Raw genomic sequence first — 56,075 nt, 5'->3', positions numbered from 1 at the left:
CAGGGCGCGGCGGCGCGGTCGAGGGCGAGCGGGATCAGGCCCAGGTTGGTGAACAGCGTGACGGTGACCGTGCCGCGGTCGGGGGTGTGCCGCGGGTCGGGCGGGAGCGACACGGGGCGGGCCGGCGGGTCGTCGGGGGTCTGGGTGTACTGGCACGGGCCGTTGGTCACGACCGGGGCGCCGTCGCCGGCCGCGGCGGCGGGCGGGGCGGCCACGGTCACTGCGGCTATGCCCGCGGCGACGGCGATGGTGACGGCGGCGAGACGGGATCGGACCACGCTGTCCTCCATAGACAATTGACGATGTACTCTCCTGCCGTCTGAGTACCGGATGTCGATGCGTCCGTCAAGGGCGCCAACGTGGACCGTTGAGCCGATCGCCGGGTGGTGAACGGCCCGTATTCTGGCCAAATGGACGCGCGAGGGTACCGGCTCGGGGTGGACTTCGGTACCTCGAACACCGTGGCGATGCTGGCCTGGCCGGACGGGCACGTCCGGCCGCTGCTGTTCGACGGCTCGCCGACGCTGCCGTCCTCGGTGTTCGCCGACGCTGCCTCCGGGCTGCTCGTGGGGCGCGACGCGATGCATGCGGCGCGGATCAACCCCGAGCGGTACGAGCCGAATCCCAAGCGGCGTATCGACGAGGCCGCGGTCCTGCTCGGCGAGCAGGAGGTGGCCACCGTGGACCTCATCGCGGCGGTGCTCGCGCGGGTCGCCGGCGAGGCCCGGCGGGTCTCCGGGGTGGCGCTCGGGCCGGTCACCGTCACGTGCCCGGCGGCCTGGGCGCAGACCCGGCGCGGGGTGCTGCTGGCCGCCGCCGAGCGGGCCGGCCTCGGGGCCGTGACCCTGCTGCCCGAGCCCGTCGCGGCCGCGCAGGTCTTCCGCACGCTCACCGGGGCCGACGCGCCGCGGGCGCTGCCGGGGTCGGCGTTCGTGGTGTACGACCTGGGGGCGGGCACGTTCGACGCGTCCGTGGTCCGGACCGGTAGCGGGGCGTTCGAGGTGCTCGCGTCGGAGGGGCTGAGCACCAGCGGCGGGCTGGACATCGACGCGGCGATCGTCGGGTTCCTCGGGGCGACCCACGGCGCGCGCGATCCCGAGGCGTGGCGGCGGCTCACGCACCCGGGCACCAGCGGCGAGCGGCGGGCCAACCGGATGCTCTGGGACGACGTGCGGTCGGCCAAGGAGATGCTGTCGCGGACCGCCTCGACGATGATCCACATTCCGGCGCTCGAGACCGACGTGCCGCTCGGGCGGGATCAGTTCGAGCAGCTGGCGCGGCCGATCCTGAGCGCCACGGTGACGACCACGCGGGCGGCGATCGCGGCCGCGGGGCTCGGGCTGGGCGATGTCGAAGGCGTGTTCCTGGTCGGTGGCGGAAGCCGGATCCCGCTGGTGGCGACGCTGCTGCATCAGGCGCTCGGGAAGGCGCCGACCGTGGTGGAGCAGCCGGAGCTCGTGGTGGCGCAGGGGGCCGTGGGGGCGTCCGTGCAGTTCACGCTGCCCGGGGCGGCGGCATCCGTCTCGGCGCCACCCGGGCTGCCGACCTCTTCGGTGCCTGCGTCCGGGGTTCCCTCCGCTCCGGTTTCCCCCGCCTTCATGGCGGCACCGGTCACCGGCTATCCGGTTTCGCCGGCTGCCGCTGCGGGGTATGGCGGGGCGCCGGCGGCCCGGAGTTCGGCGGGGCCGGCGTCGCCGCCGAGCTCCGGGCCACCGGCCGTCGTTGCGCCTGGGCCCGGGAGCGGAGTTCCGGGCGCCGGGGTTTCCGGCCGCGCCGTCGCGGGCGGTGGGGTGCCGGGTGGTGGGGTGCCGGGCGGCCGTGGTCCGGGTGGTGGAGGTGCGGGCGGGGCGCCGGGTGGCAAGGGGCGGCGCGGTGGGGTGCCGGTCGCCGCGGCCGTGGCGGTGCTGCTGGTGCTCGGGCTCGGCACGTACGGCGCGATCCGGTTGTTCGGCGGCAAGTCCGGCGACGGCGGGTCGGGGGACGGCAACACGGCGAACGTGGCCGCCGATCTCGAGCACAGCGACGTGGACTGGTCGAGCACGGCGGAGGCGTACGACGGGCAGCCCGACAAGACCGTCGGCTACAACTGCCCGTCGGGCGGGTTCATCGGGACCGTTTGGGGGTCCGGGCCGTACACGACGGACTCGTCCGTGTGCACGGCCGCGGTCCACGCCGGCAAGATCACGCTGGAGTCCGGCGGCCGGGTGGTCATCAAGATCCGGACCGGCGCCGACTCGTACGAGGGCACGACGCAGCACGAGATCTCGACGACCTCGTACGACGCCTTCCCGTGGGCGTTCGACGTCGTCAGCTGAGCCTTCTCGCCCTCCCGGGGGGCGCGGCGGTCACAGGGTCTGCGTCGCGGCCACCGCCAGGAGTTCGCTCGAGTGGCTGCCGAACACCCCGACGGCCGGCGGGCGCGGGGTGAAGCCCGGCAGGTCACTCAGGCCGTCGCTGCCGTCGACGATCCGGAGCTTGAACGGGCCGGCGCCGGTGAGCACCAGCGTGACGTCGAGACCCTCGGCCGGCGGGCCGTGGAAGACGATGCCGAACCGGTCGAGCTCGTCGACGTAGGTGGTGGCGCTGCGACCCTCGACGGTGGCCGACACGACGCGGTGGTCGCCGACCTCGCCGTAGAAGGACAGGAAGCGGACCGGGCGCCGTGACGCGATGCGCAGGTGCAGGGTGCGCCGGTCGCCGGAGGTCTCGTCCGACACGATCGTCGCCGCGGGGGCGGGCAGGTTGGCCGCCTGGGCCGGGCCGACGGAGAGCGTCCGGTCGGGCAGGACCGGGAACTGGCGGCTGAGCGACTGGTGGTTGCGCACGTACCGTGAGGTCCACTCCCCCGGCGACTGCTCCAGGCTGACCCACTCGGCGGTGCCGGTGTCGCCGTCCAGCGCGTACATGAGGTGGGTCGGCTCCGGGTGGCCGGCGTCCCAGTCGTCGACGACCATGCCGACGGTGGTGCAGACCAGCGCGGCCACCAGCACCGTGGCGGCGGGCGCGGCGCCGAGCCGGCGGTGGCGCTCGGCCAGCGGCGGGCGGTACAGCGGCTCGAGCACCGGCAGCACCGCCAGGCCCAGCAGCGTCGTGAACATCGCCGCGGCGGCGCCGGTGGCGAGGCCGAGCGCGGGGAAGAACAGCGCGATCGTCGGGGCCAGGATGAGCGTGGCCACCGCCGCGCCGACGGTGAGCACGGCGACCCGGCCGAGCGCGGGGCGCACGAGGAGGGCGCCGATGCCGGCGAGCGCGCCGGCCAGCGCCGGGATGGCGACCAGGTACGAGCCGCCGGGGATGACGGCGGCGAACAGCAGGCCGAGCACGGCCAGCAGGGCCAGTCCGCCGGTGGCCAGCGGGACCGGGCCGAGGCGGCGGCGGCTCAGCGCGTACCAGCACAGGAGGATCGCCGCGGTGAGGGCGACGGCGCCGAAGCGGAACCACGTCGGGCGGGCCGGGTCGAGCAGCACGCCGTAGCCGGGGCGGATCGCGACGAGCAGCGCCCACAGCGCCTGCGCGGCGACGGCGGCCACGATGAGCGGGACCAGCGCGAGGCCGAGGCCGGCCAGGGTGCGCGGGAGCGTGGTCAGGCCGCGGCGGCGGGCCAGGAACACCAGCGCGGCGACGGCGAGCAGGGCAAGGACGGCGATCGGCCACGTCAGCGCGGCCGGGTAGCGCACGAGCAGGCCGGCGAACGGGAAGTACACGGCGTCGCCGGAGGCCGGCGTGAGCAGCGGCGGCAGGTCGGCCTTGCCGAACTCGCGGGCCAGGGCGAGGGCGTTGTCGCCGTGGTGCTGCAGGCTCGCGCGGTTCATCGTCGAGGGCCGGTCGAACGGGCTGTGGTACACCGACGAGCCGTCGATGTAGGCGGTGTTGAGGCCGGTGAAGCGGGTCTGGGCGAGGAACGGCGTGAAGTCGGTGTCGTTGGACAGCAGCCGGTAGACCTCGACGGCGAGGCTGGTGCCGACCGGGTGCGGGGTGCGGGCGTAGACGTCGATGAGGTCGGCGTTGCCGGTGGACGTCTGGAACATCACGGCCGGGCCGCTGCTGCCGCGGGCCTCGAAGTTGAGCACGACCGACGGCTTCTGGCCGAGCGGGTGCCGGCTGACGAACGCCTCGGCGCCGCAGAGGCAGGCCTCCTCGGCGTCGGTGAACAGGAACACGATGTCGTTGCGGGGCCGCGCGGCGCCGCCCGCGGTGAGGGCGCGGGCGACCTCGAGCAGCGTGCTGGTGCCGGCGCCGTCGTCGTTGGCGCCGTAGCTGACCTGCACGGAGTCGTAGTGGGCCATGAGGACGACCTGACCGGTGGAGGCCGTGCCGGGCAGCACCGCGACGACGTTGCGCACGTGGGCCATGCCGCCGTCGCCGAACTTGCCCGCGTTGACGCCGACCGCGTCCTGGACCTCCGGGTGCAGGCCGTAGCCGGTGAGGGTGTCGATCACGTACTGCCGGACGCGGTCGGCGGCCGGGCTGCCGGTGACGTGGACCTCCTGGCCGATGTGCTGGACGTGCTCGAAGGCCCGGCCGGCGGAGAACTCGCCGGCGGGCGCCGTGGCGGGGCGCGGGGAGGGCGGCTGGACGTCGGCGATGCCGAGCGTGGCGAGCAGGGCCAGGACGACGAGGGCCACCGCGGCGACGACCGGGCGGCGCGGCGGGGCGGCGAAACTGCGGTCGGGGCGGTGCCCGGTCGGGGCACCAGTCACCGCTGCTTTCACCTCGGGCTCGGTCACAGCTGCCGTTTCCGGCACGCTCACCGGCTCGGGCGTGGTGGCCGTTGGCTCGCCGGAGCGGCCGTCTGAGGTGTCGTCGGACACGTTTCGTCCTCCTGAACAGCGGGTGCCGGCGGGGTGTTCCGGCGGTGCGGTGAGGCCATTCTGCACGCCGCGTACGACAGTTTCGGGGCGGGTCGGCGGCCGGCTGCGCAGCGTAGTGTCCTCCGAACGGAGTGCTCCGGGTCATGAACGGGTGCCGGTCGGTTGTTGGCGACCAATTCCGGCCGCGGACTGCCTAGCGTCATCGTCCATGAACAACGAACTCACCCCCGCCGCCTCCGTGGAATTCGACGCCGGGTACCTGGCGACCGCCGAACTCGACGCCCGGTTCTACCTCGACCAGGTCATGGCCATGGTCGGCGTCGACGGGCTGGTCGAGGCCCTGGCGCAGCCGTTCCTGCTCGCGCGGGTCGACCAGCACGCCGCGGCGGTACGGGAGAGCCTGACCGCGGCCGGGAAGGGTATCGACTCGATCTCGCTGGCCGCGTACGCCCGGTCGGTCATCGCCGTGCACCAGCGCCACGGGCGGCTGCTGCCGACGCCGGACAGCGTGGACTGGTCGGACGCGGACTGGACCGTGCTGCGGCTGGTCGCGGTGTGCCACCTCGCGGACGCCGTCGACGCGTTCTGAACCCTGTCGGGGACGCGCCGGGCAATGCCGCCGTCAGGGCGCGGGGTGCCGCCGGGGCCGGCACATGAAGTACAACTGCGAAATCAACGCCGCCGGCCCGGCGATTCGTTCCAGCGGAAGTGCACGAACAGGCGGCCGAAGTTGTCCGAGTCCTTCTCCACCCGGTGATACAGCGCCTTGATCTCGCGCTGGTCGAGGAAGCGCAGCACGCGCTTCTTGAGGGCGCCCGACCCCTTGCCGGGGATGATCTCGACGAGGGTGGCACGCTTGGCCACCGCCTCGTCGATGATCCCGCGCAGCGCGCGGTCGATGTCGCCGCTGCGGTTGAAGATGTCGTGGAGGTCGAGCTTGAGCTTCACCCTCCCAGCGTAGTCACTCCCCCGCTCACGGGGTGCCCCGCCGCCTTCCAGGCGTGGAAGCCGCCGTCCAGGTCCGTCGCCCGGTGCAGGCCGAGGTCCTGCAGCGCGGCCGCGGCGAGCGACGAGGTGTACCCCTCGGAGCAGAACACCACCACCGGCAGGTCGTAGCGGTCGGCGATGTCCAGCCGCGCGTCGCTGCGGGGGTCGAACCGCCACTCCAGGACGTTGCGCTCGATGACGAGCGCGCCCGGGATCTCGCCCTCGGCGGCGCGCTGCGCGGCGGGGCGGATGTCGACGAGCACGGCGCCCTCCGCGGCGGCCAGGCGGGCCTGGTCCGCGTCGAGGCGGTGCAGGCGGGCGCGGGCCTCGGCCAGGATGACGTCGATGCCCCGGCCCGGATAGGTCACGGTGGTCACCAGTCCGCCCCCGCCTTCGTGATCGACTCGACGCTGAGGCGGCCGTCGTGCAGGCGGTAGCGGGTCATCGCGGTCAGCGCCGGGCCGTAGACGTGCACGGTCACGGCCGGGCGGGCGCCGGCGTTGACGATGCGGTGCACGTGGTGGGCGCCGAACCGGCGGCCGCCGCCGGCGGCGTAGGCGGTGGCGGCCAGCTCGCCGCCGCGGACGGTCTGCTCGACGACCTCGCCGCTGACGACGGTGAACGCGCCGGCCGAGCCGCCGTGGTCGTGCAGGTCGGTGGCCTGGCCGGGCAGCCAGGTCAGCAGCCAGACCTCGTGGTCGTCGGCGACGGCGAGGCGGCCGTACCAGCGCCGCTGGGGGTCGTAGCGGGGCGCGAACGGCCAGTCGTCGGGCTCCGCGGCGTGTGCGCGGGCGATCGAGAGCAGGTCGGTCACGCGAGTGACGGTGGTGGCGACAGACATGGTGATATCTCCAGTAATCTCACGTACTAGATAGGAATTAAAGCAGAGAAAGGGCCCAGGGTGGCGTAGCCGGGAAGGACTGCCGCGAGCGTCGGCTCTAGCGGGTACAGCGCGCGCTGGCGTGTCGAACGAGGTCGACCACCAGTCGTTGGGTCAGCAGCGCGCCTTCGGGCCCCATGGAATCGATGTTGCCGAGCCGCTCACGCGGGCGTCAACTTTCGTCCACAATGCGGGATGAAAGACGGCATCGGAGTGTCGCGACGGGCTGTCAGCGGATGACAGGACGATGTGCGCGGTTTGACAGCGGGGCCCGGCATGCTGCATAGCGTTGCAAGAGTCATCCACAGGGGGATACACGCCATGAGCTTCGCTTTCCAGGCAACCGGCCTGGTCAAGCGCTTCGGCAAGACCACCGCGCTGGCCGGGGTGGATCTGGCCGCCGAGCCCGGGACGGTGCTCGGCGTCCTCGGCCCGAATGGCGCCGGCAAGACCACCGCCGTGCGCATCCTGGCGACGCTGCTGCGCCCCGACGCGGGGCAGGCCGTCGTCGGCGGCTACGACGTGGTGCGCCAGCCGGCCGCGGTCCGCCGCATCAGCGGGCTGACCGGGCAGTTCGCGTCGGTCGACGAGGACCTCACGGGCACCGAGAACCTGGTGCTCATCGGGCAGCTGCTCGACCTGCGGGCCAAGGAGGCCAAGTCGCGGGCCGCGCAGCTGCTCGCCGAGTTTGACCTGACCGAGGCCGCGAACCGGCCCGCGAAGACGTACTCGGGCGGCATGCGGCGCCGCCTCGACCTGGCCGCGAGCCTGGTCGGGCGGCCGGCCGTGGTCTACCTCGACGAGCCCACCACCGGGCTGGACCCGGCCAAGCGCGAGGACGTGTGGAACATGGTCCGGGCGCAGGTGCGGGAGGGCACGACGGTGCTGCTGACGACGCAGTACCTCGAGGAGGCCGACGCGCTCGCCGACAACATCTCGGTGATCAACCACGGCAAAGTCATCGCGCACGGCACGCCGGCGCAGCTCAAGCACATCGTCGGCGGGCAGACCATCAGCGTGCGGCCGACCGATCCGGCGCACCTGGAGATGGTGTCGACGATCCTCGCCACGGTGTCCGGCAACGAGCCGGAGTCGCACGGGCGCGGGGTGCTGTCGGTGCCGGTGAGCGACGACAGCGCCATGACGGCCGTCGTGCGGCGGCTGGACGAGGCGGGCATCGGCGTCATCGAGCTGTCGCTGCACCTGCCGAGCCTGGACGAGGTGTTCTTCACGCTGACCCGCGAACGGCAGGAGGTGGCGGCATGACGACCACGACCACGCGCGAGGCCTCGGCCGACGGCACGCAGTTCATCGCCGCCGTCCCGGCGCGCCCGTTCGGGCTGGTGCGGCACAGCCTGGTCATGGCCCGGCGCAGCCTCATCAAGACGATGCGCACGCCGGAGCAGCTGCTGGACGTGACGCTGCAGCCGATCATCTTCATCGTCCTGTTCGTGTACCTGCTGGGCGGGGCCATCGCCGGGTCACGGCACGATTACATGCAGTTCCTGCTGCCGGCGCTGATGGTGCAGAACGTGCTGTTCGCGTCGGCGCCGACCGGCGTGAGCCTGAACACCGACATCAAGACGGGCGTCTTCGACCGGTTCCGCAGCCTGCCGATCGGGCGGTCCGCGCCGCTGATCGGCGGGGTGCTCGGCGACATGATCCGATTCGTGGTGTCGATCGTCGTCATGATCGGCTTCGGGTACATCCTGGGCTTCCGCATCGGCACCTCGGTCCCCGAGACGATCGCGGCGTGCCTGCTGGTCATGTTCATGGCGTTCTGCTTCAGCTGGATGTTCGTGCTGCTCGGCATGGTCGTGCGGGAGCCGGGCGCGGTGCAGGGCCTCGGCTTCGTGATCATGTTTCCGCTGACGTTCGGCACCAACGTGCTGGTGCCGACGAACACGCTGCCGGGCTGGCTGCAGGCGTGGGTGAAGGTCAACCCCGTCGCCGATGCGATGCAGGCGGCGCGCGGGCTCATGGTGGGCGGCGGGCCGGTGGCCGAGCCGGTCATCAAGACGCTGGTCTGGTCCGTGGCGATCCTGCTGGTGTTCGCGCCGCTGGCGGTGCGCGCGTACCGTCGCAAGGCCTGACGGCGTTCTTTCCGGCCCGCCGGCACGGACCGCGCCGATCAGGGTTGCAGCAGTTCCAGGGCGTCGGCCCGCGGCAGATTCAGGCCGCGGGCCGTCGCCGTTTCGAATGCCTGCGCGCCGAGCTCGGCGCGCAGCGCGGCCATGCGGTCCGTCCAGTCGGCGTTGGCGGCGTCGCGGGCGCCGGCCACCTGCTCAGCGGCGCCGAGGATCTCCGCGGCGCGCTCCGGCTCGCCGTGGGCCGCCGTCAGGCCGGCGTAGGTGACCGCGACCTTGCCCAGGACCGGCATGTCACGCACCGACAGGGCCAGCTCCGTCGCCTCGGCCAGCCGGGCGTGGGCCAGGTCGTGGTCGCCGCGGGCCACGTCGACCTCGGCCCGGGCCGACAGCACGATCGCCTTGTACTGCGGGGCGACCATCGGTGACTCCTGCTGCAGCCGCCACGCCTCGCAGTAGAGCCGCTCGGCCTCGTCGAGCTCGCCCGCGGCGCGCGCCAGGTGACCGAGCTCCAGCATCGCGTGGGACACGTCCCGCGACGTCTGGGTGGCGTCCTCGACGAACTCGCGCAGCAGCGCCCGGGCCGCCTCCGGCCCATCGGTGTGCCGGCGCAGCGCCGCCAGGCTCACCCGCAGGTATGCCTCGCTGGAGCGGATGCCGAGCCGGCTGTGCAGCTCGGTCGACTCCTCGTAGTAGGCGATGGCGCGGGCGAAGTCGCCGCGGCGGGTGTAGGCGTCGGCGACCGAGGCGAGCGTCATCGCCAGGCCCCAGCGCTCGCCGATGCGGCGGAACTCCTCCGCGGACTCGGTGAGGTAGCGCAGCATGCCGTCGATGTCGCCGTCGTTCTCATGGAGGTGACCGAGGATCGACAGCAGCATGGCCCGCGTCCACGTGTCCTTCGTGCCCTGCAGCCGTTCCCGGATGAGCGCGCCGCCCCGTTCGCTGTCGTCGCGGAACAGCAGCACCACCGGCTCGATGAGGGCCACGAACGGATGCCCGTCGGCCGGCGCGACGTCGGCGAGCTCAATCAGCTCCCCCAGCTTGGCCGGGTCGTACTGGAAGTCACCGGCGAACCCGCTGTTGACGACGTACATCGAGCGGACCACGAGCCGCAGGTCCGGCGGGACGGGCTCGGGGCCGCGGTGCTCGACGGCGAGGATGCGCCTGAGCCACAGCGCCGCCTCGGCGTGGTTGTCCTCGAACGTCCAGAACCAGCCGCTGGCCGCTCCGAGCCGATACGCGCTCAGCCCGTCGCCGACGTCGCAGACGTGGGCGACCGCCGCATACAGGTTGTCCTGCTCGAGTCGCAGCCGCTCCAGCCATTCCAGCTGGGCCCAGGTGCGAAGGTGCGGCTCCGCCTGCTCCATCAGCTCCAGGAAATGCGCGGCGTGGGCGGCGCGGGCCGGGCCCGCTCCCCCGCGGCGGCCGAGCTCCTCGAGCGCGAACTCGCGGATCGTCTCGAGCATCCGATATCGCACGCGGTCGCCGCCGCCGGCCACCTGCAGCAGCGAGCGGTCGACGAGGGCGTCGAGCAGCGTCTCGGCGTCGGCGGCTCCGGTCACCGCGTCGGTGGCCCCGGTCACCGCGGCGGCGGCTTCGGCGTCGAACGTGCCGGGGAACACGGCCAGCGCCTCGGCGAACTCCCGCTCCTGCGGGCCGAGCAGGTCCCAGCTCCAGGCCACGACCGCGTGCAGCGTGCGGTGCCTCGGCAGGGCGGTGCGGCTGCCGCCGGTCAGCAGCCGGAACCGGTCACCGAGGCGCGCGGCGAGTTGCTCCGGCGTGAACGAACGCAGCCGGGCCGCGGCGAGCTCAATGGCCAGCGGCAGGCCGTCGAGGCGGCGGCAGATCTCCACGATCGCCCCGACGTTGTCGTCGGTCACGGTGAATCCGGGCCGCACGGCCGCCGCCCGATCTCGCAGCAGCTGTACCGCGGGGGACGCGCTCGCCCGGTCCAGGACCGTCATCGCCGATGCGGTCCCGTCCCGGGGCGCGGCTCCCGGTCTGCGCGGGATGAACGGCGGCGGCTCCTGCGCCGGCCGCTCGGCGGTGACGGGCTCGGGCAGCGGCAGCGGGCCGACCGGGAACAGCGTCTCGCCGAGGATGCCCAGCGGCTCGCGGCTGGTCGCGAGGATGCGCAGCTTCGGGCAGCGGCCGAGCAGCTCCTCGCTCAGGTTGGCGGCCGCGTCCACGACGTGCTCGCAGTTGTCGAGCACGAGCAGGATCCCGGCCAGCGTCAGGATGTCGGCCAGCTGGTCGAGGATGTCGCCGCGGCGCGGGCGCCTCGTCGTCTCCAGCTGGGCGAGGCCGCCCGTGGTCAGCGTTCGCAGCACCACCGCGGGGACCTCGGCGGCCTCGGCCACCGGGGCCAGCTCGACCAGCCAGGCCCCGTCGGCCAGGTGCCGGCCGGCCGTCGCGGCGACCGTGGTGGCGAGCCGCGTCTTGCCGGCGCCGCCCGGCCCGACGAGCGTGACGAGCCGGCTGTCGGCGACCTGGGTGGCGAGCCGCTCGACGTCGTCGTCGCGCCCGACGAAGGTGGTCAGCGGCGCGCGCAGGTTGCCGGCGCGCGGTGTGCGGGCGCCGGCGCGCAGGACGGCCACGTGCGCGTCGCGCAGCTCCGGGGACGGGTCGGCGCCGAGCTCGTCGGCGAGGCGCCGCCGGCACTCCTCGAACGCGGCGAGGGCCTCCGCCTGCCGCCCGTCGGCGTGCAGGGCCCGGATGAGCAGCGCGACGAGGCGCTCGCGCAGCGGATTGGCGACGATGAGCTCCTGCAGGTCGGCGATCGCCCCGGCGCGGGTCTCGGGTGCGAAGCCGGACGCCTCGATGAGGTCCTCGGTCGCGGACAGGCGCAGCTCGTCCCAGCGGGCGACGATCGCGTCGTGCTCGCCGCCGTCGGCCAGCGCGGGGCCCCGCCACAGGTCGAGCGCCGCGCGCAGCAGCCGCGTGGCCTCCTGCGGATCGTCCGCGCGCAGGGCACGGCGACCGTCGGCCACGAGGCGCTCGAAGCGGCAGGCGTCGACGTCGGCGGGCTCGATGTCCAGCCGGTAGCCGCGCGGGCCCGACTCCAGGGCGGGGTGCCCGCCGAGGGCCTTGCGCAGCCGCGACACCAGCGACTGAACCGCGTTGGCGGGGTCGGCGGGCGCCGGGGCTCCGGGTCTGGCACCGCGCGTCGTGCCGCCGGCCGACGCCTCCGGCCAGAGCGCGTCGACGAGCTGGTCGAGCGGCACGAAGCGGCCCGGTTCGATGGCCAGGCGGACGAGGAGCGTGCGCAGCCTGGCCCCGCCGACCTCGACCGGCCGGCCGTCGATGTCGACCGTGAGCGGTCCGAGCAGCCCGACTTGCATGCCTCAACTCTGCCACCCGGGTACGACAAAAACGGGGACCGGGCGGCGCACCGCCCGATCCCCGGCATTGAGCCGGCGCTGTCAGTAGACGCTCACGCCGTACACGCTGAGGGCTTCGGTCACGGGCTGGAAGTATGTGACGCCGCCGCTGCTGCAGTTGCCGCTGCCGCCGGAGGTCAGGCCGATCGCCTTCGCACCGTCGAACAGGGAGCCGCCGCTGTCGCCGGGCTCGGCGCAGACCGTGGTGCGGATCAGGCCGCTGACCTGGCCCTCGGCGTACGTCACGGTGGCGTTGAGCTGCGTGACCGTGCCGCTGTGGACGCCGGTGGTGCTGCCGCTGCGGCGCACCGTCTCGCCGACGAACGCGTTGGCGGCGCTGGTGATGTCCTGCGTGGAGCTGCCGCCGAGGGACACGTTGCCGGGGTGGGTGACGCCGCTGGCGTAGCGCACGATGCCGTAGTCGTTGCCGGGGAAGCTGGTGCCGGCGCGGGTGCCGAGCACGGAGCCGCTGCTGGTCGTCCACGTCGCGCCGATGTTCGTGCAGTGCCCGGCGGTGAGGAAGTAGTAGGTGCTGCCGCTGACCACGTTGAAGCCGAGCGAGCAGCGCGCGCCGCCGGTGTAGATGGCTTGGCCGCCGGAGATCGTCGGGCGCAGGGCGCCGGCCAGGCGCTCGATGCGGGCGCCGCTGCCGAGGCCCGCCACGAGGGCCTCGAGCGTCTTGACGTGCGCGGCCGGCACGGTGCTGTCGATGGACAGGATGACCTGGTTGGCCACCGGGTCGACGGCCCAGGCCGTGCCGGGGATGGCGGCCTTGGCGCCGAGCGTCGCGGTGATCCGGGCGAGCTCGGCGCCGCTGTGCTCGACCTTGCGGGCGACCGCGCCGGTCGCCTCGACGCTCGCCGCGGTGGCCGCATCGGTGACGGTGACGACCATCTTGCCCAGCGCCGCGTCGTAGTACGCCCCGGCGGTGCGGGTGCCGAGCTGCGCGACGAGGGCGTCTGTCGTGCGCGCGGCAAGCGCCGGCTCGTCCTGGGCCGCGAGCGCGGCCGACGGGGTCAGCGCAGCGCCGGTGGCCAGGCCGGCGGCGATCACCGCGAGCAGCCTGAATGAGGACTTGGTGGGTCTCACGTGAGCCTCCCATGCATCGGTGCCGATAGATATCGGCCGCGCCCGATGCTTTCATTCGGAAGGAACTCACACAAGAATCAGGGGCGAATTCGCCCATAGCACCCGTGTCATATCATTCGGGCGATGTCGGCGATCAGGCCGCAGTGACCCCCTCCAGCAGGAAGTCGCTGATGGGGCCGTACAGATGCGGCTGGACGTTGTCGTCGATCGGGACCGTCACCGACACGCGGCCCTCAGCCTCACCGACAAACAGCGCCGGGTCGTTGCTGTCCGCGAACGACACCACGTCGAGGCCGGCCGCGGCGGCCGCGCCGGCGAAACCGTGGTCCGCGACGACGAGGTCGGGCGGCGCCTCGCCCTGCCGGCCCAGCTCGGCGAGCATCGCCCGCATGCCGCCCGGCGAGTGGGTGTGCCACAGGGCGATGCCGCGCTCCGCGGCCACGGCGACGCCGCCGACGTATCGCACGGCGAGCGGGAACTCGCGCCCGTCGTAGCGACCGGGCGAGTCGAACACGGCACCCGGCGCCGGCTGCAGCAGCTCGCATCCGGCCGCGCGCAGTGCGGCGGCGATCGCCAGGTGCACCTCGATGATGCCGGCCGGATGGCCGGTGGCCACGATTACCCGCTCCCGGCGCCGCGCGGCGACGCGTAGGCGGTCGCGCATGCGCTCCAGTGCGCGGACCGTCTTGTCGGGGTCGATGACGTCGGTACCGGTCGAGCGGTCCGGGTCGGGATCGATGCCGACGCGCTCGGCCATGACCGCCAGCACCTGCGGCAGCGTCCACGTCTTGAGCGGGACCAGGCCGAACACGTAGCCCTCGCGGCCCTCGGCGAAGGAGGCGGCGTTGCCATGGTTGGAGTCCCGCGTGGTCTCGACATCGCCGGCGAGCAGGGCCTCGCGAAGATAACTCACAAGCTCAGGCATATGAACCATGGTAGGTACCAGGCCCGGCGTCGCCGAGGAATGCGGCTTAAGGTCACAGTATGGCCGACATCTACCTCGAGACGGGCAAGAAGAAGGTCTTCGCGGGCAGCCTCGACTGGCCGGGCTGGGGCCGGTTCGGCAAGAGCGAGGAGGAGGCGATCGAGGCGCTCGCCGCCTACGGGGCGCGCTACGCGTCGATCGCCACCGCGGCCGGCTATTCCTTCCCGGCCTCGCCCCGCCTCAACGTCGTCGAACGGGTGCCCGGCACGGCGACGACCGAGTTCGGCGCGCCGGACGGCCGCCCGGACGCGGACTCGGCGCCGGTCACCGCCGCCGTCGCGGCTCGCCACACCAAGCTGCTGCGGGCCGCATGGGCGGCCTTCGACGCGTACTCCGCGACGGCGCCCGAGTCGCTGCGCAAGGGGCCTCGGGGTGGTGGGCGCGACCGCGACAAGATGATCGGTCACGTGCTCGAGTCCGAGGCCGCGTACGCCCGGAAGATCGGCGTCAAGCACCGGCCGCCGGCGCTCGATGACCGCGCGGCCGTGGAAGCCTTGCGCGACGACGTGATCGCCGTGTTCGGGCGGACCGGCGACGGGGGGCCGCTGACGGACAACGGCTGGACCGCGCGGTACGCGGCGCGGCGGTTCGTGTGGCACGTGCTCGACCACTTATGGGAGATGGAGGATCGCTCAGAGTGAGATAGGAGATCGGGGATCCTGGGTTCGGGGCGCCGGCGGTTACGGTCGGGGCGTGGACGCGGCGGGGGTGGTTGGGCCACTCACTGAGGCGCTCGAATCGATGGCCAAGCTCGATGTCGAGGCGCTCGACGATGCCGCCGTTCGTGACTCGCTCCTGGAGCTGCTGCGCTGCCAGCACCGGCTGGACGCGGTCATCAGCGGGTTCGTCGGCGCGTTCGACGACCGGCGGCTGAGCCACCGCGACGGGTTCGGCTCGACGAAGCAGTGGTTGGTCGGGTTCGGGCGGCTGTCCGGGCCGGCGGCCGGCGGGCGGATGCGTGCGACCGAGGTCACCCGGCTGCTTCCCGAGCTCGCGCAGGCGTTCCAGGCCGGCGAGGTGAGCGCGGAGCAGGTGAACCGGATCGCGATCACCGCCGAGGAGGTCGGCGACGAGGTCATCGAGCAGGCCGAGCACACCCTGGTCGAGCTCGCGCAGAACGCCGGGCCGGAGCATCTCCAGGAGGCGTGCGGCCATCTGCGGGACCTTGCGCTGGCGGACAAGAGCACACCACCGGAGGAGCAGTACCGGCGGCGGGGCGTGACGCTCACGCGGCTCGGCGACATGTGGCGGCTGCGGGGCGTGCTCGACACGGAGACCGGGGCGCTGTTCGGCACCGCGCTGGACGCGTTCACCAAGCCGCCGGGGCAGGGCGACGATCGCAGCCCGGCGCAGCGACGGCATGACGCGGCGGCGGACATGCTCAACGCGGTGCTGCGCTCGGGGCAGGCGCCCGAAGTCGCCGGGGGGCGGCTCTGTATCGGACTGCTGATGCCGGTTCGGCGGTATCTGCAGTTGCACGATCACGGCGGTACCGACGCGGAGGAGACGCCGGCTGACGACGGCGGCGACGTTGTCGCGGGCGACGAGGGCGGCGGCGCCGTTGCTGCAGACGATGACGGCGACGGGGCCGCGGTGATGGCCGGGTTCGGGCCGGTGAGCGACGCGCTGGCCGCGCGGCTCAGCTGCGATGCGACCCTGCAGCAGCTGTGGCTGCATCCGGAGAACGGTGTGCCGCTGAAGCTCGGGCGGGCGTACCGCAACACGCCGTGGCCGTTGCGGCGGGCGCTCGCGGCGCGCGATCCGTACTGCCGATGGCCGGGCTGCCGGATTCCGGCGAACTGGTGCGACAGCCATCACCTGCGGGAGTGGATCCGCGATCACGGCGAGACGGATGCCGACAACCTGGTGCTGCTGTGCCGGTACCACCACGTGTGCATGCACGAGCGGGGCTGGCGGATGTTCCGCGAGCCGCTCAGCGGCTGGATCTGGATCATGCGGCCCGACGGGCGGCGCTACGAGCTCGGGCCCAGCCGGCCGCGGGTCGATGCGAAACCGCCGGACGGCCGGGGCGGGGATCCGCCGCCGGGGCGGCAGCCGGATTCGCGGCGGCACACGCCGTCGGTGACGGCGGCGCTCCCGGCTGGGCCGGCGGCTTCCTCGGCGGCCGGGTCCTCTGCTGCCTCGCCAACGCGGGCCGGCGGGGCTTCGCCGGCGGCGGACGATCTTGGTGATGCGGCGGCCGGGCCTGAGGGGTCGGGGACCGCGCGGCCGAGCGGGCCGCCGGCCGCGGCCACTGGGCCGCCGGCGGTGCCGACGGATCGCGCGGGGCCGGGCCGCGGCACCCGGGAGGGCCGGGCGCGGGGCGGGCCGCCGCCGGGGCGGGTCAGGCGTGGAACGACGTGAGGCGATCCGCTTCCGCGGCGACCTGGCGCCGAACCCGTGCCGGTAGCGGGGCGAACGGCTCCCACTCGACGCCGTTCGCCTTCGGTGCCCACGTGCCGGCCACCTGACCGTCGACGAGGAAAGTGCCGATCGACTGCGGCATGCGAACGTGGAACACCTTCGATCGGTGCTCCTCGGGGAGGATGAGCGTCCGGCGGGCGTGGGCGAGCAGGGTTGCGTCGTACGTCGGCAGGAAGCGGACGGGGGCGGGGGTGTCCGGGTCCGGCAGCGGGCCGTCGGGCAGGTCGACCAGCTCCCGGCCGCGCTCGTCGCGGAACGTGCGCAGGTCGTGCCGGGCGAGCACCTTGGCCACGGTGGACACCGGCAGGCCCGCCCAGTCCGCGATCTCCGTGCGGTGGGCCGGCCCGAACGCGCCGAGGTACCGCCGGACCAGCAGGTCCTGCGCCTCGTCCTCGGTCACGTCGGGCCGGACCACCCAGTCCTCGGCGGCGCCGAACAGGTCGGCCCGGCGCCGCGCCCACGTGCCCGATGGCGGGACGCGGACCATGTCGAGGAACATGCCGATGCCGTGGCGGATCTGCGGGCCGAACAGCTGGTCGATTTCCGTGCGGCGCACGGGGCGCTCGGCGAGCAGCGCCCTGAGGCTGCGGACGGCCTCCTCCATCGCGGCCGGGTCCGGCTTGTCGCGGACCGCGCGCAGGTAGGCGTCGCGGCGCGCGTTGCGCACGCCGACCGTGAGCGGCCAGTAGTCGGCCGTCGACACAAGGTGGATCGTGGAGCGGAGCAGGGTCGCCTGGACAACTTCGCGGCGCTCCAGCATGCCGGTCAGCTCGTCACGCTCGAAGCCCTCGATGCGGGTCCACAGCCCGATGTACATCGACGGCGCGTACTGCGCCTGCAGGCCGCCCATCCGCTGCAGGACCTCGGGAACGTCCAGCGTCACGCGTTCCAGCAGCATCTGGCGGGCCAGCATCGCCCGGTTCAGGTCACGCCAGGTGAGGGTCCGCTCCATACCGGAACGCTAGACGATTGCTCGCCGGCTCACGGAGCCCGGCGGGGCGTCCCGATCAAGGAACGCCCGGGGCGCAGGAAGGCCGCCCTCAGGCGGCGTTCTTCAGCGCGGTCAGCACGAGATCGAGGGTGCGGTCGTAGCTCAGGCCCTGCTCGCGCAGGAGCCGTCCGCCGGTACCGCGCTCCTCCTTCAGCACCGCGAGCAGGATGTGCTCCGTGCCGATGTAGTTGTGCTTCAGCGACAGCGCGATCCGCAGCGACAGTTCCAGGCTCTTCTTGGCCCCGTTGTTGAACCGCGTCGGCAGCTTCGAGCGGCGGAACAGGAAGCCGCCCCGCTCGGCCGGTTCGGCGCGCTCCAGCGCACCGGCACCGAACGTCTGCTCCACGCTCGCCCGCACCGCGTCAAGGTCGATGCCGATGGAGCGCAGCGCGGCCGCGTCGTCGCCGGCTGCAACGGCCTCGTGGATGTCGTCGTACTCGACACCGCAGGCGCGGAGCACGCCGCTGCCGATGCCGCCGTCATCGCGCAGCAGCGCCAGCACCATGTGCTCGGTGCCGATCGCGCGATGGCCGAGGTCGTCAGCCTCGCTCTTGGCGACCCGGACGACGGTCCGGGCCCGGTCGGTGAATCGCTCGAACATCAATGCTCCCCTTTCGTCGTACGCGCCAGCGCAGGGCGCATCAGTTGTCGCCGGTCTCGGTCGCGGTCACCTCGCGCTGCCCGGCCTTGCCCTTCGACGGCGCCGCCGCCGACGCATCGGACGACCGCGACGCAGGCGCGGCCGGTGCCGCCGCACCGGCCGGTGCCGCCGGTGCCGCCGCACCGGCCGGTGCGGCCGGCGTACGACCGGCGTGCTTCTTGTGCACCGCCTGCCTTGTCACGTCGAGGGCGTCGGCGATCTCCTGCCACGACCAGCCCTGCAGCCGCGCATTGTCGACCTGGAGCACCTCGAGCGCGTCGGCCAGCCGCCGCAGCGCGACGGCCGCCCGCAGCCCGATGCGCGGGTCCGGGCTGGCCGCCGCGGCCGCGAGGTCATTTGCCTCCGTCATGCGTCAACCATAGTTGACAATCACGCACTACGTCAACCACGGTTGACAGGAATCGCCACCTGCCGTCCCGGCGCGGCGACGCCTACGCTTCGGGGCGTGAGCTCCTATCAGGCCGATCTGCCCGTGGTCGACGTCGCCAACCTGGTCCGCGATGGCGAGGACGCACACGCCGCCCGCCAGATCGAATCAGCGTGCCGCGCCAGCGGGTTCTTCTACGTGTCGGGCCACGGCGTCGACCCGGGGCTCATCACGCGGCTCGACCGCACCGCCCGCGAGTTCTTCGCGCTGCCCGAGCCCGAGAAGCTCGAGATCGCCATGGCCCGCGGCGGCCGCGCCTGGCGGGGCTTCTTCCCCGTCGGCGCCGAGCTCACCTCCGGGGTACCGGACCAGAAGGAAGGCCTCTACTTCGGCACCGAACTCGGCCCGGACTCCCCCGAGGTACGCGCCGGCCTGCCACTGCACGGCGCCAACCTGTTCCCGCGCCAGATCCCGGAACTGCGCGACACAGTGCTGGAGTACCTCGACGCGATGACGGCCACGGCCCAGGCCGTCATGCGCGGCATCGCCCAGAGCCTCGACCTGCCACCCGACTACTTCGCATCCGGCTACACGGCGAACCCGACGGTCTTGTTCCGCATCTTCCACTACCCGCCGTCACCTCCGGACAGCACCGCGTGGGGCGTCGGCGAGCACACCGACTACGGCCTGCTGACGCTCCTGCTGCAGGACGACAACGGCGGCCTGCAGGTCCGCATGCCGGACGACGAGGCCGACACACGGACCGGCACCGCCGCCGCATCGAACGCCCCCGACGACGGCAACCCCGAGGGCAGGCACGGCGACCACCCCGGGAAGTGGCTCGACGCCCCGCCGATCCCCGGCACGTTCGTGTGCAACATCGGCGACATGCTCGACCGGATGACCGGCGGGTGGTACCGCTCGACGCCGCACCGGGTCCGAAACCTCAGCGGCAACGAACGCCTGTCGTTCCCGTTCTTCTTCGACCCCGGCTTCACGGCCGAGGTACCACCGCTGCCCGGACGGGCCGCCTCCGGCGGGACCGGCGCCCCGAGGCGCTGGGACGGCCAGGATCTGCGGGCATTCACCGGCACCTACGGTGAATATCTCGTGCGAAAGGTGGGCAAGGTGTTCCCGGAGTTGAGCGCGGACGTCGGGGCGGGCACCACAACCGACATCGGGCCGGCGACCTGACACCAGAACACCGCACCTGAATCACCCGCACGACCGCCTGACGGCGGGAGCGCCAGGGCCTCCGGACACAGGGGGCGGGACACCCACGGGTGGCGCCGGAGACACCGGCCGCCCGGGCAACCCGTTACCCACCGGCGGTGCGGATCGTAGAACCCCACGAAGGGGTTCGACGAGACGTTCAGGCAGGTCGGGCACGTGGCACGACGACGGGATCAAACCTGTCCGCGGTGTTCGTAGCGTAAGAGTCACCACACCGCAACAGGAGGCGACAATGGCCACCCCGACCACCACCACGACCCGCAAGCTGACCCCGCTCGACAGCGAGCAGGGCATGCTGATCTTCCTGGCGGCGGTCGTCCTGCTCAGCGTGATCGCCGTCATCCTCGTCGGCGGCTGATTCGCGACCAGTCGCGAAGCGCCACCGAACGCGAAACGTCACCGAAGGCCTGCGCCGAGGCGACGACGCCGACCACGAGCCGCAGACGTCCCGCCAGGCCGGACCCGACATACGACAAGGACCGCAGAAACCCCTCCGACAGCAATGAAGGCAGCACACCTCGAACGGGAGCCCACGAGACGTGATCCGACGCCACGAGCCCCTGGACGAGGATGCCGATCGGCCGGCCGACGACCACACGTCGCGCCGGCCGATTCCGTTGCTGACGACGACCGCCCGCACCGACTTGGATGACGCCGCGGCAAGGCCACCACGCCGCCGCCGCGACCCGAGGTGGGCGCACACCCTTGTGACCATCGGCGCGGTCATGATGATGCTCTCCGGCAGCGCGTTCGTCGCAAAGAACCTGCTCGTCGGCTACGTCACGAGCAACGTCCGCCAGGACGACCTCATCGTCCCCGCCGCGGAGCAGCAGGGCCGGCACGTGACGATCAGCGGCGCGAAGACGATCCTGCTCGTCGGCATCGACCCGCGCCCCGACCAGGACCCATCGGAGGCGATCCGGTCGGACTCGATCATCATCGTCCACATTCCCCAGGACCATCAGTCCGCGTACCTGGTCTCGATCCCCCGCGACACCTGGGTCCGGATCCCGCCGTTCAGCAACGGCCGGACCCGCTACCAGGGCGGCCACGACAAGATCAACGCCGCGTTCGCCGAGGGCGGCCTCAAGCTGACCGGCAAGGACCAGCGCCGCTACGGCATGTCGCTGCTCGCCGACACCATCGAGGAGAACTGGGGCATCACCTTCGACGCCGCCGCCATCGTCGACTTCGCCGGCTTCACCAAGGTCGTCGACGTGCTGGGCGGCGTCGACATGTACGTCGACCAGGAGACCCGGTCCGTCCACATCGGCCACGACGCCAAGGGCCAGACCAAGGTGCCGTACATCCAGCGCTTCAACGACTCCGGCGGCACCGACCTGATCCCGGTCCCCGGGGTGACCCCGCAGACGTATCACGTCGGCTACCAGCACCTCGAGCCCTGGCAGGCCCTCGACTACGTGCGCCAGCGCGACACGCTGCCCAACAGCGACTACGACCGTCAGCGCCACCAGCAGCAGTTCATCAAGGCGCTGTTCAAGGAGATCGCCAGCCGCGACGTCATGACCGACCCGGCGAAGCTCAAGAAGGTGCTCGACGTGGTCGGCCAGTCGATGACGATCGACTCCGGCGGCATCGACCTGCAGGACTGGATCTTCGCCCTGAAGGACATCGGCGGCGACAACCTGCTGACGGTCAAGTCCAACAACGGCACGTTCCACGAGTCGCCGGAGCAGCCCGGCGCCGAGGCCCTCGACGACAACACGCTCGCCCTGCTCGCGGCCGTGCGCGCCGACTCCGTCGAGTCGTTCATGTCGTCACACGTCGACCTGGTGAGCAAGAGCTGACCCCCGCAGCGGTACCGCGGGAAGCGCCCACCAACCGCCTGACAGTGGCCCGCCGCTAGTCCACGTGCCGCCGCAGGTGCTCGAGCACCGCCTCGGTGACGTCGCCCAGCACCCGCACCTGCTCCTCGGTCAGGAGGTCGATGAAGTGCGCGCGCACCGCCGCCACGTGCCCGGGCGCGGCGGCCCGCAGCGTCTCCATGCCCTGGTCCGTCAGCACGATGAACGCCCCGCGCCCGTCGGACGGGCACTCCTGGCGCGTGACGAGCCCGCGCTGCTGCATTCGCGTCACGTGGTGCGAGAGCCGGCTCTTCGACCACAGCATGCGGTCGGCCATCTCGCTGAGCCGGATCCGCCGGTCCTCGGCGTCGGACAGGCTGGTGAGCACGTCGTAGTCGGGCTCGGACAGCCCCTGGTCCGCGGCCAGCTCGCGGGCCAGCTGCAGGTCGAGCAGCGCCCGCATACGGCGGTACCCGATCCAGGCGCGGAACTCCTGCTCGTTGAGCCAGCGCGGCGGTTCCTCCGGTCGCGACCCGGAAGCGTCCGGCGCCGGCAGCAGCTGTGTGTCGTCCACGTCTCAAGCATAGATGTTGACGTGTCACCAATCCAGTGTCACGATGATGACATGTCAACAATCGGCTCCGAGCCCACCAGCACCCAACAACTCCAAGCGAGCAGCAGCGCGCGGCCAAGGCTCGAGGTCGTCGTCGCGAGCACCCGCCCCGGCCGCGTGGGCCGCGTCGTCGCCGACTGGTTCATCGAGCAGGCCGAGCAGCACGGCGGCTTCGACGTCCACGTCTCCGACCTCGCCGAGCTCAACCTCCCCCTGCTCGACGAACCCCACCACCCGTCGCTGCGCCAGTACACCAAGCAGCACACCCGCGACTGGAGCGCCACCATCGACGCGGCCGACGCGATCGTGTTCGTCACGCCGGAGTACAACCACAGCTTCACCGCCCCGCTGAAGAACGCGCTGGACTTCCTCTCCCAGGAGTGGCGCGACAAGCCCGCGGCCTTCGTCAGCTACGGCGGCATCTCCTCCGGCACCCGCGCCGTCTACGCGCTTCGCCCCGTCGTCAGCATGCTCGGCATGATGCCGGTCAACGCCGCCGTCGCCGTCCCGACGCGCACCCACGTCACGGCCGACAAGCAGTTCCGGTCCGACAGCGCCCTGGACGCGTCCGCGAAGGCCGTCCTCGACGACCTGGCCCGCCTGGCCCCGGCCTTCGCCGCCCTCCGCGCGGTCAAATAGCCGGCGAGGCGCGATCAAACAGCCGGCAAGGTGCGGTCAAAAGCCAGCAAGCCGAGCCCACGGGCCCGGCGAGACCACGAGAGGCCTGCCGACCGGCGGACCAGAGCCCCGTGACAGGATCGGCCCATGTCGCGGATCGTCGTCACCGGAGCGAACGGCAAGACCGGGCGGGTCGTCGTGGCCGACCTGCTCGCCCACGGCCACGAGGTCGTCGCCACCGACGCCGCCGGCCGGGCCGGCCACCTCAGCCTCGCCGACCTCGGCACGACCCTGCTCATCGCCGACCTCACCCACTACGGTCAGGCGTTCGAGGTCCTGCAGGGCGCCGACGCCGTCGTGCACCTGGCCAACATTCCCGCGCCCGGGATGTACACCCCGGCGGTGACGTTCAACCGCAACACCGCCATGAACGCCAACGTCTTCCTCGCCGCCCAGGCCGCCGGCGCCGGCCGGGTGGTGTGGTCCTCGAGCGAGACGACGCTGGGCCTGCCGTTCGACACGCCGCCGCGGTACGCCCCGGTCGACGAGGACCACTTCCCGTACCCGACGACGACGTACGCGCTGTCGAAGGTCGTCGGTGAGACGCTGGCGCGGGAGATCTCCGGCTGGAGCGGCATCCCGTTCGTGGGCCTGCGCCTGTCCAACGTCCACACCGCCGGCGCCGACGGGCCGGGCGACTACGCCGCCGTGCCCGGCTACTGGTCCGACCCGCACAGCCGCAAGTGGAACCTGTGGGGCTACGTCGACGCCCGCGACGTCGCCGCCGCCTGCCGGCTCTCGCTGGACGCCCCGGTCGAGGGCGCCCAGTCGTTCGTCATCGCCGCCGCCGACACGATCATGAACCGCTCGTCCGCGGGCCTCATGGCCGAGGTCTTCCCGGACGTACCCGTCCGCGGCGAGCTCGGCGAGTTCGAGACCCTGCTGTCGATCGACCGCGCCCGCGACGTCCTCGGCTACTCCCCGCTCCACTCGTGGCGCGACCACGTGACCCCGTAACCGGCCTCACGGCTCCCGGGACAGCAGCTCCAGCAGCACCGCCATGGCCGCCGGCGAGTCGATCGCCGCCCGCGCCAGCAGCGTCAGGTTGTGCTGCTCCCCGTCCGGGCTCACCAGCACCCCCGCGGCCGCCGGATGCACGCGCCGCCACCCGCGGACGGTCAGCGCCGACTCGGCGACCACCACCACCGACGGCGTGCCGTCCAGTTCCTCGGGCTCGGCCGGCGGCTCCGGCTGCGCCGGCCAGTTCGCCGCCACCAGCTCGTCCAGCCGGGTCAGCAGCACCTCGACCACCTCGGCCGGCCCGATCGGCGGCCGCCGCAGCAGCGTGGCCACCTGATCCGTCACGACCCGGGCCTGCCGGGCCAGCCACGACGGCCACTCCTCCTCCGGCACCGCCGCGAACGTGATCCACTGCCCGCTGTCGCGCTTGAGCACGTGCCGCGCCAACTCCCGCTCCACGTCCGGCGGCAGCGGCACCAGCGGTACCGAATCCACGGCTCGTAACGCGACGTGCGTCGCGGACAGCGACGCGATCGCCCCCGCCAGGCTCGGGTGGCGCGCCATCAGGGCGGTCCGCGTGTCGTCGTCCAGCGACGCGATCACCGCGCCCGCCCGCACCGCCTCCCGCCAGCCGGCGTGCAGGTCCTGGACCCCGGCGCTGGTGCGCTGCCACACCTGCTCCTCCACGTCGAAGGCGAGGTCGGCGAACTCGAACGCGGCCAGGTCCGCCTTCACCACCGCCCGCGCCGCGGTCTGCAGCCCCGACGCGCTGCTCGCCGCCTGGTCCGCCTTGCGCTCCAGCGCCATCGCGAACTCCCGCGTCGCCCGCGCGATCGTCTCGGCGCGCGTCGACGGCGTCATCGACAGCGGATCGACCGCCTCCTCGTACAGCGCCCGCAGCCGCACCACCAGATGCGCCCGCCGGTGGTCGACGACGGCGAGCTCGTGGGCCACCAGCGCCCGCACCTCGTCCACCGTGAGGCACTGCAGCAGCGGCAGCCCCACCAGCAGCAGCCGCCGGCGCCGGCTCGCCCAGGAACGGATCGTTCCGTACCCGGTCAGCAGCACGGCGTCCGGCCGCGCCACCCCCACCCGGGTCGCCACCTCGGCGACCAGGTTCAGCAGCTCGGCCTGCGCGGCGGCCGGCACACCGGGGTACGAGGGCTCGCCGGGCGCCCGCCCCCAGTACCGCATCAGCAGCCAGCGCGCCCGCCAAATGCTGATATTGCCGGGCAATCCGCTTCGGGGTTCTTCCACAACGGCAACCGACACAGCGATCGATCCTCACGACGCGGCCGCGACCCGTCAACGAGTGCGCCGCACGCGCCCGGGGTGAAACCCGAAAGTCACCCGGATAGCCGCCGATAAGTCCTCCAGCGACACGGGGGTGAGATGTACCAGACGTTCAGGCCGTTACTGGACGCGCTGAAACAACGCGGGGCAGACGCGCAGGCCGTCGACCGGGCGGCCGAGGAAGCGGAGCGGACCGGCCGGTCGATCCGCGCCGTGCTCATCAACGACCACATCGTCACCGAGGAGCAGCTGACCGAGGCGTCCGCCGACGCGTACGGCATCGCCACGCTCGACCTCGTCGGTTACCCGATCGACCCGGCCGCGGTGACCAAGATCCCGATGGCCCTCGTGCTCAAGCACCGGGTCCTGGGCATCGCCCTCAACGACCACGAGATCACCGTCGGCATCACCGACCCGGGTGACGTCCTCGCCCTGGATGACGTGCGCGCCGCCACGGGTCTCACGGTCCGCCCGGTGGTCGTCGCCCGGTCCGAGCTGCGCAAGATCATCGACCGGCTCAAGCGCGAGGAGAACGACCTCGGCGAGGTCGCCGAGAGCCTCCGCGCCGAGGCGACGCCGGCCGTGTCCAGCCTCACGGCCGTGAGCGAGGACGCGCCCATCGTCCGGTACGTCAACTCGCTGCTCGAGCAGGCCATCGTCAACCGCGCCTCCGACCTGCACCTGGAGCCCGGCGAGCACAGCATGCGCGTGCGCTACCGCATCGACGGCGTGCTGCACGAGGTCGACACGGTGCCCAAGCACGTCCAGTCCGCGCTGATCTCCCGCCTCAAGATCATGTCGAACGTCGACATCACCGAGCGCCGCGTACCGCAGAACGGCCGCATCACGGTGGAGATCAACCAGCGGGTGGTCGACCTGCGCACCGCGACCCTGCCGACGGTGTGGGGCGAGAAGATCGTCCTGCGCGTGCTCGACACCAGCGGCATGGACCTGAAGCTGACCAAGCTCGGCTTCAGCAGGACCAACTACGAGCGCTTCGCCAACTCGTTCAACAAGCCGCACGGCATGCTGCTCGTCACCGGCCCCACCGGCTCGGGCAAGTCCACGACGCTGTACGCGACCCTCGCCGAGATCAGCAAGCCCACGGTCAACATCATCACCGTCGAGGACCCGGTCGAGTACCGGCTGCCGGGCGTCAACCAGGTCCAGGTCGACATGAAGGCGGGCCTGACGTTCGCCGCGGTCCTGCCGGCGATCCTGCGCTCCGACCCCGACGTGGTGCTCATCGGCGAGGTCCGCGACCGCACCACCGCGCAGCTGGCGGTCGAGGCCGCGCTCACCGGCCACCTGGTCCTGTCCACGCTGCACACGAACGACGCCCCCAGCGCCGTCACGCGCCTCGTCGAGATGGGCATCGAGCCCTTCCTCGTCGGCTCGTCGGTCGACTGCGTGCTCGCCCAGCGGCTGGCCCGCCGCCTGTGCGACTGGTGCAAGACGGAGTACCAGCCGACGGAGGCCGAGCTGGCCGGCGCCCGCTGGCCCTTCGACCTGCTCGGCGCCCCGCCGACGCTGTGGCGCCCGGTCGGCTGCCGCTCGTGCGCCAACACCGGCTACCGCGGCCGCATCGCGCTGCACGAGGTCATGCCGGTCTCCCCCGACATCGAGAAGCTCGCGATCGACCGCGCCTCCGCGCACGAGATCCAGGCGGTCGCCCACCGCGAGGGCCTGCTCGACCTGCGCATCGACGGCCTCGCCAAGGCCGCCGAGGGCCAGACGTCGATCCCCGAGGTCGTGCGCGTCGCGGTCTAGCGGCGGCGAAATGCCTCAGATCCGGCGCACGGCCGCCGATGCCGCTCATGAGGTCTTTGTCCGCCGCATCGGTACCGCAAGGAGCCCGCGTGACCACTCAGAGAACCCAGGGCGGCCGGCCGGCCCGGGCCGGTGCCCAGGAGGCGATGGCCGGCACGCTCGCGACCCGGATCACCACCAGCGACGAACGCGCCTCGCTGGACGCGATGCTCGTCTCCCTGGTCCGCGTCGGCGGCTCCGACCTGCACCTGACCGTCGGCGCGCCGCCGACCGTGCGCATCAACGGCGGCCTGCGCTACCTGCCCGGCTACGACGACCTCACGCCCGGCGACACGGAGATGCTGGTGCGCGCCGCGGTGCTCAACGAGGCCCAGTGGCGGCAGTTCATGGAGGTCCAGGAGCTCGACTTCGCCTACGCCATCGAGGGCGTGTCGCGCTTCCGGGTCAACCTCTACAACCAGCGCGGCTCGTACGGCGCCGCCTTCCGCGCCATCCCCCACAACATCAAGCCGCTCGACCAGCTCGGCGTCCCCGAGCAGGTGACCCGCTTCGCCCATCTGCACCGCGGCCTCGTCCTCGTCACCGGCCCGACCGGCTCCGGCAAGACCACGACCCTGGCCGCGATCCTGGACCTGGCCAATCGCACCCGCTCCTCGCACATCGTGACGATCGAGGACCCGATCGAGTTCCTCCACGAGCACAAGCGCTGCCTGGTCAACCAGCGGGAGGTCGGCGCCGACACGCAGTCGTTCGCGCTCGCGCTCAAGCACGCGCTGCGCCAGGACCCCGACATCATCCTCGTCGGCGAGCTGCGCGACCTGGAGACCACGTCGACGGCGCTCACCGCGGCCGAGACCGGCCACCTGGTGCTGGCCACGCTGCACACGCAGAGCGCCGCCCAGACCGTCGACCGGGTCATCGACATCTTCCCGCCGCACCAGCAGCAGCAGATCCGGGCGCAGCTGTCCAACGCGCTGCAGGGCGTGGTCACGCAGGCGCTCGCCCCGCGCGCCGACGGGCAGGGCCGCACGATCATCACCGAGATCATGTTCGCCACGCCGGCGATCCGGAACCTCATCCGCGAGGGCAAGAACCACCAGATCCCGTCGTTCATGCAGTCCAGCGGCAACGACGGGATGCTCTCGTTCGACCAGCACCTCGCCGAGCGCGTCCGCCAGCAGCTCATCACGTACGACGCGGCCCTCGAGCTGTGCCACTCGGCCGAGGAGTTCCGCCGCCTCGCCGGCCGTGTGTAAGCGGGCCGTACGCAAGCCCGCCGCTGGACCAGACCCAGGAGCAGAAGGCGCGAAGGGGTGCCGTGCATGGTTGCCACCAAGACGTACGACTACCGAACGATCGACCACGACGGTAAGCGCACCAAGGGCAAGATCGAGGCGTCGAACGAGCTCGCCGCCGCGCAGCTGCTGCGCCAGCAGGGCCTGACGCCGCTCGCCATCACCAGCGCCGACACGCTGATGCGGCGCGACATCCACGTGCCGGGCCTCGGCCAGCGCACGTCGCTCAAGGACCTGTCGGTGCTGGCCCGGCAGTTCGCCACGATGACGCAGTCGGGCATGTCGCTGCTGCGCTCGCTGGCGGTGCTGGAGGACCAGGCCCCGAAGCCGTCGCTGAAGAAGGCGCTCGGCGAGGTACGGCTGGACATCGAGGGCGGCATGTCGCTCTCCGGCGCCATGGGCAAGCACCCGAAGGTCTTCCCGACCATCATGGTGGCGATGATCCGCGCCGGCGAGACCGGCGGTTTCCTCGACAGCGCGCTGGACCGCATCGCGACGAACTTCGAGAAGGACGCGGCGCTTCGCGGAAAAATCAAGAGCGCGCTCACGTACCCCGTGATCGTCCTCGTCTTCACCCTGGTGATGATCAGCGCCGTCCTGATCTTCATCGTGCCAATCTTCGAGAAGATGTTCAAGCAGCTCGGCGGCGAGCTCCCGCTGCCGACGCGGATCATCGTCACCGCCAGCCACACGCTCTTCTGGCTCGGGCCGGTGCTCATCGTCGCCGGGACCGCCGCCACCGTGGCGTTCCGCCAGATCATGGCGAGCAACCCGCCGGTGCGGCTGTGGTTCGACAAGGTGAAGCTGCGCCTGCCGGTGTTCGGCCCGCTGTTCACGAAGATCGCCCTGAGCCGGTTCTCGCGCAACCTCGGCACGCTGCTCGGCGTCGGCGTGCCGGTGCTGCAGGCCCTCGACGTCGTCGGCGCCACCACCGGCAACACGGTCATCACCAACGCGATGGCCGAACTGCAGCAGGCGGTGCGCGAGGGCCGGCCGATGTCGTCACAACTCGGTCAGCACAAGGTTTTCCCGCCCATGGTGGTGCAGATGGTCGAGGTCGGCGAAGAGAGCGGCCAAATCAGTCAGATGCTCGAAAAGATTGCCGATTTCTACGACCGAGAGGTCGACAGTGCGGCCGAGGCGCTGACCGCGTCCATCGAGCCGATCATGGTGCTCGTCATGGGCGGCGTGGTCGGCGGAATGATCGTCTGCCTGTATCTGCCGATGTTCTCGATCTACCAGAACATTCAAAGCAATTGATGCGAAAAGCAGCCGCAAGCAAGGCAACCGGCCGGCAACGCGGCGGGCAACACGGCCGCTCCGAACGGGCCGGTTACTGAGAACACCACCGCAACACCCACTACCGCAACACCCACCACCGCGAACAACACTGGCGACAGGCAGCGGAGCCTCGCCAATCACACACCCCAGGCAGAGGAGCAGGAGGCTCACCCATGCAAGAGACGCTGCGCAGGATGCAGAAGAAGCGTGCTGCCGGAGACGGCGGTTTCACGCTCGTCGAGCTGCTCGTCGTCGTCGTGATCATCGGCGTGCTCGTCGCGATCGCGGTCCCAATGTACCTGAACTACCGCAAGGGCGCGGCCAACAAGTCGGCGGAGTCCGACGTGCGCGCCGCGGTCAGCGCGATCGAGCAGTTCTACACCGAGAACGACAACACGTACCCGGCGAGCACGACCGCCGACGTCGGCACCAAGCTGGTCTTCGGGACTACGACGAGCGGCACGTCGGGCACGGGCGGTACGCAGCAGACGGCCACCTTGTCGCCGCAGAACACAATGCAGTACAAGAAGTCGGCGACCGGCGACAGCTACAAGGTCTGCGGCTACAACGCCGACGGCAAGGTCTACTACCTCTACGACAGCGCGGCCGGCGGCTCCGTCAAGAAGGCGACGGCGACCGACCTCGCCAACTGCGTCAGCTGATCTGACCGGCATCGCCGCACTGACGGCATCGGGCGGCCCCACCTGATCCGGGGCCGCCCGACACCCCTCCTGGAAAGGACCCCACCATGGCGTTCGTGCTCGTCGTCGTCGGCGTGCTCGGGCTGGCGGTGGGGTCCTTCCTCAACGTGGTCATCCACCGTGTCCCCCGCGGCGAGTCGCTGCTGCGCCCGGCCTCGCACTGTCCACAGTGCACGTCCCCGGTGCGCCCGTGGCACAACGTGCCCGTCGTCGGCTGGCTCGTCCTGCGCGGCCGCTGCGCCGACTGCGCCGCGCCGATCGGCCTCCGGTACCCCCTCGTCGAGCTCGGCACCGCGGCGCTGTTCGCCGCCGTCGCCGCCCGCCTGATCGCCCCCGCGCCCGCCGCGGGCACCGGCGGGTCCGCCTGGCTCTATCTGCCGGCCTGGCTGTACCTCGCCGCGATCGCGGTCGCGCTGGCCCTCATCGACCTCGACGTGCTGCGCCTGCCCGACGCGATCGTCCTGCCCTCCTACGTCGTCGCACCGTTGCTGCTGCTGCCCGGCGTCATCGTCGAGCGGGACTGGCCGGCGGCCCTGCGCGGCGTGCTCGCGATGGCCGCGCTGTGGACCCTCTACTTCCTGTTGTCGCTGTACCGCGGGGGCATGGGCGCGGGCGACGTCAAGCTGGCCGGCGTCCTGGGCCTGTACCTCGGCTGGCTCGGCTGGCCCTCGGTCGCCGTCGGCACGCTCGCCGCCTTCGTCATCGGCGGGGCCGCCGGCCTGGTGCTGATCGCGGCCGGCCGCGCCGGGCGCAGGACGGCGCTGCCGTTCGGCCCGTCGATGCTCGCCGGCGCCCTGATCGCGCTGTTCGCCGCGGCGCCCATCACCGCCTGGTACACCACCCTGCTGGTCCCCGCGTAAAGCCGCGCCCGCCCGCCGCGCGGGCGGCATCTGTTGAAGGAGCACGATGGCCGCTGTCAACCTGATCGGCCTGGACATCGGGACGGTGTCCATCCGCGCGGCGGAGACCAGCAACGGCAAGGACGGCCCGGCCATCAGCAACTTCGGCCACATCCTGCTGCCGCCGGGGGTCGTGCAGAACGGCGCCGTCCAGGACGAGGCCGCCGTCACCGGTGCGCTCAAGCAGCTGTGGTCCACGTTCAAGTTCCGCAGCCGCAAGGTCGCGCTCGGCGTCACCCACCAGCAGGTCGTCGTCCGCGAGACGACCGTGGCCAACCTGCCGGCGAAGGAGATGCGCAAGGCGCTGCCGTTCCAGGTCCGCGACGCGCTGCCGCTGCCGCCGGAGCGCTCGCTCATCGACTTCTACCCGCTGGAGGAGCCCGGCTCGGCCGACACGGTCCGCGGTCTGCTCATCGCCGCCCCGAAGGAGCCGGTGATCGCCGCGATCCGCGCGGTCGAGGCGGCCAAGCTGCACGTGGTCCGCGTCGACCTGGCGTCCTTCGCCCTGCTGCGCGCCGCCTCCCGCCTCGACGAGCACGTCGAGGCCCTCGTCGACATCGGCGCGCACGCCACCAGCGTGGTCGTGCACCACGACGGCGAGCCGCTCATCGTGCGCACCATCCCCCGCGGCGGCAACGAGATCACCAAGACGGTCGCCGACCGCCTGGACATCGCGCTGCAGCAGGCCGAGGACCTCAAGTGCCGCGTCGGCCTGCGCCCCGACGCCGACCCGGCCAGCGCCTCCGCGCTCAAGGACGCGGTGCGCCCGCTGATCAACGAGATCGGCAGCTCGTTCGCGTACCTCACCGCCGGCGGCCGCCAGGCCCGCGTGAGCCGCCTGGCCGTCTCCGGCGGCGGCTCGATGCTGCCCGGCCTGCTCGAGGCGCTGCACAGCCAGCTCGGCGTCGAGGTCATCGCCGTCGACCCGGTGATGCGCGTGCGCGGCCTGCGCCGCGTCCGCGAGGGCAGCCTCGACCAGGTCCGCGCCTCCGCCGCGATCTCGGTGGGCCTGACCCTCGGAGCCGGCGCATGAGCACCCCACAGGACCGCGACGACCAGACCCCGGTGTGGCAGCAGGAGTCCGGCTGGAACGAGCCCGGCTGGAACGAACCCGGCTGGAAGGAACCGGAGCGCCGCCTGACCGGCATCGTCCTGCCGTCCTTCGACGCCCCCGGGACCGACGACCTGGACGAGTTCGAACGCGACCGCCGATCCCGCACGCCCGCCGCGCCCCAGAGCGAGCCCACCCGCGGCACCACAGAGCCCGCCCCCTACAGCACCACACACCCCGACCCCTACATCGACCCACGGTCCGTGGGCTACGACGACCTGAGATACAGCAACCTCGGATACGGCGACGCATACGGTGCCTCCGACCCCCTCGAGCCGGCCGGTCCGCCCGTGCGCGTCGTCCCGTCCGGCCCTCCCCCGGCCTGGCCGCCCCCGGAACCGGATCCCGCCCTCGAGGCCGAGGCCGACGCCCAGCCCCGCCGCGAGTTCCCCCGCTACGTCCACGGCGAGTTCGTCCTGCCCGCCGACGAGTTCCCGTCCCTGCCCGAGCCGTCGACGCACCGCCGATCGCAGGACGACGACTTCGACCCGCTCACCGCGCCGGTCGAGGTCCTCGCCGCGCGGCTGCACGCCCCGCTGCCGGCGACCGCCGAGCTGCGCACGGCCCTGCCGTCCTGGGCGATGCCCCCTTCCGCACCCCCGGAACCGGATCAGTGGCAACGCACCCCGTACGTCGACCTCCCCGCCGACGCGCCCCCTCCCCCGCTCCCCTCCGCGGCCGCCCGCACCCAGACCGCCCAACCGTCCACATCGGACACCTCGCGGCCACTCGACCAGGTCTCCCTGGCGGCACCCGAGGCGGCGCGCATGACCCCAGCGCCCGCTCCGCCGACCGGCCCCAGTCCGACCGGCCCCAGTCCGGCCATCCCCGGTCCGGCCGTCCACGGCCCGGCGGCTCCCGGCCCGGCCACCTGGGCGCCCCAGCCGAGCACCGGACCCGCCACCACCCCGCCGCCGCGCACCTCGCAGCACACGCTGACCGCACCGACGCCCGCGGCTCAATCGTCGAGGGCGGCCGTCGAGGGCGACACCGCCCAACTGCCGGCCGTCCGCCCGGCACCGCCCGCGCACGCGCCGGCCGAGATGTCGACCGCCGAGCTCCTCATGGCCCAGACCAACGCCCAGCCCGCACCGGGCCACCCGGCACTGCCCGACGGCGGGCATCCGGGAGTACCACATCCGGATGATGCCGGCGAGCAGCATGATGCGCGCCGGGCGGGCGGCCGGGAGGGCGCGCCGCACCCGGCGTTCCCGGACGCGACCGCGCGCACCTTCCGCATCCTGCCGATCGCGGCCGACCTCCTCCCGCTCGAGATCGCCGAGACCCGCCACGCCCGGCGGCTGCGCCGGCTCGTCATCTCCGGCGTCGTGGTCGTGGCCGCGCTCGTCGGCGGCTGGTACGGCTACGAGGTCCACCGGCACACCGTCGCCCAGAACGACCTGCAGAGCGTCGTGGACACCCAGCAGGACCTGATCCGCCAGCGGCACCGCAAGTACGACGACCTCATCAGGATCCAGGGCGACTCCGCGAAGATCGACAAGCGGCTCGCGAAGGTCATGGGCCGCGACCTGTCGTGGTCCAGGGTGCTCGCCGACCTGCGCGGCACCGCGGGCAACCACAACGTCAAGATCAACGGGATCACCGCCGCGCTGCTCGAGGAGACCGGCGCGCAGAAGGCGACCGGCGACAACATCGGCACGATCACGGTGACCGGCACGGCGGCGTCGAAGTCGGTCGTGGCCGACTACGTCATCGCGCTGGCGACGCTCAACGGGATCGCCAACCCCTTCCCGAGCGACGTGACGGAGGAGAACAACGGCGTGTCGTTCACGATCCGGATGGACATCACCAGGGCCGCCCTCGGCGGCCGCTTCACCGGCCCGTCGGCGAGCCCGGCCGTGACCGTGAGCCCGAACGGAGGCAAGTGATGCGCAACGACCGCCTCTGGCTGCTCGGCGGCGCCCTGTGCGCGCTCGTCATCGTCGCGTTCGGCTACTACTTCTTCATCCGGCCCGAGCAGAGCGACACCAGGTCGACCACCGAGTCCGCCGACCGGACCCGCGTCGAGATCGCGGCCAAGCGCAAGGAGCTGCAGGATCTCGCCAAGCAGTACGAGCACATCGACGAGTACAGGGCGCAGCTGGCCAAGGACCAGGCCGCGCTGCCGGTCGACGACGCCGCCTCGGCGCTGCTGCGCGAGCTGCAGAACGCGGGCGAGCAGGCCGGCGTCTCGGTCAGCGGCGTCAGCGTCGGCACCGCCGTGGACCTCAACGCGCTGGTCGGCTTCCAGGTGTACGCGATGCCGGTCAGCCTCAGCGTCGTCGGCCCGACGGAGAAGATGAACCCGTTCCTGGACCAGCTGCAGCAGCTGCAGCCCCGCGCCGTGCTCATCAGCAGCGTCAACTTCGCCCCGAGCAGCACGGCGAACCTGGCCCGCTCCAACGTCACCATCAACCTCAACGCGTTCTACGCCCCGCTGACGTGACCCGATGACCAGACCCCTCCCCCCGCAGCCGCAGCCGGCGCCGGACGGCGGCTTCAGCCTCGTCGAGACGCTCACCGCCATCGCCATCATGGGCGTGGTCATGACCGCGCTCACCACCTTCTTCGTGTCGGCCACGAACACGATCAACAAGGAGCGCGGCCTGCAGATGGCCATCCGCCTCGCCCACGACGGCGTCGAGATGGTCCGCTCGATGAACGGCCCGAGCCTCGTCGTCGGCCGCAGCACCATCGACGTCGCCCGCCAGTTCGTCACCGACCACGTGCCCAACCTCGACCTCACCGCGCTGAAGAACACGATGACGCCGGCCGCCGACCCGAAGCTCGGCCTCAACGCGGCCAGCGACAACCCGGTGCTGCCGGTGGTGCCCGAGGTGCTGACCGTCAACGACGCCACGTTCAGGCGGCACTGGTACGTCGGGACCTGCGTCATGGACCCGTCCCTGCGCAACGCCCCGTGCGTGCTGTCGGCGGCGGTCGCCAACCCGCTGTCCTTCTACCGCGTCGTCGTCGCCGTCACGTGGCAGAACTCCCGCGCGTGCACCGGCGGCGAGTGCTCCTACGTCACCGACACGCTCGTCGCCGGGGCCACCACCGACCCGGTCTTCAACCCGAGCGTGACGGTCACCCCGCCGCTGCCGGACAACCCCGGCAACCAGGTCACCGACGTCGGCGTCCCGATCTCGCCACTCACCCTGACCGCGTCCAGCGCCTACCCGCCGATCACGTGGCAGGCCGAGAGCCTGCCGCCGGGCCTGGCCGTCAGCGACGCCGGCGTCATCAGCGGTACCCCGACCGTCGCCAGCACCTACGTCGTGCGCGTCATCGTCAAGGACAACGCCAGCACCAACGACGCCTCGTTCAACTGGGTCGTCAACCCGCTGCCGGCGATCGCCCAGCCCCCGAACCAGACGTGGGACGCCGGCTCCGCGGTGTCGTACACGGTGCCCCTGGCCGGCGGCACCGCCCCGTACACCTGGACCGCGACCGGGCTGCCGTCCGGCCTGACGATCTCGCCGACGACCGGCGTCATCACCGGCACCACGACCGCCACCGGCGCGGCCGCGGCGGCGAACGTCACGGTCAAGGTGACCGACAAGTTCGCCAAGAGCGCGAGCGCGACCTTCAAGTGGTACACCAAGGTCGCCGTGCAGTTCCCGAACGACTCGACCCCGGTCGCGCTGACCAAGGGCTCGGCGTACAGCGGCTCGATCGTCGCGGCCGGCGGCACCGGCTCCTACACGTTCTCCTCGCCCAACCTGCCACCCGGCCTGTCGATGACCGCGGCCGGGCTGGTGACGGGCACGGTGACCGGCGGCACGCGGTACCTCGTGACCCTCGGCGTCACCGACAGCGCCGGCGTCACCAACTCGACGGTCGTGCCGGTCAACGTGACCGTGCCCACCGGCCTGAAGGTCACCGCGCCGACCACCGCGGCGCCGGACAAGACCGGCACGAAGGGCACCGCCATCGCCGCGCAGACGGCGACGGCCGCCAGCGGCAGCCCGCCGTACACGTGGTCGGCGACGAACCTGCCGCCGGGCATCTCGATCGCCACGACCGGCAACAACGGCGTGATGACCGGCACCCCGACGGCGACCGGCTCCTACGTGGTGACGCTGACCGTCACCGACAAGACCGGCGCCATCTCGACGTTCGCGTTCGTCTGGAAGATCTCATGAGCGTCCTCACCTGGATCCGGGCCCGGCTGCGCGGCGACGACCGCGGCGTCACCCTCGCCGAGCTCGCCGTCACCACCGGCATCATGTCGATGGTCATGGCCATCTTCACCACCGGCGTGGTGCAGCTGTTCAAGGCCGGCAACAAGAACGAGCTGGTCGCGATGACCCAGTCGCAGCTCAACAACGCGTTCCTGCGCCTGGACCGCGAGCTGCGCTACGCCGCCGGCTTCGGCCCGATCCACACCGACGTCGCCGGCAACGTGTTCGTGGAGTACATCAACACCGGCACCGCCGACGGCACGCCGCAGTGCGCCCAGCTGGAGCTGTACAAGGCCGGCCAGACGCTGCGCCGGCAGGTGTGGCCGCAGCAGACCGGCGTGAAGCCGGTGAACACGTGGGCCACCCTCGCCTCCCAGGTCAACGTGGCCAAGAGCAGCTTCGAGCTGGTCAAGTCCAGCCGCAGCACGTTCCAGCGGCTGCACGTGGTGCTGGTCGTGCTGACCAACCCGGGCAGCGGCCAGACCGAGGCCACCACCGACCTCACGTTCACCGCGCTGAACAGCAAGTCCGACACGGACCCGAACACCGTCTGCCCGGAGGGAAGGCTGTGAAGAACCTCCTGCGCCGTTTGACCGGCCGGGGCCGCGACGAGGGATCCCTGCCGCTGGCCATGATGCTGACCCTCGTCGGTACCTCCCTGAGCACCCTGATGGTCCCCGTCGTCATCGCGCAGGTGCGCAACACGGCGCAGACCGTCGACCGGGCCCAGGCGCTGCACGCCGCGCAGGCCGGGATCGACGTGGTCCTGGGCAGCCTGCGCTCCTCGGCCGGCTCGATCGCCAACCTGCTGTGCCTGCCGGTCGCCGACCCGCTGCTCGGCGCGGTCGGCGGCGGCCTGCCCGGGCGGTACAGGGTCTCGGTGCAGTACCAGGACGCGACCCGGACCGACCTCGCCTGCCCGACGAAGAACGCGCACCTGGTGTCGGTGCCCGCCTACGCGGTCATCACGGCGACGGGCTCGGACAAGGGCACCGGCGCCCAGCCGTTCGACCCGATCGCCTCGCGCACGCTGACCGCCACGTACGTCTTCCGGTTCACCAACGAGAACATCGAGGGCGGCCTGCTGAAGTTCTACGGAGGCACCTACTGCCTCGACGCGGGCTCCGGCTCGCCGGCGGTCGGCACCAACGTGACCACCCAGCCGTGCAACTCCGGCAGCTCGCGGCAGACGTTCGCGTACACCAAGAACCTGACGCTGCAGCTGGTCTCCTCCAAGACCGCGGCCAACCCGCTGGGCATGTGCCTGGACTCCGGCGCCAACCCGGTGACCGGCACGCTGGTGCAGTTCCAGGTGTGCGCGTCGCCGACGATCCCGTACAACCAGCGCTGGAGCATCAACGACAGCTCCAACTTCCAGAGCACCGCCACCAACGGCACCAGCCTCGGCAGCTTCTGCCTGCACGCCAGGGCCGGCAGCACCACCGGCGCGTTCGTCGAGCTCAACTCCTGCGCCGGCGCCGCGGACAACACGCGCACGTTCGCGCCGGAGGCCTCGGTCGGCGCGGGCGCGGCCGGCCCGCCGTACCAGCTGGTCAACTTCAAGCAGTTCGGCCGCTGCGTCGACGTGACGAACTTCGACACGACGATCGGCTTCCTCATCGTGTGGCCCTGCAAGCAGGCGCCGAACCCGCTCAACGTCGGCTGGAACCAGCGGTACTCGATCCCGGCCACCGTCGACGGCACGGGCCACGCCAGGGGCGTCATCAGCACGTACGACAGCACGAAGACGAACAAGAACTACTGCCTGACCACGGTCGACCCCAACGCGACCCCGCACTTCGTGACGGTCACCCAGTGCCCGGCCGTACCGACCGACGCGACCACGTGGACGGTGGCATACCAGGAGGACACGTACGGCCTCAGCTACGTGATCATGGACTACAAGGGCCGCTGCCTGACCCCGGCGAACCTCGACGACCCCAAGACACCGGCGGCCGACATCTTCAAGGGCAGCACCACGGTCAGCAAGCTGCTGATGGCCGACTGCGACGGCTCGAAGCTGCAGAAGTGGAACGCCCCGGCCAACATCGACAATCCGTCGCCGCTGAAGAACATCGGCGAGAAATAGCGTTCCCGTAAGGGGTCCCCTCGGACGGCCCGCCCGGAAATCAGGGTCGGGCTCGGTGCATCGCCTGGATGGCATCGAGCCCGACGCGGACGAGGCTGAGTCGCATGACCGTCACCGCCGCGAGCGGGGACCCGTCGCTCACGGCGGGCCAGCCCGTGTCGAAGCCACCCACATCGACGCCGTCCGTATCGACGCCGTCCATGTTGACTCCGTCAATGTCGACGCCGTCCACGTCGACGCGGTCGACGCCGTCCACGTCGACGCGGTCGACGCCGTCCACGTCGATGCCACCCGTATCGACGCCGCCGGTGTCGACGCGGTCGACGCCACCCGTGTCGACACCGTCCATGTCGACGCGGTCGACGTCGTCCGTGTCGACGCCACCCGTGTCAACGCCGCCCGTGCCGACGCGGTCGACGCCGTCCGTGCCGACGCCACCCGTGCCGACGCGGTCGACGCCGTCCGTGCCGACGCCACCCGTGTCGACGTCGTCCGTGTCGACGCCGTCCGTGTCGATGCCTCGGCAGGCTGCGATCGGCGTCGCCGCCCTGACCGCCTTCCTGCTCGTACGCGGCGCCGTGGCCACCGACGGCCGGGCGCTCGGCAACGCCCACGCCGTCGAGGACCTTGAGCGCTCCACCGGCCTGCTGCGCGAGGACTGGCTGCGCGAGCACGCCACGACGAACGCCTTCGTGGCCGATGCGCTCGAGTGGGTGTACGCCTACGGACCCTGGATCGCCGCGGGCACCGTGCTCGTCTGGCTCGCCCGCCGCCACCCCGCCCTGTACTACCGGGCCCGCGACGCGATGCTGCTCACCGCCGCGGCCGCACTGTTCGTCTTCGTGCTGTTCCCGGTCGCCCCGCCCGACGGAGCCGAGGCGTTCGCCGCCCTGCCCAGCCTGCAGGCCGGCTGGGCGGTGGTCGCCGGACTCGGGATCGCCGCCGCGGGCCGCCGCGCCCGGGCCCGCGTCGCCGGCGCCGCCCTCGCCCTGACGCTGGCCGCCCCGGTGGTGCTGACCGGGCACCACTACGTGGCCGACGCGCTCGCCGGCGCCGCCCTGACCGCCGGCGCCTGGCTGTTCATCCGCGCCCGCCGCCCCGCCGTCCTGCGCGGCTATGCGGGCTGGGACGGCCTCGAGCTGCACTGAGCGGCGCGAGCCGCCCTGAGCAACGCGGACTGCCCAGCGCAACGCGGCCCGCACCAAGCAACACGGACCGCCCAGCACAACGCGGCCCCAACCAAGCAACACGGACCGCCCAGCACAACGCGGCCCGCACCGAACAACACGGACCGCCCAACACAACGCGGCCCGCACCAAGCAACACGGACCGCCCAACACAACGCGGCCCGCACCGAACAACACGGACCGCCCAACACAACGCGGCCCGCACCGAACAACACGGACCGCCCAACACAACGCGGGCCGACACCGAGCAACGCGGGTCGCATTGAGCAACGTGGGCGGCGACGAGCGACGCGGGGTGCACCGAGAAGATGGAAACCATGCACGCTGCGCGACGAGACGACTACCCTTTGCCGCATGGACCGCATCGACGCGGAGCACACGGGGTTCCCGGCCGACGTGATCCCGCTGCAGTACCAGGCGCTGCTGCTCGCCGACGACCGGCGGATGAGCGCGTTCGCCGAGGCCGTCGCGCAGGTCGTGACGCCGGGGATGCGGGTGCTCGACCTCGGCGCCGGCACCGGGGTGCTGAGCTTCTTCGCGGCCCGCCAGGGCGGCATCGTGACGGCGATCGAGCGCGAGCCGCGAGTGTTCGCCACCGCCCGCGACGCGCTGCGGGCGGCGACCGGCGACGCGGTGCGCATCCTGCACGCCGACGCCCGCGACTACCTGCCCGAGGAGCCGGTCGACGTCGTGATGTGCGAGATGCTGCACGTCGGGATGCTGCGCGAGCGGCAGGTCGAGGTGATCAACGCCTTCAAGCGCCGCTACCTGCGCCACATCGGCGGGCCGCTGCCCCGGTTCCTGCCGGAGGCGTGCGTGCAGGCCGCGCAGCCGGTCGAGCAGGACTTCACCTACTTCGGCTACACGGTCCCGGCGCCGGTGTTCCAGTTGCCCGAGAGCATCCAGCCGCGCACCGTCGAGGCCGCGCCGCCGCAGGTCTTCCAGCAGTTCTTCTACTCCGAACCGCTGCCGCCGCGGTGCACCGCCGACCTGACGTTCGTGGCGGAGCGGCCGGCGCTGGTCAACGCGGTGCGGCTGGTGACGAAGAACCTCCTCGCGCTCACCTACGACCCGCCCGGCAGCGTCGACTGGACGATGAACTACCTGGTGGTGCCGCTGGCCGAGCCGGTCGAGGTGCTCACCGGCGCCGAGGTGCGCATCCGCTTCGACTACGTCCCCGGCGACGAGATCACGGTGCTGAGCGACCACCTGCGCGCCAACGTTCCGGCCCACGCGCACTGAGACCGTCCGCTACGGTCGCGGGATGGCGATCGACCGGCGGCGGCTGGGGCTGTACGGCACCATCGCCGGCACGGCACCGTGGGTCGTGCTGATCCTCATTCCGACGTCGGCGCCGCGGCGGATCAACCTCAACCCGGTCCGCGGCCTTGAGGGCGTGCTGCTCAACGACCCGCGCGACGCGGTCATCCAGATGGGCGGCAACCTGGCGGTGTTCGCCGCGTTCGGGGTCTTCGCCCCGATGCGCTGGCGGCTCGGCGTCTGGGCGGTGACCGGCCTGGCCGCACTCTCCTCGGCCGTGCTGGAGACGCTGCAGTACGTCCTGGACCTCGGCCGCGTCACCGCCCTCGACGACGTCATCGTCAACGCCGCGGGCGCCCTGATCGCTACGCTGCTGGCCCGCCGCTGGCACCTGGCCCGGCCGGCGGCACCGCAACCGCCGCCGGAGCAGGCGGCCGGACCGCGGCCCAGCCGGTCGCGATGAGCGCGGCGGGCGCCCTGATCGCTACGCTGCTGGCCCACCGCTGGCACCTGGCCCGGCCGGCCGCACCGCAACCGCCGCCGGAGCAGGCGGCCGGACCGCGGCCCAGCCGGTCGCGATGAGCGCGAGCGCCGCGGCGTAGGTGGCCATCACCACCACGTCCCGGCCGGGGAAGTCCATCCCCGCCGCGCCCGCCCCGATGAGCAGGTCGGAGCCGAGGAACAGCGCCCCGCCGAGCCCGACCCGCGCGGACACGCCGGTCGCCGCGCACGCCATCGCCGCCAACGCCATGCTGTACCCCAGGATCGGCCCGCGCAGCGCCCCGAGGTGCCCCCAGAGCAGCGCGTTCAGCCCGGCCCACAGCACCGCGTAGCCGGCGACCGCGGCCACCCTGGGCCGGCCGGCCCGCACGAACGCGATCAGCAGGCACACCTGCGTGCCGAGGAAGCAGGCCATGCCGGCGAGGAACGGCAACCGGCCGGGAATGAGCAGCACCACGTCGCCCGCGGTCGCGAACACCAGCCCGGCCGTGACCAGGTCGCGCCGCCCCGCGAGGTACCAGATGAGCAGCGGGGCGAGCAGCGGCTTGGCGGCCCACTGCAGCGGCGTGACGCCGGCCGCCACGGCGGCCAGTTCGGCGACGGCGGCGACGCCGAACAGGGCCAGGGCCGCGCGCCTCATGCGGCGGCCGGTGCCGGTCCGGGCGACGGCCGCCAGCCGGGCCGGCCGAACACGAAGCGCAGGGCGTCGCGCCGGCGGGTCGCGCCGCGCACGTCGGACCAGATCGCCGCGTACTCGTGGGTGGCCACCCGCAGCGGGTTGTAGGTGGCGATGTTCTTCGTCAGGCCGTAGCGCACCCGGGCCCGCTCCGGCTCGAACGAGCCGAAGATCCGGTCCCAGATGATCAGGATGCCGCCGTAGTTGCGGTCCAGGTACTCCTCGTTCGCCCCGTGGTGCACGCGGTGGTGCGACGGGGTGTTGAAGAACCACTCGATCGGCCGCCACAGCCGCCCGACCCGCTCGCTGTGCAGGAAGAACTGGTACGCCAGGCTGATCGACTGCTGCAGGAACACCATCCACGGCGGGATGCCCAGCAGCGGCAGGAACAGCCAGAACGGCGTGCCGGTCATCGGCGTCCAGCTCTGGCGCAGGGCCGTGGACAGGTTGAAGAACACGCTGGAGTGGTGGACCACGTGCCCGGCCCACAGCAGGCGCACCTCGTGGTGCAGGCGGTGGAACCAGTAGTACGCCAGGTCGTCGGCGAAGAACAGCACGAGCCACGTCCACGGGCTGTGCGGGTCCATCCGCAGCGGCGTGAGCACGTACAGGCCGGCGAACGCGACGGCGACGAGGATCTTCCAGGGCACGCCGATGATCTGGCTGCCCAGGCCCATCGACAGGCTGGTGGCGGTGTCGCGGACCTCGTAGCCGCGCTCCTCGTCGTCGGGCAGGAAGCGGTACGACACCGACTCCAGCACGATCAGCAGCAGGAACGCCGGCACGGCGTACAGGACGGCGGGGATCATGCGTCGATCTGCCTCTCACGGGGGTGTGTGATGGGGGCGTTGAGCAGGGCCCGGGCCTGGGCCTCGGCGGCGGCGGGGTCACCGGCCGCGATGTGCTCGCCGAGGCGGCGGTGCCCGGCGACGTCGACGAGTTCGGCGGTGCGCCGCCCGGCCGGCACCCGCCCGACGGCGAGCGCGCCGCCGACGAGGCTGTTGAAGGCGAGCAGGTACGCCACGTTGCCGGCGCCGAGGATGATCTCCCGCCACAGCGCCAGGTTTGCCTCGCCGAGGCGGTCCAGGTCGGGGCCGGCGGCGGCATAGTGCTCGACGGCGGCGAGGACGGCCGCGCGGGCCTCGGGGGTGGCCCGTTCGGCGCACCGCCGGGCGGCGTCGGCGCCGAGGCAGGCCCGCATCTCGAGCATGTCCCGCACCAGGGTGGCCAGGGGCAGCACGTCGGCGTCGGCGGTGAGGGCCATCGCGAGGTCCAGGCCGGCGTGGCGGCGCCAGTCGAGCACCCGGGTGGCGCCGCCCTGGGCGACCCGGACCAGGCCGAGCTGCTGCAGGCGGCGCAGTGCCTCGCGGACCGCGTGCCGGTTGACCTCGAACACGGCGGCGAGCTCGCGCTCGCTGGGCAGCGCCGATTCCGGCGCGTACGCCCCCGCCAGGATCGCGTCGCGGACCTGCGCGAACACGTGGTCGGACACCGAACTGCGGCTCGCCGGCACGAACTCCATGCCGGCAGTGTGCCACTCATCAACTGGTTGGACCAGTCCCGCAAAGCGCCGAGGCGCGGGGTGCTGGGCGAGGGGTCAGCCGCCGGCGGCGGTCAGCGCGTCGACGATCTTCTGGGCGTTGGTGGCGTGTTTGGCGTACGCGCTGGCGAACGCGCTGCGCTGGACGGCCTGGGCGGCGTTGGTGACGCTCATGTTCTGCCACCCGCTGACCTTGGTCAGCTTGGTGTAGAACTTCGCCGACGCGAACGCCGGGTCCATAAGCTGCTCCGGTGTGCCCCAGATGCTGACCCGCTGCTGGAAGATCCCGACCGAGTCGTAGTTGGTGCCGGTGCCCTCGTGGGGCAGCTTCATCGACGCCGGCACCTTCGGGTTGGCCAGGTTCTTGAGGTACGTCTCCTGCAGCGCGGTGGCGATCGCGACGACCATCGCCCGCTCCGGCAGGTTCATCTGCCGGGCCACCTCGACCACGATGAACGCGTTGTTGGTCTGCGCCTGGGTCAGCCCGGCGACCGGCTTGGGCGCCAGCGCGGCGCCCGGCAGCGCGGCCTGCGCGGCGCCGCGCGCGGCGTTGGCCCGGGCGTTGGTCTCGTAGAACTTGGCCGCGTCGAAGTTCGTGTCGTCGGCGACCGCCTCGGGCTGCTCCGGGAAGATCGCCCACGACACACCGACACTGATCAACGAGGCGACCAGGCTGACCACCGCGAGCAGCGCCATTCTGCCGATGTGCAGACGGCGTGCAGCGGCGCGCCTGCGCCTCGGTTTTTCCTGGGGGGTGGCGCCACGCACCGCGACAGCTTACGAACGTGGCGCCCGTACCGAAAGGCGGGATCCCCGGGTAAATCCGGGCTTTAACAAAAACTAAGGAATGTTACGGACGGTCACGACGTCGCCGCGCCGGTCAGGCCGCGACGCTTGAGCAGCGGCTCGATCCGCGGGTCGCGGCCACGGAACGTGCGGTAGACCTCCATCGAGTCGGCGCTGCCGCCCCTGGCCAGCAGCTTGTCGCGGAACGCGTCGCCGCTGTCGCGGTTCAGCCCTCCGCGCTCGGTCAGCCAGTCGACGGTGTCGGCGTCGAGGACCTCGCTCCAGATGTACGAGTAGTAGGCGGCGCTGTACGCGGCGCCGCTGAAGATGTGGGCGAAGTAGGTGGTGCGGTACCGCGGCGGCACGAACGGCGTCGCGACCCCGGCCTTGGCCAGCGCCGCCGCCTCGAAGGCCACGACGTCGTCGACCGCTTCGGCCTCCTCGACGCTCAGGGTGTGCCAGGCGAGGTCGAGCAGGGTCGCCGCCAGGTACTCCGTCGTGGCGAACCCCTCGTTGAACTGCTCGGCGGCCTGGAGCCGGTCGACGATCTCCTGCGGCAGCCGCTCGCCGGTGCGGTGGTGCAGCGCGTAGTGCTCGAGGACCTCGGGCCACAGCATCCACACCTCGTTGACCTGCGAGGGGTACTCGACGAAGTCGCGGGGCACCCGGGTGCCGGCGAACTTCGGGAAGTACACCTGCGAGAACAGGGTGTGCAGGGCGTGCCCGAACTCGTGGAAGAGCGTGCGGACCTCGTCGAGGGTGAGCAGCGTCGGCTCGCCGTCCGGGGCCCGGTTGATGTTGAGGTTGTTGACCGCGACCGGCGCGGTGCCGAACAGCCGCGACTGCGCGACGAGGGCGTTGGCCCACGCGCCGCCGCGCTTGGACTCGCGGGTGAAGAAGTCGCCGACGAAGAGGCCGAGCGGAGCGCCGTCGCGGTCGAAGACCTCGAAGACGCGGGCGTCGGGGTGGTACGCGCGCAGCTGCGGCCGCTCCTCGAAGCGCAGCCCGTAGAGGCGGCCGGCGGCGTAGAAGACGCCGTCGCGCAGGACGCGCTCCAGCTCGAAGTACGGCCGCAGCTCGGTCTCGTCGATCGCGTAGCGCTCGCGGCGGATGCGCTCGGTGTAGTACGCCCAGTCCCACGGCTGCAGCGCGAACTCGTCGCCGATCACGGCCTGCAGGTCGTCGGCCTCGGCGGCGGCGTTCGCGGTCGCGGCCGGGACGAGCTTGGCGAGCATCTCCTCGACGGCGGTGACGGAGCGGGCGGTGTTGTCGGCGATGTTGTAGGCGGCGTGGTGCTCGTAGCCGAGCAGCCGGGCGCGCTCGGCCCGCAGCCGCACGATGCGCAGCACGAGCCCGGTGGTGTCGTTGGCGTCGCCGCGGGAGCCGCGGGTGACCGACGCGGTGTGCAGCCGCTCGCGCAGCGCCCGGTCGCGCAGGGCGGCCAGCGGCGCCTGGGCGGTGGGCAGGACCAGGTTGAGCACGAACTTGCCGTCGAGCCCGCGGTCGCGCCCGGCGACCGCGGCGGCGGCGATCGCGTCGGCGGACAGCCCGTCGAGCTCGGCCTCGGTGTCGACGACGACGGCGCTGGCCTTCATCTCGTCGCGCACGAGGTTGCCGAAGTCGGTGGCGAGGGCGGCCAGCTCGGCGTTGATCTCGCGCAGCCGCCCGTGCTGGGCCGGCGAGAGCTCGGCGCCGGCCCGCACGAAGTCGGTGTGGTAGCGCTCAAGCAGCCACGCGGACTCCGGATCGAGCCCGAGGGTGTCGCGGCGCTCGTAGAGCTCGCGGATCCGCCGGTACAGCCCGGGGTCGAGCATGATGGCGTCATTGTGCGCCGACAGCTTCGGCACGACCTCGGCCTCGATCTCCTGCAGCCGCGGGTTGGTGTCGGCGCTGGTGACGGTGAAGAACGCGGCGGAGACGCGCTGCAGGATGCGCCCGGAGCGCTCCAGCGCCACGAGCGTGTTGTCGAAGGTCGGCGGCTCAGGGTCGGCGGCGATCGCCGCGACCTCGTCGCGCTGCTGCGCCATGCCCCGCTCGAACGCCGGCAGATAGTGCTCGACCTCGATGCGGTCGAACGGCGGCAGCTCGTACGGCAGTTCGCTCGGCGCGGAGAACGGGTTGGCGGAGAACGGGTTGTCCGTGGTCACCTACCGACTGTATCGGCCCCGGGGTCGCGGCACGGCCCCTGCCGAGTCAGCCGCTGCAGCCGCGCTGGAGGGTGGCCGCGGCGAGCATGGTGTGCGGATCGAACTGCGTCGTCCACGCGCCGCCGTCGCCGGTGACGACCTCGACCGTGCCGTCGTCGAGGAACCGCGCCGAGCGCAGGACGTCCGCCGGCTCCGCCTGCTGCTCGACCGGGCGGCCGAAGCACGCGAGCGCCTGCGCCGACTCGCGGCTGCGCAGCCCGGCGCGGGAGCGGATCCGCAGCACGTCGCGGACGTAGGTGAAGCCGGCGTCGTACTGCAGGTCGACGACCTCGAAGCCGCCGCCGGGCGAGACGGCGAGCACCGTGGTGCTGCGCGGCGCCCCGTCGGTGGACAGCCCGTAGACGGCCGAGACTTGCACCCCGCCGACGCACAGCGCGGCGGCGAGCAGCAGCGCGGCGGCGGCGACGATGCCGCGGGCGACCCAGTCGCGCACGACGAGCCACACCGCGATGCCGATGAACAGCGGCGCGACGAACAGCGCCGCGGTCACCGCCGACGGCGAGCCGAAGGGGCGCAAGTGCACCAGCCGCCAGGGGTTGTAGGCGGCCAGGATCGTGCCACCGGCCAGGATCGCCGCGACCGCGCACAGCACGGTCGCCAAGGTCCAACGTCGCTGTTGCCGCATGGCCGTCCCCCGCTCCCGAGGGCACGATCATAGGCGCATGTGCATCATTCGAGGGGTCCCGTGTAGGCGGCGCGCAGGCGCAGGCGGGTCGGGCGGGCGTACTCCTCCATGGCGTGCGCCAGCCAGCCCACGGTCCGCGCGACGGCGAAGACGGCCTCGCCGGCCCCGCGCGGCATCCCGGCCAGGTGGGTGAGCAGCCCGAGGGCGAAGTCCACGTTGACGGCCGGCAGCCGGCGCCGCCGCGCCTCGTCGAGGATCGCCTCGGCGACGGCCAGGCGCGGGTGCTCCGGCACGGCCCGCCGCACCCGCTCGAGCAGGGCGTCGCCGCGCGCGTCACCGGAGCGGTACACGGCGTGGCCGAAGCCCGGGATCCGCTCCCCGCGCCGCAGCCGCTCGCCGATCAGGGCCGGCGCCCGTGACGCCCGGTCGATCTCGGAGAGCATCGCCTCGACGCCGAGCGAGGCGCCGCCGTGCAGCGCACCGGAGACCACGCCCAGGCCGGCGCTGACGACCGCGTACGGGTCGGCCCGCACCGAGGCGCCCACCCGCACGGCGAGCGTCGACGCGGCCAGCTCGTGGTCGGCGAGCAGCACCATGGCGAAGCGCAGCACGTCGGCCAGGCGCGGGTCGGCCCCGTAGCCGCCGAGCTTCTGCCACAGCCGCTCGTGGACATTGCCCTCGGCGCCGTAGGGCGGCAATGCGTCCACCATTCCGCTGATGAGCCCCTGGCCGACGAGCACCACGGCGGCCGGTTCGAGGTTGAGCCGCACCCGGTCGGCGACGGCGAGCGCGCTCACGATGAGGTGCAGCCGCTCCAGCGGCAGGACGTCGCCGGACAGGCTGCGCTGCGCGGACTGTGCCGCCATGACGGCGTCCGGCGCCGATGCCCAGGGCTCGGCGTCTTCCGGTTCGGGCTCCTGGCCGGTCCACAGGAACACCGCGACCTGTTCGAGGCTCCAGCGGTCGGCCAGGGCGATGGCGTCGCGCCCGCGGTAGTAATGTCGGTCGTCGCCGAGCATCGTCACGGACGACTCGATGACGAGCTCGGTGCCGCCCGGTGAGCGGCGCGGCCGGCCGTGCTGTGCGACCCGGTCGACGTCGCGGGGGTCGAAGACGCTCCGGCCGTCGTCGGTCTTGCGGCGGATCAGCACGCCGCGGCTGACGTAGGAGTACAGCGTCGCGGGCTTGACCCCGAGCCGCCGCGCGGCCTCGTCCGCACCAATCCAGGCCGCAGCCATCGGAACCCCCTCATCAACGTTGATTTCAGTCAACATTGACACCTTCTCGTCCACATCGTCAATCTGGATCCATGTCGACCGCAAGCAAGCCGCGCATCCACTTCCTCGACGTCACGAACCGGGACGGGGTGCAGACGGCCCGGACCGGGCTGTCCAAGTTCGGCAAGACGATGGTGAACTTCTATCTCGGCCGGCTCGGCGTCGCGCAGTCCGAGATCGGCTTCCCGTTCCTGTTCCACGAGGTGCCGTACGTGCGGGCCCAGACCGCCCTGGAGCGCGCCGGCGCGTTCGGCGGCCTGCGCCTGTCCGGCTGGTGCCGCGCGGTCGCCGCCGACGTCGAGGCGTCGGCGGGCCTCGGGCTGCGCCACTACAACCTGTCGATCTCCACATCGGACCAGATGCTGCAGAACAAGTTCCGCGGCCGGCTCGACCGGGGCGCGCTGATCCGCGAGATGACCGCGGCCGTGCGGGCGGCCAAGGACGCCGGCGCGCAGACCGTCGGCGTCAACGCCGAGGACGGCTCCCGCACCGACGAGGGGTTCCTGACCGAGTTCGCGCTCGCCGCCCGCGAGGCCGGGGCCGACCGGCTGCGCTACTGCGACACGATCGGCGGCGACACCCCCGGCCGCATCGGCGAGCGCTTCGCGAAGCTGGCCGGCGCGACCGGCATGCCGATCGAGACGCACTGCCACAACGACCTCGGCATGGCCGTGGCCAACTCGCTCGCCGGGGCGTTCGGCGACCTCGCCGCCGGGCAGGACGCCTGGATCAACACGTGCGTCAACGGCATCGGCGAGCGCTCCGGCAACGCCGACCTCGTCTCGTGCATCCTGGCCCTGCGCCACGGCTTCGGGGTGCCGGGCGACGCCGAGATCGGCGACCCGCTGGACCTGTCGTGGGCGCGCCGCTTCGCCCGCTGGGCGGCGTACGCGTTCGGCCAGCCGCTGCCGAACAACCAGCCGGGCGTCGGCCCCAACGCGTTCGCGCACGAGTCGGGCATCCACGCCGACGGGGCGCTGAAGGACCACCGCAACTACGAGCTCTACGACGAGGACGTGCTCGGCCCGTTCCCGGCCGAGCGGCACGAGCGGGCCGGCCGGATCGTGCTGACCGGCGAGTACGGCGGGCTGGCCGGCTTCCGCCACGTCATGGACGACCTCGGCGCCGAGGTCACCGACGAGTCGCTGACGTTCCGGCTCGTGCAGCTGTGCAACGCCGCGACGGGGCGGCCGCTGACCGACGACGAGCTGCGCCTGATCGCCGCGTACCCGAACGAGCTCGCGCTGCTGTACCCCGGCTACCTGGCCGACTAGACCCAGCCACCTGGCCGGTCAGAACAGCACTCCCGCCGGCCGGTTACAGCAGCATCCCGCTGGACCGGCAGGTGCCCGGCCGCGACCGGCTCGCTCGCGTCCCACGACGGCCGGCGGGCCATGCGCCGTCCGGGCCGGCGCGCCGCCGGCCCGGCGCGCCCCGCGCGGCGGACCGTTTGCGGTTTGCGGCAGGTCCCGTTCGATGCGGCTAGAACAGCATCCCGTGCTCGACGATCCAGCCGAGGTGCAGCGTCTCCTCGTGCGTGAACTCGAGCAGCACGATGTCCGAGAAGCGCCGCGACACCTGCATCGGCGTGAAGCGGTGCACGGCGCACTCCATCCACACCGGGATGGCGGCGGACGGGTTGGCCAGGACGACGTGCTTGCCGCAGCGGTGCGCGTTCCCCATGCCGGCCAAGCTATCCACGGCGCGGAGCGTTTTCCCACCCGGGCAGCCCGACACCGTCGTACACCAATTGGAGGAGGAGGCGGCGCCGCCGTCCACTATGGACCGCCAGGTTCGGCCGGCGTTCGACTGATGTACATGTTCGGTCAAGCCGGACGAAACCCGGCGCATCGCGCGACACCGGTTCCCATCTCGTGATTTCCCCGAAACGCACAGTTCACCGCAGAAACGCCGTTTCGGCAGGACAGAACGACCAGGGCGGGTCATGATTTGCCCGTGATGAGCCACCTGCGCGTGATGTCGATCTATGAGGGCTTCTTCTCGGGCGGCGCCCGGGCCCTGCACACATCGGTCGTGGCCGGCCTGCACACCGGGGGCGGGCAGCACCACTCGGTGCTGAGCATCTACAGCGCCATGCGCCGCGAGACGATCCTGCAGCGCATGCAGGACGACGCCGGCTACCGCGCGCTCAGCGCCGCCGGCGTCGAGGTCCGCTCCCTCGTCCGGCGCGTCGGCGGCGACACGGCCGCCCGCCGCACGTTCACCGCCGCCGAGGCCGCGGCCGCCTTCGCCCACGCCGAGCGGGCCGACATCGTGCTGTCGCTCAAGGAACAGCCGCTGCGGCTGGTCAACCTGCCCGGGTTCCCGCGCAAGCCGGTCGTCGTGTGCCTGCACCGCTCCGACCCGCAGAACCAGGGCAGCGCCCTCGCGGACTTCCGCACCGCGGTCGCCGACGGCCGCGTCGCCGCCGCCGTCTGCTGCGCCGAGTCGACCCGCGACGCCTACGCCGCCGCCGGCATCCCGTCCGGGCTGCTCAAGGTGATCCCCAACGGCGTCGACCTGACCCGCTTCCAACCGGTCACCGGCCGGCGCCGGGCCGCGCTGCGCCGCGCGCTGGGGGTGCCGGCCCGGGCCGAGGTGGTCACGCTCGCCGCGCGCTACGACCCGATGAAGAACGTCCCGCTGTTCCTCGCCGCCGCCCGCCGCTATCTGGAGCGCGCGCCGCACGGCCACGTGCTCGTCTGCGGCGCCGGCATGACGACGGCCAACCCGGAGCTGTGCGGGCTGCTCAACGACCTGTTCGACGACGAGCCGCGCTACCTCAACCGGCTGCACCTGCTGGGCATCCGCCGCGACATGGAGGCGGTCTACGCCGCCACCGACGTCGTCGCGCTGACCTCGGTCAGCGGCGAGGCCGCCCCGCTGTGCCTCATCGAGGGCGCGATGTGCGGCGCGGTGCCGGTGTCGACCGACGTCGGCGACACCGTGCGCATCGTGGCCGGGCACGGGCTCATCACGCCACCGGAGCCGGACGCGATCGCCGCCGCGTGGGCGGAGGCCGTCGAGCGCCGCGACGAGTTCGCGCCCCGCCTGCTGGCCGGCCGGGAGCGGTTCAGCCACACGCGGATGATCGCCTCGTACGCCGGCGTCATCGAGACCGCCCACCGCGACGCCGGCCTCCGCGTCCCCGAACGCCTCTAGACAGCCATCGCCAGACAGTTACGGCTCAGACGGCTATCGCCGCAGGCGGTGCAGGCGCGCGTACCACCCGGGCACGGCCAGGATCAGCAGCACACCCGCGGCGACCGCCCACAGCCGATGCCGCGCGGCCGCGGCGACGTCGGCCAGGCGCAGGTCCCGCCGCACGATCTGCACCACCGACGCGCCCGCCCGCGCCCGCGCGGCCGCCTCGACGACCGACATCGCCCCGGCCCGCAGCCGGAAGTGCAGCAGCCCCGCCGTCGACGCGCGGCCCGGCTCGGCGGCCAGGACGGCGCACGCGTCGAGCACGCCGGTGTAGAGGTCGAGCACCCGTGGGGAGCCCGCGACGGCCGGCCGCGGTCCCCGCGGCGCGGGGACGGGCGAGCCGGGCACGGTCACGAACGCCACCGCGCGGGCCCGGCGCAGCAGCCGCGCGCAGATCGCCACGTCCTCGTGCGGCCGCCCCGGCGGGAACTCCAGGCCGTCGAAGAGCGTGCGCCGGATGAGCTTGCTGGACAGGTGCGCCCGGATCCGCTGGAACAGGAACTGCTCGACCGCCTCCGGCCCGGCCCAGACGCCGCCGGTGCCCGCGCTCCACGCCGCCCCCGTGGCGTCGGCCACGACGATGTCGACGTCCTGCGTCGCCGCCGGCGCGAACGCCTCGAGCTGGCCGGGCGGCACGGGGTCGTCGCCGTCGACGAACCACACGAAGTCGCCGGCGGCCGAGGCCAGGCCGGTGTTGCGGGCCATGGCCCGGCCCAGGTTCACCGGGTGGCGCAGCACCTGCACCGGGAACGGCGCGTCGCGCAGCAGCGCGCCGGCGACCTCCATCGAGGCGTCCGGCGAGGCGTCGTCGACGACCGTCAGCGACACGCGCAGGCCGTCGGGCACGCGCAGGGCCAGCAGTGCCTCCAGCGCGCGGCCGACGTGCCGCTCCATGTTGTACACCGGCATCACGATCGAGACCGAAAGCGTCACGCACGGAGCGTATCAACGAGAATACGAACAGCTACCAACAAAGGCCCCAAAACGGGACGTACCACGTCCGGGCGAACGGCCGGCCGGCAACTCTGGCGCAACGTAGCCGGCCGATAACCTTCGGTGCATGAGCGAGGGTGCGACGCGGGTCGCCGTCATCGGGGCCGGGCCGGCGGGCGCGACCGCCGCGTACTGCCTGGCCAAGGCGGGCGCCGAGGTCGACGTGTACGAGGCGTCGGGCGGCGTCGGCGGCATGGCCCGCTCCATCGAGCTGTGGGGCCAGACCGTCGACATCGGGCCGCACCGCTTCGTCAGCAGCGACCAACGGGTCAACGAGCTCTGGCTGGAGGTCATCGGCGGCGACTACGAGATGGTGCGGCGGCACTCCCGGGTCCTGGTCAACGGCCGCCTGTACCACTACCCGCCCCGCCCCCGCGAGGCCCTGGCCGCCCTCGGCCCGCTCGAGGCCGCCCGCTGCCTGGCCTCGTACGCCGGCCGCCCCCGCGACCCGGGCGGCACCTTCGCGTCGTGGGCCACCGCGCGGTTCGGCGAGCGCCTGTACCGCCACGGCCTCGCCGCCTACGCCGAGAAGATCTGGGGCCGGCCCGCCGAGGAGCTCGACGCCGAACTGGCGAGGCAGCGCCTGGGCGACCCCGCCGAGCACGCCGGGGAGTTCCCGCACCCGCGGCAGGGCACCGGCGAGGTGTACGCCCGCATGTGCGAGCACGTCGAGAAGCAGGGCGGCCGCGTGCACCTCGACACCCCGGTCGCGCGCCTGGTGCTCGACGGCGACCGGGTCACCGGCGTGCAGCTCAACAGCGCCGAGATCGTCGAGCACGACCACGTGGTGTCCTCGATGCCGCTGACCGCGCTCGCCGCCCGCCTGCCCGGCGTGCCGGAGGAGGTCGCCGCGGCCACCGCGCGGCTGGCGTTCCGCAACAGCGTCGTGGTGTACCTGCGCACCACCGCGGAGTCGGTGTTCCCGGACACCTGGCTGTACGTGCCGGGGCCCGAGCTGCGCGCCGGCCGCATCACGAACTTCGACAACTGGGTGCCGTCGACCAAGCGCGGCGAGCGGGAGACCGTGCTGGCCCTGGAGTACTGGTGCGACCCCGGCGACGACTTCTGGCGCTGGGACGACGAGCGCTACGTCGCCCTCGCCCGGCGGGAGCTCGCGAGCACGGGCCTGGCCGAGGCCGGCGAGATCATCGACGGCGAGGTGATGCGGGTGCCGAAGAGCTGCCCGGTGTACCGCCGCGGCTTCCGCGACGACCTGCGCGTCATCGCCGGCCACCTGCGCCGCCTCCGGGGCCTGCAGGTCATCGGCCGGTACGGCGCGTTCCGGTACAACAGCCAGGCCGACAGCATCCTGATGGGCCTGCTGGCGGCGCAGAACGTGACGGCCGGCGCGGGTCATGACCTGTGGTCCCTGGACGGCCACGACCCGCGGGCCGGCGGCACCCGGATCACCGCGACCGGGCTGGCCCCTACGCGGCCCAGCCCCCGTCGGCGTTGACGGTCGCCCCCGTCACGTACCCCGCGCCCGGCGAGGCCAGGAACGCGACCACGTCGGCGATCTCGCCGGCCTCCGCGTAGCGGCCGAGCGCCGTCAGCGCCGCCATCCCCGCCGACTCCGGCCGGTCCGCCCGGTTGGCGTCGGTGTCGGTCGGCCCCGGATGGACCAGGTTGACGGTGATGCCCTTCGGCCCGAGCTCGCGCGCCAGCCCGCGGGTCAGCCCGGCCAGCGCCGTCTTCGTCAGCGCGTACAGCGCCAGCCCCGGGAACGGTGCCCGCTCGGCGATCTGGCTGCCGATGCTGATGATCCGCCCGCCGTCGCCGAGGTGGCGCTGCGCCGCCCGCACGGCCGTGTAGGGCCCTCGCACGTTGACCGCGACCATGCGGTCGAACTCGTCCGCGCCGAGCTCGCAGAGCGCTCCCGCGGCGAAGTACCCGGCGTTGTTCACGAGGATGTCGAGGCGCCCGAGCAGCTCCGCCGTCTCGTCGACGGCCGCCGCGACCGCCGCCGGGTCGGCCGCGTCGGCCTCGATCGCGATGGCCCGCCGGCCCCGCTCCTTGATGTCGCAGACGACCTCCGCGGCCCGGTCCGCGCCGGTCACATAGGTGATGGCCACATCCGCGCCGCGGGCCGCGAGGGCCCGGGCGATCGCCGCCCCGATGCCCCGGCTGCCGCCGGTCACGAGGGCCACCTTGCCATGCAGTTCGTTCATGTCGACAGCCTCGCCGGCGCCCGCGGCCGGGTCTGGCGGCGATCGGACGTGTCATTCGGAGTGGAGAGCGCTCTCCATCCGCGCTTTAAATTCCCCTGTTCTCCGTCCGTTTCGTGCGGGTACGCCGGATCCGGCACGGCGCACGTATTGACGGACCGACCGACCGGGCGCACCATTTGGAGAGCGCTCTCCGAGAGCGCGCAGCCGGACCGCCACCGGCGAACGGCACCCGCCCACACCCCTGGGAGCTGCATTGAGTAAGAGACGGCTCAGAAGAATCGTGATCCCGGTCGGGATCACCACCGCGGTCGTCGCGTCGATGGTCGTCGGCGCGATCCAGCTGACGAACGCCGACGCGGCCACCGCAACGCTGCTGTCACAGGGCCGGCCGGCCCTCGCCTCGTCGACCGAGCTCGGCGAGTCCCCGGCCGCGGCCGCCTTCGACGGCAACAACTCCACCCGCTGGAGCAGCCAGTGGAGCGACCCGCAGTGGCTGCGGGTCGACCTGGGATCCACCGCCACGGTCTCCCAGGTGGTGCTGCAGTGGGAGGCGGCCTACGCCAAGGCCTTCCAGATCCAGACCTCGGCCGACGGCAACGCCTGGACGGACATCTACAGCACCACGACGTCCACCGGCGGCACGCAGACGCTCAACGTGAACGGCACCGGCCGCTACGTGCGCATGTACGGCACGCAGCGCGGCACCGGCTACGGCTACTCGCTGTACGAGTTCAAGGTGTACGGCGCGTTCACCACCACCCCGCCGTCCACCGACGGCCCGGGCTGGGTGCCGGCCAACCCGCCGGTCACCGGCGTGGTGCCGTCGACGGCGACCCCGCCCCCGACCAACCCGCCGACGACCCACCACGAGTTCCAGGCGAACTGCTCGGTCAGCCGCAGCAACCTGCAGGACGACCCGATCGTCTTCTTCGGCCTGCCGGGCGCGTCGCACTTCCACACGTTCATGGGCAACACGACCACGAACGCCAACACCACGCTCGCGTCGCTGCAGGCCGGCGGCACCGCGTGCATCACGCCGGGCGACAAGAGCGCCTACTGGATGCCCACCCTGCT

At 72.5% G+C, this 56,075-nt stretch carries 52 protein-coding genes and 1 pseudogene (2 of these 53 cut by a window edge); 29 read left to right on the top strand and 24 right to left on the bottom strand.

Annotation, left to right across the window (positions count from 1 at the left end; translation table 11 throughout):
- On the bottom strand, positions 1 to 278 hold the beginning of the coding sequence (locus ACQEVU_RS02400; protein WP_433319816.1) for a peptidylprolyl isomerase. Its footprint begins 448 nt before the window's first position; only the first 278 of its 726 coding nucleotides appear in the window; the start codon lies at positions 276 to 278; the stop codon falls past the left edge of the window.
- Between the two features lie 132 nt (positions 279 to 410).
- On the opposite strand from ACQEVU_RS02400, the gene ACQEVU_RS02395 reads away from it, so the two are divergent.
- On the top strand, positions 411 to 2,315 hold the full coding sequence (locus ACQEVU_RS02395) for an Hsp70 family protein (protein WP_433319813.1): 1,905 nt from the start codon (positions 411 to 413) through the stop codon (positions 2,313 to 2,315).
- A 30-nt stretch (positions 2,316 to 2,345) separates the two neighbouring features.
- Here the strand turns inward: ACQEVU_RS02395 and ACQEVU_RS02390 are convergent, their stop codons facing one another.
- The gene (locus ACQEVU_RS02390; protein ID WP_433319810.1) at positions 2,346 to 4,700 is read right to left on the bottom strand and encodes a M28 family peptidase; all 2,355 of its coding nucleotides are present in this window, start codon (positions 4,698 to 4,700) and stop codon (positions 2,346 to 2,348) included.
- Between the two features lie 319 nt (positions 4,701 to 5,019).
- Between ACQEVU_RS02390 and ACQEVU_RS02385 the strand changes: the two genes are divergently transcribed.
- Positions 5,020 to 5,400 (top strand): DUF6401 family natural product biosynthesis protein, encoded by a 381-nt coding sequence (locus ACQEVU_RS02385; RefSeq protein ID WP_433319807.1) that lies wholly within the window; start codon positions 5,020 to 5,022, stop codon positions 5,398 to 5,400.
- 83 nt (positions 5,401 to 5,483) lie between these two features.
- Here ACQEVU_RS02385 and ACQEVU_RS02380 read toward each other — a convergent pair whose 3' ends face one another.
- From ACQEVU_RS02380 to ACQEVU_RS02370, 3 genes are read right to left on the bottom strand one after another with little or no spacing between them, the layout of a single operon-like run.
- The gene (locus ACQEVU_RS02380; RefSeq protein WP_432977956.1) at positions 5,484 to 5,759 is read right to left on the bottom strand and encodes a Smr/MutS family protein; all 276 of its coding nucleotides are present in this window, start codon (positions 5,757 to 5,759) and stop codon (positions 5,484 to 5,486) included.
- The gene (locus ACQEVU_RS02375; RefSeq protein WP_433334754.1) at positions 5,756 to 6,178 is read right to left on the bottom strand and encodes a rhodanese-like domain-containing protein; all 423 of its coding nucleotides are present in this window, start codon (positions 6,176 to 6,178) and stop codon (positions 5,756 to 5,758) included. The genes ACQEVU_RS02380 and ACQEVU_RS02375 overlap by 4 nt, the downstream gene beginning before the upstream one ends.
- Complete coding sequence (locus tag ACQEVU_RS02370; protein WP_433319804.1) at positions 6,172 to 6,612, bottom strand: cysteine dioxygenase; 441 nt, start codon at positions 6,610 to 6,612, stop codon at positions 6,172 to 6,174. Before ACQEVU_RS02370 ends, ACQEVU_RS02375 begins: the two co-directional genes overlap by 7 nt.
- A gap of 387 nt (positions 6,613 to 6,999) precedes the next feature.
- Here ACQEVU_RS02370 and ACQEVU_RS02365 point away from each other — a divergent pair, with 387 nt between their 5' ends.
- Positions 7,000 to 7,944, top strand: coding sequence for an ATP-binding cassette domain-containing protein (locus ACQEVU_RS02365; RefSeq protein WP_433319801.1), 945 nt, complete (start codon positions 7,000 to 7,002; stop codon positions 7,942 to 7,944).
- On the top strand, positions 7,941 to 8,771 hold the full coding sequence (locus ACQEVU_RS02360; RefSeq protein ID WP_433319798.1) for an ABC transporter permease: 831 nt from the start codon (positions 7,941 to 7,943) through the stop codon (positions 8,769 to 8,771). Before ACQEVU_RS02365 ends, ACQEVU_RS02360 begins: the two co-directional genes overlap by 4 nt.
- A gap of 38 nt (positions 8,772 to 8,809) precedes the next feature.
- On the opposite strand, the gene ACQEVU_RS02355 is transcribed toward ACQEVU_RS02360, so the two are convergent.
- The 3 genes from ACQEVU_RS02355 to ACQEVU_RS02345 form a co-directional block, all read right to left on the bottom strand.
- On the bottom strand, positions 8,810 to 12,106 hold the full coding sequence (locus ACQEVU_RS02355; protein WP_433319796.1) for a BTAD domain-containing putative transcriptional regulator: 3,297 nt from the start codon (positions 12,104 to 12,106) through the stop codon (positions 8,810 to 8,812).
- Between the two features lie 81 nt (positions 12,107 to 12,187).
- A complete protein-coding gene (locus ACQEVU_RS02350; RefSeq protein WP_433319794.1) occupies positions 12,188 to 13,234 on the bottom strand; it encodes a S1 family peptidase in 1,047 nt (348 codons plus the stop codon).
- A 133-nt stretch (positions 13,235 to 13,367) separates the two neighbouring features.
- The gene (locus ACQEVU_RS02345; RefSeq protein ID WP_433319791.1) at positions 13,368 to 14,159 is read right to left on the bottom strand and encodes a phosphatase; all 792 of its coding nucleotides are present in this window, start codon (positions 14,157 to 14,159) and stop codon (positions 13,368 to 13,370) included.
- A 59-nt stretch (positions 14,160 to 14,218) separates the two neighbouring features.
- Here ACQEVU_RS02345 and ACQEVU_RS02340 point away from each other — a divergent pair, with 59 nt between their 5' ends.
- Both ACQEVU_RS02340 and ACQEVU_RS02335 read left to right on the top strand, forming a co-directional pair.
- Positions 14,219 to 14,860, top strand: coding sequence for a hypothetical protein (locus tag ACQEVU_RS02340; RefSeq protein WP_433319788.1), 642 nt, complete (start codon positions 14,219 to 14,221; stop codon positions 14,858 to 14,860).
- A gap of 100 nt (positions 14,861 to 14,960) precedes the next feature.
- Entirely contained in the window at positions 14,961 to 16,583 is a 1,623-nt protein-coding gene (locus ACQEVU_RS02335; protein ID WP_433319785.1) for a DUF222 domain-containing protein, read from the top strand.
- Here ACQEVU_RS02335 and ACQEVU_RS02330 read toward each other — a convergent pair.
- The 3 genes and pseudogenes from ACQEVU_RS02330 to ACQEVU_RS02320 all read right to left on the bottom strand — a co-directional run.
- Complete coding sequence (locus ACQEVU_RS02330) at positions 16,564 to 17,595, bottom strand: winged helix DNA-binding domain-containing protein (RefSeq protein ID WP_433319782.1); 1,032 nt, start codon at positions 17,593 to 17,595, stop codon at positions 16,564 to 16,566. The two genes, ACQEVU_RS02335 and ACQEVU_RS02330, sit on opposite strands and share 20 nt — an antisense overlap.
- An 88-nt stretch (positions 17,596 to 17,683) precedes the next feature.
- Entirely contained in the window at positions 17,684 to 18,235 is a 552-nt protein-coding gene (locus ACQEVU_RS02325) for a Clp protease N-terminal domain-containing protein (RefSeq protein WP_433319779.1), read from the bottom strand.
- A gap of 202 nt (positions 18,236 to 18,437) precedes the next feature.
- Positions 18,438 to 18,644, bottom strand: a pseudogene (locus ACQEVU_RS02320) (helix-turn-helix domain-containing protein); the annotation flags it as partial.
- 96 nt (positions 18,645 to 18,740) lie between these two features.
- Here ACQEVU_RS02320 and ACQEVU_RS02315 point away from each other — a divergent pair.
- From ACQEVU_RS02315 to ACQEVU_RS02305, 3 genes are all read left to right on the top strand, one after another.
- Positions 18,741 to 19,856: an isopenicillin N synthase family dioxygenase gene (locus tag ACQEVU_RS02315; protein ID WP_433319776.1), complete on the top strand. Its 1,116-nt coding sequence runs from the start codon at positions 18,741 to 18,743 to the stop codon at positions 19,854 to 19,856.
- Between the two features lie 271 nt (positions 19,857 to 20,127).
- Positions 20,128 to 20,253 (top strand): hypothetical protein, encoded by a 126-nt coding sequence (locus ACQEVU_RS02310; protein WP_433319773.1) that lies wholly within the window; start codon positions 20,128 to 20,130, stop codon positions 20,251 to 20,253.
- A 181-nt stretch (positions 20,254 to 20,434) separates the two neighbouring features.
- Positions 20,435 to 21,703 carry an LCP family protein gene (locus ACQEVU_RS02305; protein WP_433319770.1) on the top strand — a complete coding sequence of 423 codons (1,269 nt, stop codon included), beginning with the start codon at positions 20,435 to 20,437 and terminating at the stop codon, positions 21,701 to 21,703.
- Between the two features lie 55 nt (positions 21,704 to 21,758).
- On the opposite strand, the gene ACQEVU_RS02300 is transcribed toward ACQEVU_RS02305, so the two are convergent.
- Positions 21,759 to 22,274 carry a MarR family winged helix-turn-helix transcriptional regulator gene (locus tag ACQEVU_RS02300; protein ID WP_433319767.1) on the bottom strand — a complete coding sequence of 172 codons (516 nt, stop codon included), beginning with the start codon at positions 22,272 to 22,274 and terminating at the stop codon, positions 21,759 to 21,761.
- Positions 22,275 to 22,325: 51 nt separating this feature from the next.
- On the opposite strand from ACQEVU_RS02300, the gene ACQEVU_RS02295 reads away from it, so the two are divergent.
- Positions 22,326 to 22,952 carry an NADPH-dependent FMN reductase gene (locus ACQEVU_RS02295; protein WP_433319764.1) on the top strand — a complete coding sequence of 209 codons (627 nt, stop codon included), beginning with the start codon at positions 22,326 to 22,328 and terminating at the stop codon, positions 22,950 to 22,952.
- A 126-nt stretch (positions 22,953 to 23,078) separates the two neighbouring features.
- The gene (locus ACQEVU_RS02290) at positions 23,079 to 23,948 is read left to right on the top strand and encodes an NAD-dependent epimerase/dehydratase family protein (RefSeq protein WP_433319761.1); all 870 of its coding nucleotides are present in this window, start codon (positions 23,079 to 23,081) and stop codon (positions 23,946 to 23,948) included.
- Positions 23,949 to 23,954: 6 nt separating this feature from the next.
- Here ACQEVU_RS02290 and ACQEVU_RS02285 read toward each other — a convergent pair whose 3' ends face one another.
- Positions 23,955 to 25,145 (bottom strand): hypothetical protein, encoded by a 1,191-nt coding sequence (locus ACQEVU_RS02285; RefSeq protein ID WP_433319758.1) that lies wholly within the window; start codon positions 25,143 to 25,145, stop codon positions 23,955 to 23,957.
- Between the two features lie 198 nt (positions 25,146 to 25,343).
- On the opposite strand from ACQEVU_RS02285, the gene ACQEVU_RS02280 reads away from it, so the two are divergent.
- From ACQEVU_RS02280 to ACQEVU_RS02230, 11 genes are all read left to right on the top strand, one after another.
- Complete coding sequence (locus tag ACQEVU_RS02280; RefSeq protein ID WP_433319755.1) at positions 25,344 to 27,014, top strand: GspE/PulE family protein; 1,671 nt, start codon at positions 25,344 to 25,346, stop codon at positions 27,012 to 27,014.
- 89 nt (positions 27,015 to 27,103) lie between these two features.
- The gene (locus ACQEVU_RS02275; RefSeq protein WP_433319752.1) at positions 27,104 to 28,270 is read left to right on the top strand and encodes a type IV pilus twitching motility protein PilT; all 1,167 of its coding nucleotides are present in this window, start codon (positions 27,104 to 27,106) and stop codon (positions 28,268 to 28,270) included.
- A 66-nt stretch (positions 28,271 to 28,336) separates the two neighbouring features.
- Positions 28,337 to 29,569, top strand: coding sequence for a type II secretion system F family protein (locus ACQEVU_RS02270; protein ID WP_433319749.1), 1,233 nt, complete (start codon positions 28,337 to 28,339; stop codon positions 29,567 to 29,569).
- A gap of 194 nt (positions 29,570 to 29,763) precedes the next feature.
- Entirely contained in the window at positions 29,764 to 30,252 is a 489-nt protein-coding gene (locus tag ACQEVU_RS02265) for a prepilin-type N-terminal cleavage/methylation domain-containing protein (RefSeq protein ID WP_433319746.1), read from the top strand.
- 86 nt (positions 30,253 to 30,338) lie between these two features.
- On the top strand, positions 30,339 to 31,151 hold the full coding sequence (locus ACQEVU_RS02260) for a prepilin peptidase (protein WP_433319743.1): 813 nt from the start codon (positions 30,339 to 30,341) through the stop codon (positions 31,149 to 31,151).
- A 46-nt stretch (positions 31,152 to 31,197) separates the two neighbouring features.
- Positions 31,198 to 32,223: a type IV pilus assembly protein PilM gene (gene pilM / locus ACQEVU_RS02255; RefSeq protein ID WP_433319740.1), complete on the top strand. Its 1,026-nt coding sequence runs from the start codon at positions 31,198 to 31,200 to the stop codon at positions 32,221 to 32,223.
- A complete protein-coding gene (locus ACQEVU_RS02250; RefSeq protein ID WP_433319737.1) occupies positions 32,220 to 34,190 on the top strand; it encodes a hypothetical protein in 1,971 nt (656 codons plus the stop codon). The genes pilM and ACQEVU_RS02250 overlap by 4 nt, the downstream gene beginning before the upstream one ends.
- The gene (gene pilO / locus ACQEVU_RS02245; protein WP_433319734.1) at positions 34,190 to 34,747 is read left to right on the top strand and encodes a type 4a pilus biogenesis protein PilO; all 558 of its coding nucleotides are present in this window, start codon (positions 34,190 to 34,192) and stop codon (positions 34,745 to 34,747) included. The genes ACQEVU_RS02250 and pilO overlap by 1 nt, the downstream gene beginning before the upstream one ends.
- A 4-nt stretch (positions 34,748 to 34,751) precedes the next feature.
- On the top strand, positions 34,752 to 36,446 hold the full coding sequence (locus ACQEVU_RS02240; protein WP_433319731.1) for a type IV pilus modification PilV family protein: 1,695 nt from the start codon (positions 34,752 to 34,754) through the stop codon (positions 36,444 to 36,446).
- Positions 36,443 to 37,057 carry a hypothetical protein gene (locus ACQEVU_RS02235; RefSeq protein WP_433319728.1) on the top strand — a complete coding sequence of 205 codons (615 nt, stop codon included), beginning with the start codon at positions 36,443 to 36,445 and terminating at the stop codon, positions 37,055 to 37,057. Before ACQEVU_RS02240 ends, ACQEVU_RS02235 begins: the two co-directional genes overlap by 4 nt.
- Positions 37,054 to 38,574 carry an RICIN domain-containing protein gene (locus ACQEVU_RS02230; RefSeq protein ID WP_433319725.1) on the top strand — a complete coding sequence of 507 codons (1,521 nt, stop codon included), beginning with the start codon at positions 37,054 to 37,056 and terminating at the stop codon, positions 38,572 to 38,574. The genes ACQEVU_RS02235 and ACQEVU_RS02230 overlap by 4 nt, the downstream gene beginning before the upstream one ends.
- 40 nt (positions 38,575 to 38,614) lie before the next feature.
- Here ACQEVU_RS02230 and ACQEVU_RS02225 read toward each other — a convergent pair whose 3' ends face one another.
- On the bottom strand, positions 38,615 to 39,160 hold the full coding sequence (locus ACQEVU_RS02225) for a hypothetical protein (RefSeq protein ID WP_433319722.1): 546 nt from the start codon (positions 39,158 to 39,160) through the stop codon (positions 38,615 to 38,617).
- Between ACQEVU_RS02225 and ACQEVU_RS02220 the strand changes: the two genes are divergently transcribed.
- The 3 genes from ACQEVU_RS02220 to ACQEVU_RS02210 all read left to right on the top strand — a co-directional run bounded on the left by ACQEVU_RS02220 (position 39,153) and on the right by ACQEVU_RS02210 (position 41,484).
- Positions 39,153 to 39,722 (top strand): phosphatase PAP2 family protein, encoded by a 570-nt coding sequence (locus ACQEVU_RS02220; RefSeq protein WP_433319719.1) that lies wholly within the window; start codon positions 39,153 to 39,155, stop codon positions 39,720 to 39,722. The genes ACQEVU_RS02225 and ACQEVU_RS02220 overlap by 8 nt on opposite strands.
- Before the next feature lie 393 nt (positions 39,723 to 40,115).
- On the top strand, positions 40,116 to 41,003 hold the full coding sequence (locus ACQEVU_RS02215) for a methyltransferase domain-containing protein (RefSeq protein ID WP_433319716.1): 888 nt from the start codon (positions 40,116 to 40,118) through the stop codon (positions 41,001 to 41,003).
- A 22-nt stretch (positions 41,004 to 41,025) separates the two neighbouring features.
- Positions 41,026 to 41,484 (top strand): VanZ family protein, encoded by a 459-nt coding sequence (locus ACQEVU_RS02210; protein WP_433319713.1) that lies wholly within the window; start codon positions 41,026 to 41,028, stop codon positions 41,482 to 41,484.
- Between the two features lie 21 nt (positions 41,485 to 41,505).
- Here ACQEVU_RS02210 and ACQEVU_RS02205 read toward each other — a convergent pair whose 3' ends face one another.
- The 7 genes from ACQEVU_RS02205 to ACQEVU_RS02175 form a co-directional block, all read right to left on the bottom strand.
- Positions 41,506 to 42,162, bottom strand: a complete 657-nt coding sequence (locus tag ACQEVU_RS02205) for a lysoplasmalogenase family protein (protein WP_433319710.1) — start codon at positions 42,160 to 42,162, stop codon at positions 41,506 to 41,508.
- Positions 42,159 to 43,007 (bottom strand): sterol desaturase family protein, encoded by an 849-nt coding sequence (locus ACQEVU_RS02200; protein ID WP_433319707.1) that lies wholly within the window; start codon positions 43,005 to 43,007, stop codon positions 42,159 to 42,161. Before ACQEVU_RS02200 ends, ACQEVU_RS02205 begins: the two co-directional genes overlap by 4 nt.
- The gene (locus ACQEVU_RS02195; protein WP_433319705.1) at positions 43,004 to 43,720 is read right to left on the bottom strand and encodes a FadR/GntR family transcriptional regulator; all 717 of its coding nucleotides are present in this window, start codon (positions 43,718 to 43,720) and stop codon (positions 43,004 to 43,006) included. The genes ACQEVU_RS02200 and ACQEVU_RS02195 overlap by 4 nt, the downstream gene beginning before the upstream one ends.
- 75 nt (positions 43,721 to 43,795) lie before the next feature.
- Positions 43,796 to 44,434 (bottom strand): hypothetical protein, encoded by a 639-nt coding sequence (locus tag ACQEVU_RS02190; RefSeq protein ID WP_433319702.1) that lies wholly within the window; start codon positions 44,432 to 44,434, stop codon positions 43,796 to 43,798.
- 164 nt (positions 44,435 to 44,598) lie between these two features.
- The gene (locus ACQEVU_RS02185) at positions 44,599 to 46,671 is read right to left on the bottom strand and encodes a M3 family metallopeptidase (protein ID WP_433319699.1); all 2,073 of its coding nucleotides are present in this window, start codon (positions 46,669 to 46,671) and stop codon (positions 44,599 to 44,601) included.
- A 46-nt stretch (positions 46,672 to 46,717) separates the two neighbouring features.
- On the bottom strand, positions 46,718 to 47,332 hold the full coding sequence (locus tag ACQEVU_RS02180) for a hypothetical protein (protein WP_433319696.1): 615 nt from the start codon (positions 47,330 to 47,332) through the stop codon (positions 46,718 to 46,720).
- A 68-nt stretch (positions 47,333 to 47,400) separates the two neighbouring features.
- Positions 47,401 to 48,594, bottom strand: coding sequence for a citrate/2-methylcitrate synthase (locus tag ACQEVU_RS02175; protein WP_433319693.1), 1,194 nt, complete (start codon positions 48,592 to 48,594; stop codon positions 47,401 to 47,403).
- A 71-nt stretch (positions 48,595 to 48,665) separates the two neighbouring features.
- On the opposite strand from ACQEVU_RS02175, the gene ACQEVU_RS02170 reads away from it, so the two are divergent.
- Entirely contained in the window at positions 48,666 to 49,907 is a 1,242-nt protein-coding gene (locus ACQEVU_RS02170; protein WP_433319690.1) for a homocitrate synthase/isopropylmalate synthase family protein, read from the top strand.
- Between the two features lie 208 nt (positions 49,908 to 50,115).
- On the opposite strand, the gene ACQEVU_RS02165 is transcribed toward ACQEVU_RS02170, so the two are convergent.
- Complete coding sequence (locus tag ACQEVU_RS02165; protein ID WP_433319687.1) at positions 50,116 to 50,316, bottom strand: hypothetical protein; 201 nt, start codon at positions 50,314 to 50,316, stop codon at positions 50,116 to 50,118.
- A gap of 276 nt (positions 50,317 to 50,592) precedes the next feature.
- Here ACQEVU_RS02165 and ACQEVU_RS02160 point away from each other — a divergent pair, with 276 nt between their 5' ends.
- Positions 50,593 to 51,795: a glycosyltransferase gene (locus ACQEVU_RS02160; RefSeq protein ID WP_433334752.1), complete on the top strand. Its 1,203-nt coding sequence runs from the start codon at positions 50,593 to 50,595 to the stop codon at positions 51,793 to 51,795.
- Positions 51,796 to 51,828: 33 nt separating this feature from the next.
- Here the strand turns inward: ACQEVU_RS02160 and ACQEVU_RS02155 are convergent, their stop codons facing one another.
- On the bottom strand, positions 51,829 to 52,773 hold the full coding sequence (locus tag ACQEVU_RS02155) for a glycosyltransferase family 2 protein (RefSeq protein ID WP_433319685.1): 945 nt from the start codon (positions 52,771 to 52,773) through the stop codon (positions 51,829 to 51,831).
- A 127-nt stretch (positions 52,774 to 52,900) separates the two neighbouring features.
- On the opposite strand from ACQEVU_RS02155, the gene ACQEVU_RS02150 reads away from it, so the two are divergent.
- On the top strand, positions 52,901 to 54,289 hold the full coding sequence (locus ACQEVU_RS02150) for an FAD-dependent oxidoreductase (protein WP_433319682.1): 1,389 nt from the start codon (positions 52,901 to 52,903) through the stop codon (positions 54,287 to 54,289).
- Here ACQEVU_RS02150 and ACQEVU_RS02145 read toward each other — a convergent pair.
- A complete protein-coding gene (locus tag ACQEVU_RS02145; RefSeq protein WP_433319679.1) occupies positions 54,261 to 55,001 on the bottom strand; it encodes an SDR family oxidoreductase in 741 nt (246 codons plus the stop codon). The two genes, ACQEVU_RS02150 and ACQEVU_RS02145, sit on opposite strands and share 29 nt — an antisense overlap.
- A gap of 319 nt (positions 55,002 to 55,320) precedes the next feature.
- On the opposite strand from ACQEVU_RS02145, the gene ACQEVU_RS02140 reads away from it, so the two are divergent.
- Positions 55,321 to 56,075, top strand: the 5' portion of a protein-coding gene (locus tag ACQEVU_RS02140; protein WP_433334750.1) for a DUF1996 domain-containing protein. It continues 592 nt past the right edge of the window; the window shows 755 of its 1,347 coding nt (coding positions 1-755); the start codon lies at positions 55,321 to 55,323; its stop codon lies beyond the right edge, outside the window.

It is taken from the genome of Dactylosporangium sp. CA-139066, assembly GCF_050936175.1.
Taxonomy (GTDB): Bacteria; Actinomycetota; Actinomycetes; order Mycobacteriales; family Micromonosporaceae; genus Dactylosporangium.
The sequence above is the reverse complement of the archived record's forward strand: the minus strand, read 5'-3'. Positions and strand labels throughout refer to the sequence as shown.

Coding starts and splice junctions, on each gene's coding strand:
- ACQEVU_RS02335 (WP_433319785.1), top strand. CDS start 14,961: ATGGCCAAGCTCGATGTCGAGGCGCTCGACGATGCCGCCGTTCGTGAC.
- ACQEVU_RS02365 (WP_433319801.1), top strand. CDS start 7,000: ATGAGCTTCGCTTTCCAGGCAACCGGCCTGGTCAAGCGCTTCGGCAAG.
- ACQEVU_RS02285 (WP_433319758.1), bottom strand. CDS start 25,145: ATGCGGTACTGGGGGCGGGCGCCCGGCGAGCCCTCGTACCCCGGTGTG.
- ACQEVU_RS02385 (WP_433319807.1), top strand. CDS start 5,020: ATGAACAACGAACTCACCCCCGCCGCCTCCGTGGAATTCGACGCCGGG.
- ACQEVU_RS02150 (WP_433319682.1), top strand. CDS start 52,901: ATGAGCGAGGGTGCGACGCGGGTCGCCGTCATCGGGGCCGGGCCGGCG.
- ACQEVU_RS02270 (WP_433319749.1), top strand. CDS start 28,337: ATGGTTGCCACCAAGACGTACGACTACCGAACGATCGACCACGACGGT.
- ACQEVU_RS02360 (WP_433319798.1), top strand. CDS start 7,941: ATGACGACCACGACCACGCGCGAGGCCTCGGCCGACGGCACGCAGTTC.
- ACQEVU_RS02205 (WP_433319710.1), bottom strand. CDS start 42,162: ATGAGGCGCGCGGCCCTGGCCCTGTTCGGCGTCGCCGCCGTCGCCGAA.
- ACQEVU_RS02295 (WP_433319764.1), top strand. CDS start 22,326: ATGTCAACAATCGGCTCCGAGCCCACCAGCACCCAACAACTCCAAGCG.
- ACQEVU_RS02195 (WP_433319705.1), bottom strand. CDS start 43,720: ATGGAGTTCGTGCCGGCGAGCCGCAGTTCGGTGTCCGACCACGTGTTC.
- ACQEVU_RS02290 (WP_433319761.1), top strand. CDS start 23,079: ATGTCGCGGATCGTCGTCACCGGAGCGAACGGCAAGACCGGGCGGGTC.
- ACQEVU_RS02340 (WP_433319788.1), top strand. CDS start 14,219: ATGGCCGACATCTACCTCGAGACGGGCAAGAAGAAGGTCTTCGCGGGC.
- ACQEVU_RS02175 (WP_433319693.1), bottom strand. CDS start 48,594: ATGGCTGCGGCCTGGATTGGTGCGGACGAGGCCGCGCGGCGGCTCGGG.
- ACQEVU_RS02260 (WP_433319743.1), top strand. CDS start 30,339: ATGGCGTTCGTGCTCGTCGTCGTCGGCGTGCTCGGGCTGGCGGTGGGG.
- ACQEVU_RS02200 (WP_433319707.1), bottom strand. CDS start 43,007: ATGATCCCCGCCGTCCTGTACGCCGTGCCGGCGTTCCTGCTGCTGATC.
- ACQEVU_RS02190 (WP_433319702.1), bottom strand. CDS start 44,434: ATGGCGCTGCTCGCGGTGGTCAGCCTGGTCGCCTCGTTGATCAGTGTC.
- ACQEVU_RS02250 (WP_433319737.1), top strand. CDS start 32,220: ATGAGCACCCCACAGGACCGCGACGACCAGACCCCGGTGTGGCAGCAG.
- ACQEVU_RS02280 (WP_433319755.1), top strand. CDS start 25,344: ATGTACCAGACGTTCAGGCCGTTACTGGACGCGCTGAAACAACGCGGG.
- ACQEVU_RS02210 (WP_433319713.1), top strand. CDS start 41,026: ATGGCGATCGACCGGCGGCGGCTGGGGCTGTACGGCACCATCGCCGGC.
- ACQEVU_RS02160 (WP_433334752.1), top strand. CDS start 50,593: ATGAGCCACCTGCGCGTGATGTCGATCTATGAGGGCTTCTTCTCGGGC.
- ACQEVU_RS02355 (WP_433319796.1), bottom strand. CDS start 12,106: ATGCAAGTCGGGCTGCTCGGACCGCTCACGGTCGACATCGACGGCCGG.
- pilO (WP_433319734.1), top strand. CDS start 34,190: ATGCGCAACGACCGCCTCTGGCTGCTCGGCGGCGCCCTGTGCGCGCTC.
- ACQEVU_RS02170 (WP_433319690.1), top strand. CDS start 48,666: ATGTCGACCGCAAGCAAGCCGCGCATCCACTTCCTCGACGTCACGAAC.
- ACQEVU_RS02310 (WP_433319773.1), top strand. CDS start 20,128: ATGGCCACCCCGACCACCACCACGACCCGCAAGCTGACCCCGCTCGAC.
- ACQEVU_RS02165 (WP_433319687.1), bottom strand. CDS start 50,316: ATGGGGAACGCGCACCGCTGCGGCAAGCACGTCGTCCTGGCCAACCCG.
- ACQEVU_RS02215 (WP_433319716.1), top strand. CDS start 40,116: ATGGACCGCATCGACGCGGAGCACACGGGGTTCCCGGCCGACGTGATC.
- ACQEVU_RS02240 (WP_433319731.1), top strand. CDS start 34,752: ATGACCAGACCCCTCCCCCCGCAGCCGCAGCCGGCGCCGGACGGCGGC.
- pilM (WP_433319740.1), top strand. CDS start 31,198: ATGGCCGCTGTCAACCTGATCGGCCTGGACATCGGGACGGTGTCCATC.
- ACQEVU_RS02395 (WP_433319813.1), top strand. CDS start 411: ATGGACGCGCGAGGGTACCGGCTCGGGGTGGACTTCGGTACCTCGAAC.
- ACQEVU_RS02235 (WP_433319728.1), top strand. CDS start 36,443: ATGAGCGTCCTCACCTGGATCCGGGCCCGGCTGCGCGGCGACGACCGC.
- ACQEVU_RS02330 (WP_433319782.1), bottom strand. CDS start 17,595: ATGGAGCGGACCCTCACCTGGCGTGACCTGAACCGGGCGATGCTGGCC.
- ACQEVU_RS02345 (WP_433319791.1), bottom strand. CDS start 14,159: ATGCCTGAGCTTGTGAGTTATCTTCGCGAGGCCCTGCTCGCCGGCGAT.
- ACQEVU_RS02145 (WP_433319679.1), bottom strand. CDS start 55,001: ATGAACGAACTGCATGGCAAGGTGGCCCTCGTGACCGGCGGCAGCCGG.
- ACQEVU_RS02325 (WP_433319779.1), bottom strand. CDS start 18,235: ATGTTCGAGCGATTCACCGACCGGGCCCGGACCGTCGTCCGGGTCGCC.
- ACQEVU_RS02265 (WP_433319746.1), top strand. CDS start 29,764: ATGCAAGAGACGCTGCGCAGGATGCAGAAGAAGCGTGCTGCCGGAGAC.